Raw genomic sequence first — 54898 nt, 5'->3', positions numbered from 1 at the left:
TTCACTGGAATCGATCTGTTGGTAGTTGGGGGCGCCTTCGCCATCTATGCGCGCCATGCTGTCGATTACGAACGTATCAGGCTATATCCGAACCGGCTGGTGATCGAGCAGATGAGCGCCAACGCGCTCACCCAGTTCGAATTCAATCCCCGCTGGGTCCGGGTCGAGCCGGGCGCGACCCCACGCGATCCGGTGCGTCTCGTGTCCCGCGGCCAGGCGGTCGCTGTCGGGTTGCATCTGCCGCAGTATCGGCGTGCGCAGTTCGCGCGGGAACTGCGTGCGTGGCTTGCGCGCGCGGGTTGAGTTCATGCGTGCCGCGTCGTTTTGCGAGTCGCGGCGCGAGCGCCCCAGGGCGCGACCTGATTGCGAAACCTTCCTGCGGGGTCGAGGGTTTGAATGGAAATTATGGGTAAGGAAGCTATGAAAACAATCAAGCGAGCCCTACAGGGCGTGCTCGCGTGCAGCGGACTTCTGGTCGCGGGCGCGGCACTCGCAGTCGGAGACGTTCCGGGCGGTCCAGCGGTCAACGAGATCAATCTCCAGCCGCCCGTCACGCGCATCGCAGAAGAGCTCTACAGCCTCCATACGATGATGCTGATCCTGTGCACGGTGATTTTCATCGGCGTGTTCGGCGTCATGTTCTATTCGATCTTTGCGCACCGCAAATCGAAGGGCCATCAGGCCGCGCATTTCCACGAGAGCACGACCGTCGAAATCATCTGGACGGTGGTGCCGTTCGTGATCGTCGTGCTGATGGCGCTGCCGGCGACGAAAGCCGTCGTGGCGATGAAGGACACGTCCAACGCCGACCTCACCGTGAAGGTCACCGGCTATCAGTGGAAGTGGGGCTACGACTACGTGAAGGGGCCGGGCGAGGGCATCAGCTTCCTCTCGACGCTCACCACGCCGCGCGCCGAAGTGAACGGCCACGCGCCGATCACCGACACCTATCTGCAGGAAGTCGACAACCCGCTCGTGGTGCCGGTCAACAAGAAGATCCGCGTGATCACGACCGCCAACGACGTGGTCCACTCGTGGTACGTGCCCGCGTTCGGCGTGAAGCAGGACGCGATTCCGGGCTTCGTGCGCGACACGTGGTTCAAGGCCGAGAAGACGGGCACCTATCGCGGCTTCTGCACCGAGCTGTGCGGCAAGGAACACGCGTACATGCCGGTCGTGGTCGAAGTGCTGTCCGACGACGACTACGCGAAGTGGGTGCAGACGCAGAAGGCGAAGATGTCCGCCGCCAACGACGACCCGAACAAGACCTACACGATGGCCGAGCTCAAGGAGCGCGGCGAGAAGGTCTACGCGGCCAACTGCGCCGTGTGCCACCAGCCGACCGGCAAGGGCGCGGGCGCGTTTCCCGCGCTCGACGGCAGCAAGGTCGCGAACGGTCCGATCGCCGAGCACGTGAGTATCGTGCTGCACGGCAAGAACGCGATGCCGTCGTGGGCGCCCACGCTCAACGACGTGGAGATCGCCTCGGTCGTCACGTACGAGCGCAATACGTGGGGCAACCACATGGGCGACCTCCTGCAACCGCGTCAGGTCGCCGACGCGCGCAACGGCAAGCTGCCCGAAGGCGGCGCGACGGCCGCGGCGGGTGCCGCAGGTGCGTCGGGCGCAGCGGGCGCTTCGGGTGCGGAAGCCGCATCGGCTGCCTCGGGCGCCGATCAAGCCGCCGCGAGCGGCGCGGATCAGGCTTCGGGCGCGGCGCAAAGCAGCGCATCGCTGCCCGCGAACGTCTACTTCGAAGTGGGCAAGAGCACGCTGCCCGCCGACGCGAAAGACGCCATCCAGGCCGCCGCCGACTATGCGAAGGCGCACCCGGACGCGAAGTTCACGCTCTCGGGCTACACCGACGCGAGCGGCAAGGCCGACGCGAACGCCGAACTCGCCAAGCATCGCGCGCAAGCCGTGCGCGACGCGCTGAAGGCAGCCGGTATCGCCGAAGACCACATCATCATGAAGAAGCCGGAAACCGTCACTGGCGGCGCCGATCCGAAAGAGGCGCGCCGCGTGGCGATCAGCCCGGCAGCTTGAGCCGCGCGGCCGGCCACACGGCCGCGACGGCAAGCAGTCCATAAGAATTCAAAAGAACGCGCAGTACGCAGTACGAGCGGGCCTACGCACGCCCTGACCAAACTGCAGTAAGAGACGCAAAGCAATTCGCTTCAGGAGAGACTCATGTCGAGCATCGGACACGATGTAGCGGGGCACGGCCACGTGCATGGCGACCACGCGCACGAGACGCCGCACGGCTGGCGGCGCTGGCTGCTGGCCACCAATCACAAGGACATCGGAACGCTGTATCTGCTGTTCTCGTTCGTGATGTTCCTGTCGGGCGGCGTGATGGCGCTCGGCATCCGCGCGGAGCTGTTCGAACCCGGATTGCAGATCATGCGCCCCGAGTTCTTCAACCAGCTCACCACCATGCACGGCCTGATCATGGTGTTCGGCGCGATCATGCCGGCCTTCGTGGGCTTCGCGAACTGGATGGTGCCGCTGCAGATCGGCGCCTCGGACATGGCGTTCGCGCGCATGAACAACTTCAGCTTCTGGCTGCTGCCGGCCGCCGCGTGTCTGCTGGTCGGCTCGTTCTTCGCGCCCGGCGGCGCGACGGCCGCGGGCTGGACGCTCTACGCGCCGCTCTCCACGCAGATGGGCCCCGGCATGGACTTCGCGATTTTCGCAGTCCACATCATGGGTGCTTCGTCGATCATGGGCGGCATCAACATCGTCGTGACGATCCTGAACATGCGCGCGCCGGGCATGACGCTCATGAAGATGCCGATGTTCGCGTGGACGTGGCTGATCACCGCCTACCTGCTGATCGCCGTGATGCCGGTGCTCGCGGGCGCGATCACGATGCTGCTGTTCGACCGCCACTTCGGCACGAGCTTCTTCAACGCGGCGGGCGGCGGCGACCCGGTCATGTACCAGCACATCTTCTGGTTCTTCGGCCACCCCGAGGTCTACATCATGATCTTGCCGGCGTTCGGGATCGTGTCGCAGGTGATTCCGGCGTTCTCGCGCAAGCCGCTGTTCGGCTATAGCTCGATGGTGTACGCCACGGCGTCGATCGCGATTCTCTCGTTCATGGTCTGGGCGCACCACATGTTCGCCACCGGCATGCCGGTCACGGGCCAGCTGTTCTTCATGTACGCGACGATGCTGATCGCGGTGCCGACGGGCGTGAAGGTGTTCAACTGGGTCGCCACCATGTGGCGCGGCTCGCTGACCTTCGAAACGCCGATGCTGTGGGCCGTGGGCTTTCTGATCGTGTTCACGTTCGGCGGCCTCTCGGGCCTGATGCTCGCGATGGCGCCGCTCGACATCCAGTATCACGGGACTTATTTCGTGGTGGCGCACTTCCACTACGTGCTGGTGGCGGGGTCCTTATTCGCGCTGTTCTCAGGGTGGTACTACTGGTCGCCAAAATGGACTGGCTGGATGTACAACGAGATGCGCGGCAAGATCCACTTCTGGTGCTCGCTGTTCTTCTTCAACCTCGCGTTCCTGCCGATGCACTTCGTCGGCCTCGCCGGGATGCCGCGCCGCTATGCGGACTATCCGGCCCAGTTCACCGACTGGAACCAGGTGATCACGATCGGCGCATTCGGCTTCGGGCTGTCGCAGGTGTACTTCCTGTTCTTCGTGGCGCTGCCCGTGTATCGCGGCGGCGGCGATCTGGAACCCGCCGGCGACAAGCCGTGGGACGGCGCGACCGGCCTCGAATGGACCGTGCCGAGCCCGGCGCCGTTCCACACCTTCGAGAATCCGCCGACGGTCGAGTAAGCCGCGTTTCGCCTCCCGTGTCCGGCGCGTGCCGGGCACGACGCGAGGCGATCACGCCGATCCGCTAAACACGCCGCGGTCTTTGTGCGGTTTTCATCGCAGCACGCAACGAGGAGCGATTCACGATGCGCATCACGATGACCGAGCTGGACCCGGCCAACCCTGGCGCGAGCATGACCCGCAATTCAGACAAAAGACGCACGCCCGAACAGATTCGCGCGGGCAACCGTCGGCTCGGCCTCGTGCTGCTGGCGATCGTCGCGGCCTTCTTTCTGGCCGGCGTCGTCAAGCAGGTGTATTTCGCCGGCCACTGACGCCGGGGCACGAGCCGTCTTACCGCAAGAGGAAGTTCGATGTCCACGCAGCATGCCGATAACGACCGCGCGTTCAACCGATCGATGCTCGTGAAGCTCGTCGTGGTCGCGCTGTTGATGTTCGGTTTCGGCTTCGCGCTGGTGCCGATGTATCGCGCGATCTGCCAGATCACCGGCATCAACAATCTCGTGCAGCGCGACGCCACCGAACGCGAGGCGCGCAACACGCAGGTCGACATGACGCGCACGGTGTCGATCGAGCTCGACGCGAATGCGCGCGGGCTGCTCGGCTTCCGTCCCGAGCAGCGCAGCATCGACGTGCATCCGGGCGAGGTCATGACCGTGATGTACGACATTTCGAACAACGAAGGACGCACGATCGACGCGCAGGCGATTCCGAGCTACGCGCCGAAGCAGGCAACCGAGTATTTCCGCAAGATCGAGTGCTTCTGCTTCACGCAGCAGACCTTGAAGGCGAACGAAACGAAGCGCATGCCGGTGGTGTTCGTGATCGACCCGAAGCTGCCTAAGGATGTGAAGACGATCACGCTGTCGTACACGTTCTTCGAGCTGAACAAGCCGGCGGTGCCGGCTGCGCCGAAGCAGGCGGCGGGCGCGTGAGCCCGGCGCGACGATCACTCAGCACGGATGCGGTGAAGCGCCCATGAACGGACACGGCACGAACGGCGAAGGCAGCGCGAAGAAGGGCGGTTTCATGCAGCTCGTGAAGGCGGTCGCGTGGTCGTTCCTCGGCGTGCGCAAGCGCGCGGACCTCGAAGCCGATGCCGCGCAACTGCACCCGGCGGCGCTGATCGCGGCGGGCATCATCGGCGCGGTGCTGTTCATCGTCGTGCTGTTGCTGATCGTGCACGCGGTGGTGGGTTGAAGCCGCGCGACGTATTGGGGAAAGCGGTCGAAAAGGTGCGCGAGAGAGCAGACAACGCAGCAAACAAGAAGCACAACGAGAGACATACAGCCGGCTGCGGCCGGAGCAACTGGAAATTGGAGAATCAGGCATGAGCGGCCAAAACGATAGCCCGTACTACTTCATTCCGCACCCGTCGCGGCATCCGATCAGCGCGGCCGTCGGCCTTCTGGTCATGCTCGCCTCGCTCGCGTCGTGGATCAACGGCGATTCGTGGGCGCCGATCGGCGTCGTGATCGGATTGCTGTGGGTGCTGTTCACGCTCTATCACTGGTTCGGCGACGCCATCGCCGAGTCGGAGGGCGGCATGTACGGCAAGCGCGTCGACGTGTCGTACCGATGGAGCATGAGCTGGTTCATCTTCTCCGAGGTGATGTTCTTCGGCGCATTCTTCGGCGCGCTGTTCTACGCGCGCCAGATCGCGCTGCACCAGCTCGGCAGCCTCGACTACAAGCTGATCTGGCCGGACTTCGCGGCGGTGTGGCCGAACAACGGTCCGGCGGCGCTGGTCTCGCACTTCCGCTCGATGACGCCGTGGCCGGTGCCGACCATCAACACCGCGCTGCTGCTCTCGTCGGGCGCGACGCTCACGGTCTCGCACCACGCGCTGCGCGAGAACCATCGCACCAAGGCCATCGCGTGGCTCGCGGCCACGATCGTGCTGGGGTTGTGCTTCCTGTTCCTGCAGGCGTTCGAGTACATCCACGCTTATGGCGAACTGAACCTCACGCTCGCCTCGGGCATCTACGGTTCGACGTTCTTCCTGCTCACGGGCTTCCACGGCTTCCACGTCTTCCTCGGCGGAACGATGCTGACCGTGGTGCTGATCCGCATGATTCGCGGTCACTTCACGGCGGAGCATCACTTCGCGTTCGAGGGCGCGGCGTGGTACTGGCACTTCGTGGACGTGGTGTGGCTGGGTCTCTACGTCGTCGTGTACTGGCTCTGACACACGCCGCGCGGGACGCGCGCTTCGCGGCGAACAACAGCATGCAGACGCCGCTCCGACCTCGTCGGCGCGGCGTTTTTGTCTTTGAAGCACTGAGTTTGATGAACTGACGATCGAGCTGGAAACGCGTGCGCGAATTAGCGGCCGTACGGAATGCCGGTGGACTGAATCCAGCCCATCCAGTGTGCGAAGAGGATGAAGAGAAACAGCGAGATCGAGAGGCCGACGCGGGTGGCGAGCGACCAGACCATGCGCTTGGTGCGGCCCCGGTCGTGCATCATGAAGTAGAGCGCCGAGATCATGCTGGCGATGATCAGCGCGAACGCAACAGGGACCAGGATGTGCATGAAGTTCACGGAAGTTGGCATGACTGAAAACGCCCGTCTCATTATGGCACCGCGTATTGCCGGGTGGGGTTCGATCGCGGCGATCACCGGTATTTCACGCATCGGACGTGCCCGATGAAAATCCGCCTCGTGCCCGCGCTGCTCATCCTGATCGTGATGGCCGTGACGATCCGGCTCGGCTTCTGGCAGCGCGACCGCGCGCATCAGAAGGAGGCGCTCCAGGCGCAGATCACGCAATACGAAAACGCGAGCCCGCAAACCGTGGGCGCGGCGCTGCTCGCGCTCAAGGACGTCCAGTTTCACCGGATGCGCGCGACCGGCACGTTTTTGCCCGAGCGCGTGGTGTATCTCGACAATCGTCCCTATAACGAACAGCCAGGCTTTTACGTCGTGATGCCGCTTAAACTCGAAGGCGGCGGCGTGGTGCTCGTGAATCGCGGCTGGCTGCCGCGCAGCATCGAGAACCGCGAGACGATCGCGCCCTATGACACGCCCGCGGGCACGGTCACGGTGGAAGGCATCGCGCGTGCGGACGCCTCGCGCGCGTACGAACTGGGTGCCGGCGGCTCTGCAGCGCATCAGAAGATACGGCAGAATCTCGGCGTCGCTTCCTACGCGGCCGAAACCGGATTGCCGCTGCAACCCTTCGTGATCCAGCAGACCGCCTTCGTGCCGCCCCTCAAGGACGGCCTCGTGCGCGACTGGCCGGCGCCCGCCACCGACGTCGAACGCAACTACGGTTACATGCTCCAGTGGTGGGGCATGGCGGCCGCGGCGTTCGGATTCGGGTTGTACGCGGCGCGCCGGGCTGCGACAAAAGAGCGCACGCAAGGCCCGATGCAGAGCACGAAGGACGCCTGAGCATCCCGGGCGCGACCGCATCGCGCCCCGTGAAGCCGGTCTTGGGAAAGCGCGCTGCCGCACGTCAGCGCAGGACAAACTGGAAGCGACAACAACGAGGTTCAAGTCGTGTCGACGCACACCCCCGATACATCGCAGCTCGCGCGCCAAGGCGCGCGCGGCGGCAACGGTCAGCAGAAAGGTTCGTGGCAACGCGGACGCTGGATGCTGCTGTTCATCGCGCTCATCTGCGGCGCGCCCATCGCCATTTCGTATTTCACGTACTACGTGATCAAGCCGAAGGGCGGCAGCACGAGCTACGGCACGCTGATCGAGCCGCAGCGCACGATTCCGTCCGCGCTGATGGTGACCGGCGACGACGGCCGCGAAGTGCCGCTCGCCTCGCTGCGCGGCCGCTGGCTGATGCTCACGGTGGACGGCGGCGCGTGCAGCGACGCCTGCGCGCAGAAGCTCTATTTCATGCGCCAGGTGCGCGCGACCCAGGGCGCGGAGCGCGAGCGCATCGTCACGGTGTTTCTGCGCACCGACGACGCGAACGTGCCCGACAAGGTCAAGCAGGCCTACGCGGATACGCGCATAGTGCGCGCCGATCCGGTCGCGGTGGCCGCGTGGCTGCCTGCCACCGACACCACGAAGGACACCGACCACATCTATCTGGTCGATCCGAACGGCAATCTGATGATGCGATTCCCGGCCCAGCCGGATCCGTCAAAGATCAAACAAGACGTCACTAAGCTCCTCAAGTGGTCCCGCATCGGTTAAGGTGCGCAGCGCGAGTCTGACAGAGAAGAGTAAGAGAAAGATGTTTATCCTGGAGCTGGGCCTGATCGGCCTGTGCATCGCGTTGCTGCCGCTCTCGTGGGTCTGGGTGAAGGCCGACGACAACAAGTTTCGCAAGCTCGTGTGGCTCACGACGTTCATGACGCTCGACCTCGTCATGTTCGGCGGTTTCACGCGCCTCACCGATTCGGGCCTCGGCTGCCCCGACTGGCCCGGCTGCTACGGCACCTCGTCGCCGTTCATCGCGCACGCGCAGATCGCGGCGGCGCATCTGGCGATGCCCACCGGTCCCGTCAGCATGTCGAAGGCGTGGATCGAGATGATTCACCGTTACTTCGCGATGGCGATCGGCGTGCTGATCATCGCGCAGACGGCCATCGCCTGGCGCGCGCGCATCAAGCGCATGCCGCTGCATGTCTCGCCGTGGTGGCCCACGGCGCTGCTCGGGCTGATCGTCGTGCAGGGCGTGTTCGGCGCCTGGACCGTGACGATGAAGCTGCAGCCGATCATCGTCACCACGCATTTGATGCTGGGCCTCACGCTGCTCGGCGCGCTCGCGTGGCTCGCCGCGCGCATGACGCCGCTGCCCGCTTACGAGCCCGACGCCGCGCGCTGGCGCGCCGCCGCGCTGATCGGCCTCGTGCTGCTGATCGCGCAGATCGCGCTGGGCGGCTGGGTCAGCACGAACTACGCGGTGCTCGCCTGCACCGACTTCCCGACCTGCAACGGCGCGTGGATTCCGCCGATGGATTTCCATCACGGCTTCCACCTCTGGCGCGCGCTCGGCATGGACGGCAACGGCGACGTCATCACCCAGGACGCGCTGGTGGCGATCCACTGGACGCATCGCACGTTCGCGTTCGTCGTGATCGCGTATCTGGTAGGGTTCGCCTTGAAAATGCGGCGCTATGCCTCGTTGCGCCGCCCCGCTAACTGGGTTCTGATCGTGGTCGCGATCCAGTTTCTGACAGGACTTTCTAACATCGTCCTGCAATGGCCTCTGCCTGTCGCGGTGGCTCACAACGGTGGCGCGGCGATCCTGCTGCTTTTGCTCGTCGTGCTAAACTTTCGAATTGCTTGTAGCCGCCCCGGCCGCGCCGTTCTCCCTGCGCGCGACACCGCTGCGGTGTGATCCCGCCCTATGGAAAGTACAACCCTCCCCCAGTCGCCCGGCAGCCGCGTATCGCAGTATCTCGCCCTCACGAAGCCGCGCGTCACCCAATTGGCCGTGTTCTGCGCGGTCATCGGCATGTTCCTCGCTGTGCCGGGCATGGTGCCCTGGAAGCAGTTGATCGGCGGTACCGTCGGCATCTGGCTGACGGCCGGCGCAGCCTTCGCGATTAACTGTCTCGTCGAACAAAAAGTGGACGCGCGCATGCGCCGCACGTCGTGGCGTCCGTCGGCGCGCGGCGAGATCACGAGCCGCCAGATCCTGTTGTTCTCGGCCGTGATCGGCGGCCTGGGCATGTGGGTGCTCTACACCTTCACGAATCCGCTCACGATGTGGCTGACGGTCGCGACCTTCATCGGTTACGCGATCATCTACACGCTGCTGCTCAAGCCGGCCACGCCGCAGAACATCGTGATCGGCGGCGCTTCCGGCGCCATGCCGCCCGCGCTGGGCTGGGCGGCGGTCACCGGCCACGTGCCCGGCGACGCCTGGATTCTCGTGCTGATCATCTTCGTCTGGACGCCGCCGCACTTCTGGGCGCTCGCGCTGTATCGCCGCAAGGACTACGAGAACGCCGGCCTGCCGATGCTGCCGAATACGCACGGCGAGAAGTACACGCGCCTGCACATCCTGCTGTACTCGGTGATCCTGTTCGCGGTTACGTTGATGCCCTATATCTCGGGCATGAGCGGCCTGCTGTATCTGGTGTCGGGCGTGCTGCTCGGCGCGATCTTCCTGGCCTACGCCTGGCGCATCTATGTCGAGTACTCGGACGACCTCGCGCGCGCGATGTTCCGTTACTCGATCATCTATCTCTCGCTGCTGTTCGTCGCGCTGCTCGTCGATCATTACGTGCACGCACTCATCGGGGCGTAACGCGATGGTCCGCACTTCGCTTGCGCGCCTCGCGCGCGCCACGGTCGTCGCGTTCGCGGCGACCGCTCTCGTGGGCGGCACGCTCGCGCTCGAAGGATGCGGCCAGCAGCCGCCGTCGTTCTCGAATCTCGACATCACGGGCAACACGCAGTTCGGCAAGGACTTCTCGCTGCCCGATTCGCACGGCAAGACGCGCACGCTCGCCGACTTCAAGGGCAAGGCGGTCGTGCTGTTCTTCGGCTACACGCATTGCCCGGACGTCTGCCCGACCACGATGGCCGAGCTGTCGCAGGCGCTCCAGCAGCTGGGGCCCGATGCCGCGAAGCGCGTGCAGGTGATTTTCGTGAGCGTCGATCCGCAACGCGACACGCCCGAGATCCTGAGCCAGTACGTCACCGCCTTCGATCCGACCTTCATCGCGCTGCGCCCGGCCAACGACGAGCAGCTCAAGCAGATCACGAAGGACTTCCGCGTCTACTACGCGAAGGTGCCGGGCACCTCGCCCGACAACTACACGATGGACCACACGGCGGCGAGCTATGTGTTCGACACCACGGGCAAGCTGCGCCTCTTCGCGCGCGACGGCCAGGGCGTCACGCCGTGGCTCCACGACCTGAAGATCCTGCTCGATATCAATAGCTGAGCACGTCTTCGCCGATGCCGGACACGGCGCGCGGTTGCACCGACTGGCGCCACCGGCATACCCGTATGCGATTTCTTTATTTCGCGGGGCGGCCATCATATGGGATCATTTATGACTGCGCGGACGCGCGGCGCATGACGCCGCCGCGATCGGCGCCGTGACAGCCGCGACCACGCGGCGAGACACGCGATAAATCACGCGTCACATACGCACCAAGTACGGAACAAGCGGGAATCACTCTCCATGCAGCGCAGAAATCTGATTAAAGCTCTCCTCGCCGGCCTCGCCGCCACCACGCTCGCAGCCAGCTTCGGCGCACACGCAGACGACCAGGTCATCAAGGTCGGCACCGTGTCGGGTCCGGACGCGCAAGTCTGGGCCGTGGTCCAGAAGGTCGCGAAGCGCGAAGGCCTGAACGTCAAGGTCATCGAGTTCAACGACTACGTGCAGCCGAACGCGGCGCTCGATTCGGGCGACCTCGACGCCAACAGCTTCCAGACCGGCCCGTACCTCGACAGCCAGATCAAGCAGCGCGGCTACAAGCTCGTGAACGCCGGCCTGACGTACATCTCGCCGATCGGCGTGTACTCGAAGAAGCTGAAGTCGCTGAACGACCTGCCGCAAGGCGCGAAGGTCGCCGTGCCTAACGATCCGTCGAACGAAAACCGCGCGCTGCTCCTGCTGCAAAGCAAGGGCCTGATCAAGCTGCGCGCCGGCGCGGGTGTGAACGGCAATAACGCCACGCCGCTCGACGTCGCGTCGAACCCGAAGAAGGTGAAGCTCGTCGAACTCGACGCCGCGCAACTGCCGCGCGCGCTCGGCGACGTCGACGCCGCCGTGATCAATACGAACTACGCGCTCGCCGCCGGCCTCCAGCCGACCAAGGACGCGATCGCGATCGAAGACATCCACAGCCCGTACGCCAACCTGATCGCCGTGCGCGCGCAGGACAAGGACAAGCCGTGGGTGAAGAAGCTGGTCGCCGCTTACCAGTCGGAAGACGTGCGCCAGTTCATCAAGAACGAATTCAAGGGCTCGATGGTCCCGTCGTTCTAAGCTTCACTGCCGCAAACGAAAAAGCCGCTTCGAAAGAAGCGGCTTTTTTATTTGGCGCGGCGCAAGCGTCGCCAGCGGGCTCGATGGCCAACTCAATCGCTAGCTCAATAACTGCTGCACCACCCGCATCGCGTCGACGAGCCGCGCCTGCTCGTCCGTGGTGAGCCTGGCCAGCACGCTCTCGATATTGCCGACGGCCGCCGCCGCGAGCGCGGCATAGGCCGCCTGGCCAGCGTGCGTCAGACGCAGCAGCGTCTGACGCGCGTCGGCTTTCGAGGGCTCGCGCGCGAGCAGGTCGCGCTGCTCGAATCCCGTCAGGATGCGGCTCAGATAGCCGGAATCGAGCGTGAGATTGCGCGCGAGCGCGGCAGCGGTGTCGGCACCGCCGCTCGCCAGTTCGCGCAGGATGCGCATTTCGGTCAAGGAGTAGGGCATGGGCGGCAGGCCGCCGACGTGTGTGCCCAGGAACTTTCTGTAGAAGCGATTGAACTGCAGGACGGCTTCTGCATGCCGTCTCGTGTCGGAATCGTTTGACAACCTTCTTACCCCGTCGTCATTCGTTGATATTGGTCAGATGCCACTATATGGGATGTCGACGCCAGGCGATATTGTTCTTTCTCCGCGGGTGGGGATATTGGTCCTACTGCGGTATCACGGTGGTGTGCTCAGAAACGTCAATTTCCGGCGTTGTGGTCCTGTGCCTGGAGCCCGAAAGTGGGCTCTCCAGGGAAAATACCGAGGCCGTTTATACCCCGCTCCGAGCCTTATGTGTTCGTGTAAATCGTTGATTCTGCGTGATATTTTTCTGGGCGTGGAAAGAGCGTCGCACGCGTTGACTGGTATTATTGTGGTTATATAATGGGCTCGCTTTCGAACCGGACCGCCGAGCACCGATGCCGAGCCGTCCGGGCGCCCCCACGATTTATCCCCCGCTGGCCGGAGTTCCATGGAAACCCGTTGGTCTGCCCTGATGCCCGATGCGCGCAACGTCACGCCGCTCTATCTGCAGCTGGCGCGCAACCTTGCCACGGCGATTCACTGCGGCGTGTGGTCGGCCGGCGAGGCGCTGCCTTCGGAGCGCACGCTGTCGGATGCCATCGGCGTGTCGCGCATCACCGCGCGCAAGGCGATCGAGCTGCTCGTCGAGCAGGGTCTGATCCGGCGCGCGCGCGGCGCGGGCAGCTTCATCACGCCGCGCGTCGAGGACCCGCTCTCGCGCCTCACCGGCTTCACGAAAAAGATGGAGCAGCGCGGTTTCACCGCCGATTCGGTCTGGCTCGAACGCGAAGTGCGCCCGGCGCGGCGCGAGGAAATCGTCCAGCTCGGCCTGTCGCCGGGCGCGTCGGTTACAAGTCTGCGGCGGCTGCGCCGCGCGGACGGGACCGTGATGGCCGTCGAGCATTCGGCGCTGCCCGTGTCGATCGTGCCGAATCCGGCGCTGATCGACGGCTCGCTGTACGCGTATCTGGAGTCGCGCGGCGAGCCGGTCGTGCGCGCGCTGCAGCACTTTCGCGCCGTGAACGCGACCGGCGAGATCGCCGCGCTGATGGGCGTGGAACCGCGCGCGGCGCTGCTCGTGATCACGCGGGTGGGCTTTTCGCCCGACCAGCGCGCGATCGAACTGACGGATACCTACTGCCGCGACGGCTACTACGACTTCGTCGCGGAGCTTCGGCAATGAAGAACGTGATGAAGAAAAACGCACTCGGACGCAAAGTCGGACGGAACGCACAGCCGCGTCAGGACTCTCTCATGGACATCGACGTAACGACTTATCGCGCGCCGGCCAACGCCGCGCGCACCATCGGAAAAATCTCATGCTGAGCGGAAATATTCTCACCCCCGAGGGCTGGATCAACGGCACGCTGTCGTTCGAGAACGGCCGTATCACGTCGATCCAGGGCGAGGCCGCCGATCCGTCGAAGAACGACGCGCCGTACATCATTCCGGGCTTCATCGACCTGCACGTGCACGGCGGCGGCGGCGCCGACGTGATGGAAGCGGGCGACGCCATCGAAACCATCGCGCGCACCCACGCGCGTTTCGGCACCACGAGCCTGCTCGCCACCACCATGACCGCGCCGCGCGACGAACTGATGAGCGTGGTCGCGGGTCTCGGCGACGTCGCGCGCCAGCGCACGCCGGGCGCGGCCCGCGTGCTGGGCGTGCACCTCGAAGGGCCGTACATCAACCCCGGCAAGCTCGGCGCGCAGCCCGACGCGGCGGTGTCGGCCGTGCTCGACGAAGTGCTCAAGTACCTCGCCATCGCACCGATCCGCGTGGTGACCGTCGCGCCCGAAATCGCGGGCCATATCGAGATCATCGGCGAGATGGCGGCGCGCGGCGTGCGCGTGCAGCTCGGCCATTCGCTTGCCACTTACGACGACGCCGTGGCCGCGCTCAAGCACGGCGCCTGCGGTTTCACGCACCTGTTCAACGCGATGTCGCCGCTGCACCACCGCAATCCGGGGCTGGTCGGCGCGGCGCTCGCACACGCGGAATACGCGGAGATCATTCCCGACCTGCTGCACGTGCATCCGGGGGCGATCCGCGCGGCGCTGCGCGCGATTCCGCGCCTTTATGTGGTGACCGACAGCACTTCGGCCACCGGCATGCCCGACGGCGAATACCGCCTCGGCAGCCAGCACGTGACGAAGTGCCTCGGCGGCGTGCGCCTCGCCGATGGCACGCTCGCGGGCAGCACGCTCACCATGGACCAGGCCCTGCGCAATCTCGTGTCGCTCGGCCTGCCGATCGCGGACGTATCCGCGCGCCTGTCGCGCTACGCGGCCGACTACCTCGGCATCGAAGACCGTGGCCGCCTCGTGCGCGGCGCATGGGCCGATGTCAACGTGTTCGACCGCGATCTGGCGCTTACCGCGACCTATGTCGAAGGAGAATCGATTGTCGAATATGCTTAAAGAAGCGCTGGCCTCGGCCGGCGTCGTCGCCGCGCAGCTCGCGGACACCTCGCGCGTCGAGGCGCTCGCGGGCGTGCTGCAAGCCGAGCCGCGCCAGGTCGCGCTGACGGTCGCGCGCGGCAGCTCGGACCACGCGGCGAGCTATTTCGCCGCGCTGACCATGAGCCGCCTCGGCGTGCCGGTCGCCTCGATTCCCATGTCGATCGCGACGCTCCAGCAGGCGCCTTTACGTGTGCGGGGCCAGTTCGGCCTTGCTTTCTCCCAATCAGGCAGGAGTCCTGATCTCGTCGCCACCATGCGCGTGCTGCGCGAAGCGGGCGCGCTGACGGCGTCGATGGTCAACGTCGCCGGTTCGCCGCTCGCCGAAGCCGCGGGCAACGAACTGCCGCTGCTCGCCGGTCCCGAGTTGAGCGTCGCGGCCACCAAGAGCTATATCGCGATGCTCGCGATGTCGGCGCAACTCGTGGCCTTCTGGCAGCGCGACGCGGCCTTCCTCGACGCGGTGCGCGCCTTGCCCGAGGCGCTCGAACGCGCGGGCACGCTCGACTGGTCGTCGGCCGTCGACGAATTGCGCGACGTCAAGCAGATGCTCGTGATCGGGCGGGGTCCGGGTCTCGCGATCGCGCAGGAAGCCGCGCTCAAGCTCAAGGAAACGTCGAGCATCCAGGCCGAGGCGTTTTCGAGCGCCGAAGTGCGTCACGGCCCGATGGAGCTGATCGACCGCGACTATCCGCTGCTCGTGTTCGCGCCGCGCGGACCGGAGCAGGCCGGTCTCGTCGACTTCGCGCGCGACATGCAAAAGCGCGGCGCGCGCGTGCTGCTCGCCGCACCCGCCGACGTGCCGGAAGCCACGTTGCCGCTCGTCACGGCCGCCGATGCGTCGCTCGATCCGATCGCCGCGATCCTGTCGTTCTACGTGATGGCGGCGGGTCTCGCCGCCGCTCGCGGACGCAATCCCGACGAGCCGCGCTTCCTGAACAAAGTCACCGAAACCCACTAGATTGGAAAGCTGATGGAACGCATCCAGGAGTCCCGCCTGATGAACCCGGAACATTCCGCCGTGCGCGTCGAACTGGTCGCGCCGCTCACCGGGCCGGTCGTGCCGCTCGCGTCGGTGCCCGATCCGGTGTTTTCGGAAGGCCTGTTCGGCGACGGTATCGGCGTCGATCCGCTGGTCGGCCGCCTTGTCGCGCCCTGCGACGGCACGATCATGCACCTCGCGCGCACCGGCCACGCCGTCACGCTGCAAAGCGCCGAAGGCGCGCAGATTCTCGTGCACATCGGCATCGACACGGTCGAATTGAACGGCAAGGGCTTCACGCCCAAGGTCGAGCAGGGCGCGCAGGTGCGCCGTGGCGATCTGCTGATCGAGTTCGATCTCGATGTCGTGGCGTGTCGTGCGCCGAGCCTCGTTTCGGTGATCGCGGTCGCGAACTCCGATGCGTTCGAAGTCGTGGAGCGCGCGGGCGCGGGCCACGTGCGGGCGGGCGAGACGCCGCTGCTCGTGCTGCGCGCGCGCGACGGCGCGGCCGTCGAGGCCAGCGTCACCAATGTCGTGATGGACGAAGTGCGCCGCAACGTGACGCTCGCCCACGCGGGCGGGCTGCATGCGCGGCCCGCGGCGCGGGCGCGCGAAGCGGTGCGCGGCCTGGAGGCGCGCGTCGAGGTGCGGTTCGGCGAGCGCAAGGCGGCCATCGAAAGCGTGGTCGGCTTGCTCGCGCTGGGCGCGGGCGAGGGCGCGACCATCGAACTCGTCGGCATGGGCCGCGACGCGCAGAAGGCCGTCGATGCCGTGGCCGGTGAATTGCTGCGCGAAGCGCCGGGCGAAGTCTCCGAAACGCCCGCGCGCGCGCTTTCGCCTGCGCCTGCCACTGTCAGCACGCAAAGCACGCCAGCCACGCAACAAGCCGCACCGAATACGCTCACGGGCGTATGCGCCGCGCCGGGCGTGGCGGTCGGCAAGCTGGTCCGCTGGGACGACGCCGACCTCACGCCGCCCGAACTCGCGAGCGGCTCGTCGGCGTCGGAAAGCCGTCTGCTCGACAAGGCCGTCGCGGCCATCGACACCGAACTCGAAGCGTCGGTGCGCACGGCTTCGCAGCGCGGCGCGATCGGCGAAGCGGGCATCTTCCAGATGCATCGCGTGCTGCTCGAAGATCCCACGCTGATCGACGCCGCGCGCGATCTCATCAGCCTCGGCAAGAGCGCGGGCTTCGCGTGGCGCGAGGCGATCCGCGCGCAGATCGCCGTGCTCGGCAAGGTCGACGATCCGCTGCTCGCGGAGCGCGCCGCCGATCTGCGCGACCTCGAAAAGCGCGTGCTGCGCTCGCTCGCTTATACGAACGGCGCGGCGGGCGCGAACGGCGCAGCGCAGCGCGAACTGCCCGACGAAGCCGTGCTCGCCGCCGACGAATTCACGCCCTCCGATCTCGCCACGCTCGACCGCACGCGCGTGACGGCGCTCGTGATGGCGCGCGGCGGCGCGACCTCGCACGCGGCGATCATCGCGCGTCAGGCCGGCATTCCGGCGCTGGTCGCGCTCGGCGACGCGCTGCATCAGATCGAGGAAGGCGCGCAGGTGATCGTGGACGCGAGCGCGGGCCGTTTCGCCTTCGCGCCCAGCGCCGCCGACATCGAACGCGCGCGCACCGAGAAGCAGCGCCTCGCGGGCGTGCGTGAAGCGAACCGCCGCACCTCGCACGAAGCCGCCGCCACGCGCGACGGCCACGCGGTGGAAGTGGCGGCCAACATCGCGACGCTCGACGACGCGCGCACGGCCGTCGACAACGGCGCCGACGCCGTGGGCCTGCTGCGCACCGAACTCATGTTCATCCATCGTCAGGCGGCGCCGACGATCGAGGAGCATCGCCAGAGCTATCAGGCCATCGCGGAAGCGCTCGCGGGCCGCACGGCGATCATCCGCACGCTCGACGTGGGCGCCGACAAGGAAGTCGATTATCTGACGCTGCCGCCCGAGCCGAATCCGGCGCTGGGTCTGCGCGGCATCCGCCTCGCGCAGGTGCGCCCCGATCTGCTCGACGACCAGTTGCGCGGCCTCGTGGCCGTGAAGCCCGAAGGCGCGCTGCGCATCTTGCTGCCGATGGTCACCGACGTGGGCGAACTCGTGCGCCTGCGCGAACGCATCGACGCCTTCGCGCGCGAAGCGGGCCGCAGCACGCGCGTGGAAGTGGGCGTGATGATCGAGGTGCCGTCGGCGGCGCTGCTGGCCGACCAGCTTGCATGTCACGCCGATTTCCTCTCGATCGGCACCAACGACCTCACGCAGTACACGCTCGCGATGGACCGCTGCCAGCCCGATCTCGCCGCGCAAGCCGACGGCCTGCATCCGGCCGTGCTGCGCCTCGTCGCGATCGCGGTGGAAGGTGCGCGCAAGCATGGCAAGTGGGTGGGCGTGTGCGGCGCGCTGGCGGGTGATCCGCTCGCGGTGCCGCTGCTTATCGGTCTCGGCGTGACGGAACTGTCGGTCGATCCGGTCTCCGTGCCGTCGATCAAGGCGCGCGTGCGCAAGCTCGATTACGCGCTCTGCCGCGACCGCGCGCAGGACGTGCTGATGCTCGAATCGGCGCAGGACGTGCGCGCCGCGAGCCGCGCGAACTGGCCGCTCGACTGAGCGTCGCGTCGCCCGCAGTCATACCGTTAAATCATCAGGTTTCCAAACTAACCACACCCCGGCGCGCGCAGCGATCGCGCGCCGGCTTTTCTCACCCAATACGTCTCGCCGCAAGACTTCAAGAGACAGGGACTGGAGGCAGTTCGATGGATGGCAATCCGTTTCTCAAGATCCAGAGCCTCGGCCGCGCGCTGATGCTCCCGATCGCAGTGCTGCCCGTGGCGGGCATTCTGCTGCGCTTCGGCCAGAGCGACATGCTCAATATCAAGATCATCGCCGACGCGGGCGGCGCGATCTTCGACAATCTGCCGCTGCTGTTCGCGATCGGCATCGCGGTCGGTTTCGCGAAGGACAACAACGGCGTGGCGGCGCTCGCGGGCGCGCTCGGCTATCTGGTCGAGACCGCCGTGATGAAGGACATCAACGACAAGCTCAACATGGGCGTGCTGTCGGGCGTGGTGGCCGGTGTCGTCGCGGGCATGCTGTACAACCGCTTCAAGGACATCAAGCTGCCCGAGTTCCTCGCGTTCTTCGGCGGCAAGCGCTTCGTGCCGATCATCACCGGGCTCGTCTGTCTCGTGCTCGGGCTGATCTTCGGCTATGCGTGGGGACCCGTGCAGAGCGTGATCGACACGGCGGGCCACTGGCTCACCACGGCGGGCGCGATCGGCACCTTCGTGTACGGTCTGCTCAACCGGCTGCTGCTGGTCACGGGGCTGCACCACATCCTCAACTCGCTCGTGTGGTTCGTGTTCGGCACCTTCACGCCGGCGGGCGGCGCGCCGGTCACGGGCGACCTGCACCGCTTCTTCGCGGGCGACCCGACGGCGGGCGGCTTCATGGCCGGCTTCTTCCCGGTGATGATGTTCGGTCTGCCGGCCGCGTGTCTCGCCATGCTGCACGAAGCGCCGAAGGAGAAGCGCGCGATGGTCGGGGGCCTGCTGCTCTCGATGGCGCTCACGTCGTTCCTCACGGGCGTGACGGAGCCGATCGAGTTCACCTTCATGTTCCTCGCGCCGGTGCTCTACGCGATCCACGCGGTGCTCACGGGCCTGTCGCTGGCGATCTGCTCGCTGCTGGGCATCAAGCTCGGCTTCACGTTCTCGGCGGGCGCGATCGACTACGCGCTGAACTACGGCCTCTCGACGCGCGGCTGGGAAGCGATTCCGCTCGGCGCGGCGTATGCCGTCGTGTATTACGTGCTGTTCCGCTTCTTCATCCGCCGCTTCAATCTGCCGACGCCGGGCCGCGAAGCCTCGGCGGGCGACACGGAAATCGCCGCGTCGATGTCGGGCGTGGCGGTGCCGGGCGCGGCATCGGCCTCGCGTGCGGCGCGCTATATCGATGCGCTCGGCGGCGCGGCCAACCTCAAGGTGGTCGATGCGTGCACGACGCGTCTGCGTCTGAACGTGGCCGATCCGGCACGCGTTTCGGAACCCGCGCTCAAGGCGATCGGCGCGCGCGGCGTGCTCAAGCGCGGCGGTGAGAGCGTGCAGGTCATCATCGGGCCGGAAGCGGACATCATCGCCGATGAGATTCGTGGTGAGATTGCGCGAGGCGGCGTTTCTGTCAATGTGGCTCAAGTGGCGAACACCGCGCCGGTCGCTCCGGCCGTTGCGCAAACCGCGCAGGCTGCGACGGCCGCGCACGAAGCCGGACCGCTCGATCCGAACCCGTCGCGCTGGCTCAGCGTGCTCGGCGGCGCGGCGAACATCGTCTCGCTCGATGCGGTCGCGGCCACGCGTCTGCGCGTGATCGTGCGCGATCCGGCGGCGGTCGACCGCGCGAAGCTCGACGCGCTCGACGTGGCGTGGGTGTCGGCGGATACGCTGCACATCGTGGTCGGCGACGCCGCGCCGCGTTACGCGCGCGAACTGGCGTTGCAGCCGGCTTGAGCGTGCGCGTGAGGCCGATGAAGCGCTGATCCGCGAGATCACGCGCTGTCGGCCGAAATCATCGGCCCAATAAAAAACCGGCAGGTTGCCAGCCTGCCGGTTTTTTTCATGGCGCGGCGCGATGCGTTAGCGCGCGTCGTCGCCGGAGATCTCCATCTTGCGATGCTCGTCGAGCCACATCACGTTGATGATGCCGAAGGCGAGCGCCACGCCGATGCCCAGAATCCAGGTGAAGTACCACATGATGTCCACTCCTGCGTGTGTTGCGTATGGTGCGTGTGTTGCGTACGGTGCGGTGATCAGTACATCGTATTGCGCTTGTCCTCGAGCGCGGCCACGGTCACCTTGCCGCGCATGATGCGGTACGCCCAGGTGGTGTACGCGAGCACGATCGGCAGAAAGATGATGACGGCCACCAGCATGATTTCGAGCGTCATCTTGCTGGAGGTGGCGTCCCAGACCGTGAGGCTCGAACGCGGATCGAGCGACGACGGCATGATGAACGGAAACATCGAGAAGCCCGCCGTCAGGATCACGCCGATGATCAGCAGCGAGGTGCCGATGAACGCCGTCTTCTCCAGCCGCGATCCGGCCAGCGCGAACGCGATCACGCCGCCCAGAATGCCGACGATCGGCGCGGCCGCCATCCACGGATACGTGATGTAGTTCGCGATCCACAGGCCCGCGCCCGGCTCCACGCTCTTGAGCAGCGGGTTGGCGACGGCGTCGTAGGGCGCGGCATCGGTGATCGCATAGCCGCCGATCAGCGTCGCCACCAGCGCGCCCGCCACCACGAACAGCACGACCGCGAGCCCGGCCATCAGGCGCAGCGCCTTCGACGCGCGCTGGGCCACCACGCCGTCGCTTTTCATCTTCACGAACGCGGCGCCGTGCGCGCTGAGCATGGTCAGGCTCACGAGCCCGCAGATCAGCGCGAATGGATTGAGCAGCGCCCAGAAACTGCCGTAGTAGGTCACGCGCAGATCGGTGTCGTACTGGAACGGCACGCCTTGCAGCAGGTTGCCGAACGCCACGCCGAACACCAGCGCGGGCACGAAGCCGCCGATAAAGAGCGCCCAGTCCCACGCGTTGCGCCACTTCGGGTTGTCGCGCTTGCCGCGATAGTCGAAGCCCACGGGCCGGAAAAACAGCGCGAACAGCACGAGCAGCATCGCGAAGTAGAAGCCCGAGAACGACGCCGCGTAGACGAGCGGCCAGGCGGCGAACATCGCGCCGCCCGCGGTGATGAGCCAGACCTGATTGCCTTCCCACGTGGCGCCGACCGTGTTGATGACGATGCGGCGTTCGGCATCGGTCTTGCCGATGAAGGGCAGCAGGACGGCTGCGCCCATGTCGAAGCCGTCGGTGAGCGAGAAGCCGATCAGCAGCACGCCGATCAGCACCCACCAGATTACTTTGAGGGTTGCGTAGTCCATGGTGTGTGTCCTGATGGGGTTCGGGGAGCCGTCACGCGACGCGGTTGCCGTTCGTCACGGCCGCCGCGCCTTGCTCGTGGAAGTAACGTCCGGTTTGCAGCGAGGACGGCCCGAGGCGCGCGTACTTGAACATCAGCGTGATCTCGATGATGAACAGCGCCGTGTAGAACACCACGAAGCCCGCGAGGCTCAGCCACACGTCGCCGGGCGCGAGGCTCGACGCGGAGAGGTGCGTCGGCAGCACTTCGGCGATGGTCCACGGCTGACGGCCGACTTCGGCGACGATCCAGCCGAATTCGGCGGCGAGCCACGGCAGCGGAATCGCCCAGACGGCCCAGCGCAGGAACCAGCGGCGGTTGTCCTTGAGCAGCGAGCGCTGCGCGCAGAACCAGAACGCCAGCACGAAGGTCGCGAGGAGCAGCATGCCGAGCCCGACCATCACGCGGAACGACCAGAACACCGGCGCGACGGGCGGAATCGAATGCTTCGCGGCGGCCTTGATCTCGGCTGGCGTGGCATCGACGACATTGGGCGCGAACTGCTTCACGAGCAGGCCGTAGCCGAGGTCGGCCTTGTGCGCTTCGAACACGTCGCGCGTGGCGTTATCGGCATTGCCCTGCTTGAGTTTTTGCAGCGCGGCATAGGCGAGCATGCCGTTCTGGATGCGCACTTCGGCGCGGCCCATCAGATCCTTCAGGCCGATCACGGGCTCGTCGATCGAGCGCGTGGCGATGATGCCCATCAGGTACGGAATCTGGATCGCGTAATCGGTGCGCTCCTCCTTCTGGTTAGGAATGCCGAAGAGGGTGAACGGCGCGGGCGCCGGCGCGGTGTCCCATTCGGCTTCGATGGCCGCGAGCTTCACCTGCTGGACTTCGCCGGTGCGATAGCCCGACTCGTCGCCGAGCACGATCACGCAGAGCGTGGAGGCGAGGCCGAAACCGGCGGCGATCGCGAACGAGCGCAGCGCGAAATCCACGTCGCGGCGGCGCAGCAGATACCACGACGAAATGCCGAGCACGAACATCGACGCCGTCACATAACCGGCCGAAACGGTGTGCACGAACTTCACCTGCGCGACCGGATTGAAGATCACTTGGAACAGGCTCGACAGCTCCATGCGCATGGTTTCGTAGTTGAATTCGGCGCCGACGGGATTCTGCATCCAGCCGTTGGCGACCAGAATCCACAGCGCCGACAGATTCGAACCGAGCGCGACGAAGAAGGTGGTGAGCAGGTGGCCGCCCTTCGACATGCGGTTCCAGCCGAAGAAGAACAGGCCGACGAAGGTGGATTCGAGGAAGAAGGCCGCGAGCCCTTCGACGGCGAGCGGCACGCCGAAGATGTCGCCGACGTAGTGCGAGTAGTACGACCAGTTGGTGCCGAACTGGAATTCCATCGTGAGGCCGGTGGTGACGCCCATCACGAAGTTGATCGCGAACAGCTTGCCCCAGAACTGCGTCATGTCCTTGTAGATGGGCTTGCCGGTCATCACGTAGACCGACTCCATGATGACGAGCAGCCACGAGAGCCCGAGCGTGAGCGGCACGAACAGAAAGTGATAGAGCGCGGTGACCGCGAACTGGAGGCGCGAGAGATCGACGGTTTCGCTAATGGGCATGGTGCTCCCCTTGTTGAGGGTTCGTCCCGGCCGGCGCCGGCACGGAGAGAATGGCCTGGGCAACTTCGGCTGGCGGCATGTTCATGTTTTCGGCCTGCGGATGACTGAAGAAGGCGTACTTCAGCGCCATCAGCAGCACGAGCTTGAAGGCGAGAACGAGAACGATGTCGCGCGCGAAGGTCGGGCCGCGCGCCCACTGGAGGATGCGTGTGCGCAGGAGGGGGCGCGGGTGGGCAGCGTGGCCGGATGTCGAGATCATGACGATGACTGTTGCCCCTAAAACTTGTTCTCTGGCCAGGCCGTGCCGCCGCCCGGATTGGTGTACCTGTTGTGTACAAGGATTCTAGGAGTGGTGTCATCAGGACACCGTGACAAGAAGCCGCGAGCGCCTGCCTCACCGATCAGTAATGCGATCCGTTTTGCTAGAAATCAATTTTTTGGGGTCGCATTCTGATGTTTGCAGCCATGTATCAGATTAGGACTGCATGGCATGCGAAAGCATCTTACGAAGGAACGCTGAGGGGCGGCGTGAACGTGTACTTATTTCTGTCGCCGGAAAAGAAAAAGCCCCGTTCCTTTCGGAGCGGGGCTGTCGGCGTCACGCCCGCGAGGCGGGCGGCGCTTGGCAAGGTTGGCGCGTTAGGCGTAGGCGGCCAGTGCCGTGCGCATCTTCTTCATCGCGCTTGCCTCGATCTGGCGGATACGCTCGGCCGAGACGCCGAATTCGTCGGCCAGTTCGTGCAGCGTCGAACCGCCCGAACCGTCGTCGGCGACATTCAGCCAGCGCGCCTCGATGATGCGGCGGCTGCGCGGGTCGAGCGCTTCCAGCGCGCTGGCGATGCCGTCCGACTGCAGACGGTCGCGGTCGCGCGCGGCCATCACGGCGGTCGGCTCGCTATGCGAGTCGGCGAGCCAGGCGATCGGCGCGAACGATTCCTCGCCGTCGTCGGTCTGGCTTTCCAGCGCGATGTCGGCACCCGACAAACGCGTTTCCATCTCCACGACTTCCTCGCGCTTCACATTCAGTTCCTGCGCCAGGCCGTCGATTTCCTCCGGCGTGAACGACTGCAGGCCCTGCTTGTGGCTGCGCAGGTTGAAGAACAGCTTGCGCTGCGCCTTGGTGGTGGCGACCTTCACCATGCGCCAGTTGCGCAGGATGTATTCGTGGATTTCGGCCTTGATCCAGTGCATCGCGTACGACACGAGACGTACGTTTTGCTCGGGGTCAAAGCGCTTCACGGCCTTCATCAGACCGATGTTGCCTTCCTGGATCAGGTCGGCATGCGGCAGACCATAGCCGAGGTAATTACGGGCGATCGAGACCACGAGGCGCAGGTGCGACAGCACCATGCGGCGCGCGGACTCCAGATTGTTTTGCTCGCGAAATTCAGTCGCGAATTGGCGCTCCTCTTGCGGCGTCAACATCGGGACCCGGTTCACGGCCTGGATGTAGGCGTCGATGTTGCCCAGTTGGCCGGGCAGCAGGGAAGCGTTCGCGAGCGCCAGGGCACCTGAACCCGCGGCCTTGGCCGGCTTGGTGTTCAGCGTACCCGAAAGGGTCATTGCCATTGCGTTGCTCACGTAGCGAACTCCTCAGGAATCTTGCAAAAGTCAGACTGCGACTCCACGTTGGATGTTAGCACTCTGAATCAGCGAGTGCTAATACTTGGAGTCGGTAGGGGCTTCATGGTTCCGTGTTCTCTATCGAAATAGTTGTTTCGATAGATTTCGACAAGAAGCCGGGAGGCAGACAGGACGGGCTTTCCAGCCCGATGCGGCTTGCGCACACCCGCAAACCGAAGGAAAACTCTAGAACGATGGCGCCGCGCGCAGCGGTCGCGGCAAGGAAATAGGGACTGGATAAGCGCTGACAGGACTGGAAAACCGGGTCTCTCAGGGACTGCGCCGCGCTGGCGGTCGCGCCCGAATTCTGCTCACGGAACACATCTAATAGACATCAGAATACGCCGAAAGTGCTGCGATGCGACATCGCGGCGCAGGGCTCGCCGTGCTTGAGCGTGCGGCGCGTCACATAACTGTGCGTGCAGACGTCAGGCGGGATCGCGTAGCGCGAACGGCCTTTCTGACAGCCATATCGGGGCGATCCTTTTGATCGCAAGTATCCATGCGCCCAAACCTGGTATAAATTTCAGCGAAATGCATGCGTACATCTTCTGTGCGAACCGGCGCGAGCGGCGCGGGGTCGTGCGCAAGGGGCTCGGGCAATGGTGGCAAAAGTAATCGAAGCGATTCGCGGACTGGAGCGCGAGCGGTTTCGCGCGATGGTGGATGGCGACGGCACGTCGCTGGATCAACTGCTGTCCGAGAACGTCTTCTTCGTTCACACGAACGGCAAACGCGAGACCAAGCAGCAGTTCATCGACGCGATCACGGCGGGGCGCCGGCGCTACCGTCAGATCGAGATCCAGTCGCAGGACGTGCTGCCCGTGGGCAACGAGACCTGCGTGGTGTCGGGGCGCGTGCTGATCGAGATGGAAGCGAACAACGGCGCGCTGTTGTTTCCGATTGCCTACACGGCGATCCAGACGCAGGAGGATGGCCACTGGCGTCTGCTCGCGTGGCAGGCGACGCGTTGCGCGATCGAGTGAGATCCGGTAAGTCCACTCGCCGATCCGCCGTCTAGGGCGTTTCGGGCGCACGCCAGCGGCCCGTTTTGCCGCCGGCGCTCAACGGCGCCGCCTCCAGGTTTGCTGCTTTTTGCTGCTAACTTTCCAACTTTTGATCGCTTCTTGTCGCGTTCGTGGCGCGATCAGGCCGCTACGAGTTCGTCGACTGCCTGCCATGCCGCGCGGTTGATCGCGCTGATCACGGCTGCGGTCACGGCCTGGGCCGCGTCGCCGGCCACGCCTACGCCATGGCGCAGCGCCTGACCGCCCACACGGGCGCCGACGAACACCGCCGTTTCGCCTTGCGCGGTGCGCGCGGTTTCAAACGACGTGATCTCCACGCTTTCATCGGCAACTTCGGCGAACGCTGCCGCGACAGCTTGCGCATGGGCTTCGTCGATCTGTGCCGACGAGGCAATCGCCACGTCGCGGCCTTCGAAGCGCGCGCGGCCCGCGCCGGCCTGCGTCGCCGGACCCGTCGTCTCGAAGTACTCGCGTGCGAACAACGAGCAGATGGCCTCGCCGGTCATTTCCGCGCCCGACGCGTCCGTGACCTGCTGCACGGCGTGGCTGAATTCGATCTGCACGCGGCGCGGCGGCGTGAAGCCCATGCCGCGTTCGAGCAGATACGTCGCGCCGCCCTTGCCCGACTGGCTGTTCACGCGGATCACCGCGTCGTAGCTGCGCCCGAGATCGGCCGGATCGATCGGCAAATAGGGCACTTCCCAGATCGCGTCGGGCTGCTGCTGCGCGAAGCCCTTGCGGATCGCGTCCTGATGCGAGCCCGAGAACGCGGTGAACACGAGGTCGCCCGCGTACGGATGGCGCGGATGCACGGGCAACTGGTTGCAGCGCTCGACCACGCGGCGCACGGCGTCGATGTCCGAGAAGTCGAGGCCCGGATCGATGCCCTGGGTGTAGAGATTCATCGCGAGCGTGACGAGATCGACGTTGCCCGTGCGTTCGCCGTTGCCGAAGAGGCAGCCTTCGACGCGGTCGGCGCCCGCGAGCACGGCCATTTCGGCGGCGGCGACGGCGGTGCCGCGATCGTTATGCGGGTGCACCGAGAGCACGATGCTGTCGCGATACGCGAGGTTGCGGTCCATCCACTCGATCTGGTCGGCGTAGACGTTGGGCATCGCGGCTTCGACGGTCGCCGGGAGATTCACGATCATCTTGTGATCGCGCGTCGGGCGCCACGTCTGCGCGACCGCGTCGCACACTTCGCGGGCGAACGTGAGCTCGGCCATGCTGAAGGTTTCCGGCGAGTACTGGTAGGTCCAGTGCGTCTGCGGGTGGGCGTCGGCGTGCTCGCGGATCATGCGCGTGCCGTTCACGGCGAGCGCCTTCACTTCTTCCTTCGACTGACCGAACACGATCTTGCGGAAAGACGGGCAGATCGCGTTGTAAAGATGCACGATCGCGCGCGATGCGCCTTCGAGCGCCTCGAACGTGCGGGCGATCAGGTCTTCACGCGACTGCACGAGCACTTCGATCGTCACGTCGTCGGGAATGCGCTTTTCGTCGATGAGCTTGCGCACGAAATCGAAGTCGGTCTGCGAAGCGGACGGAAAGCCGACTTCGATTTCCTTGAAACCGATCTGCACGAGCATCTCGAAGAATTCGGTCTTCTGCTCGATGCTCATCGGCTCGATGAGCGACTGGTTGCCGTCGCGCAGGTCGGTGCTCATCCAGATCGGCGCGCGTTCGATCGTGCGCGTCGGCCACTTGCGGCCGTTCAAACGGATGGCGGGGAAAGGGCGGTATTTTTCGGCGGGATTACGCAACATGATGGGCCTCGTTCTTCATGGTGTCGTATGCGATGGCGGTCGGCAGCGAGCGGCTGGCGGGCTGGCGACGAGGCACGATGCGAGAGACTTCCGGCATCCGGGCGGCAACCGCGGACGCAAAGAAGACGGCCACACTGACGGCGGTAACCGGCGCGGCGAAAGCGAACGTGAACGATGCCCATGCAACGTGCATTTTGACCTCGCGACTCGTCCCGTCGGTAGACGGACGAATGCAGACGACAAGTTGTAGAGATACTGCGAGTTGGGGGTACTGCGAGAACTGCTGGGAGGACTGCCGACCGGCTCTGGGGAGCGGTCGCGCAGCGCTACGCCTGGCTTACGCTAGACGTAGCGATAGGGCCGCTAGGCGGCCGAGGGTAATTCGGAGGGAGTTCGGGTAGGAACGCATTCGTACAATTTAAGTCAGGACGAATGCGCCTGTCAACAGGGAATGTGCAGATGCGGCGAGAAAAGTTGCGCGAAGATGCGCGACGAAGCGCTCAGATGGCGATGCGCGGATCGTCGGGAACGCCCGCGCCACCGCGCTTCGGCGGCATTTTTCAACGCTTCGCGATGCGCTTGATCGTCTCCACCTGGCGCGCGATGGCGTCGGGCACCGGCGCGTCGCCGCGCAGCACGTCGGCGATCCACGCGGCGGTCGTCGGCGCGTCGCGGCCTTCGGGCAGATCCACTTCGGGCGCATCCGGCGACGAGCGTTCAGGCTCGATCAGCGTTTCGCAGAGGCCGTCGTGGAGCCAGTCCACCTGCACCTGGCGGCGCGTGTCGGCGACCGCTTCGCCTTCGGTGCCGCGCGCGAGCAGCGCACCGCCCACGGCCGCTTCGGGATGCGCGGCGAACAGCGCGCTCAGGCTCTCGCGATACGGCGGGTGCGTGTAGTTCACGAGCCGCAGGCCCGGTTGCGCGAAGGGCTGCAGCAGCTTGACGAGCGTGTGCGTGGAGTTGCGCACACCCATGCGTCGACGCAGCGAGAGCAGTCGGGCGAGTTGCGGCGCAAGCGTTTCGATCGACGCGAATGCGACACGTTTGTCGGCGAGTTGCGCCTCGATGTCGGCGTGATCGCGTGCGTTGGGCAGATTCAGCGCGGCGAAGATTTCGGCGCTGGTGACACGGCCCGGATCGGTCTGGACGCCATGCACGAGCACCGGCACGCCGTCGCGCGCGAGCAGCAGCGCGAGCAGCGGCACGAGATTCGGCTGTTTGCGCGCGCCGTTGTAGCTCGGAATCGAGACCGCGCGGTAGTCGCCCGCGGGCACGGCGATGGGCGCGAACGACGCGTGCGCGGCCGAGAGCATCGCGGCCAGTTCGTCGGCCGTTTCGCCCTTGAGACGGTAGGCGAGCAACACCGCGCCGAGTTCGAGTTCGGGCACGCGGCCGTCGAGCATCGCGGCGTAGAGCGCGTGCGTGTCTTCGGATGATAGCGAGCGTGCGCCGTGCGGCCCGCGGCCGATCTCCTTGATGAAGCGGGCGCAGGAAAAGGTCTCGGTGGAATCGGGGGCGTTCATGGGGCGTGCTGTCGAGAGTGCCGGTATCGCGCCGCGCGGCGTGGGCTGCGCGTGCCGTTCGGCTGATGTCGTCGGGGATGAAGGAAGTATCGCACGAGCCGGGCGGCGCGGTCCGACGCCGCCGGGCGTGAAAGGGCCGCAGCCGTTCGGTCGGCGGCCGGGCCGCAAGCATCGAAAGCTTCGAAACGCCCTGAAATATCGCTGCGAACACGCGCCGTAGCGGCTGGCCGCGTCGCGCGCCGCAGCGCGTTACACTCGCGTTTTACGCAGGCGAGGCGCGAGCGGATCGCGGTGTCGCGCGGCGTTGAACGACCATCACGAAGAACGAAGACGGAGAAACAGATGAGTTACGTATTTGAACCGGCGCCGCAAGCCTATGTGCCGGTCGCGGGCAGCAGCGCGCATTTCCCGGTGCGCCGCATCTACTGCGTGGGCCGCAACTACGAAGCGCACGCGCGCGAGATGGGCCACGATCCGAACCGCGAACCGCCGTTCTTCTTCGCGAAGCCCGCCGATGCCGTCCTCTTCGTGCCGCCCGGCGCGGCCGCCGACTTCCCGTATCCGGCCCAGTCGAACAACGTTCACTTCGAGATGGAACTCGTGGCGGCCATCGGCAAGGCGGGCAAGAACATTCCGGTGGAAAGCGCGCTCGACCACGTCTATGGCTACGCGCTCGGTCTCGACATGACGCGCCGCGATCTGCAAGCCGAAGCGAAGAAGCTCGGCCGTCCGTGGGACACGGCCAAGGGCTTCGACCACTCGGCGCCGATCGGCCCGATTCATCCGGTGGCGCAGGTCGGCCAACTGGGCAAGGGCGCGATCTGGCTGTCGGTGAACGGCGAGGAAAAACAGCGCTCGGATATTTCGCAGATGATCTGGCCGATTGCCGATACGATCGCGTATCTTTCGACGCTGTTCGAACTCAAAGCGGGCGACCTGATCTTCACGGGCACGCCGGAAGGCGTCGGCGCGGTGGTGAAGGGCGACCTGATGAAGGGCGGTGTGGACGGCCTCGGCGAGATCGCCGTGCGCGTGGTCTGATCGATCCGCCAGTTTGACGCAGCGCTCCGGGCACCCGGCGCGCTGCGGCGGCTCGACACCGCGCGACCACAACAAGGAGCATGAGAGGAGAGCATGAAGCTTTACAGCTATTTCCGCAGTTCGGCGTCCTATCGCGTGCGTATTGCGCTGAATCTCAAGAATCTGTCGTATGAGTACGTGCCGGTGCATCTGGTGCGCGACGGCGGCGAGCAGTTGAAGCCCGAGTACCGCAAGGTGAACCCGGACGCCATCGTGCCGGCCTTCGTCGACGACGAGCAGCACGCGATCCAGCAATCGCTCGCGATCATCGAGTACCTCGAAGAGACGCATCCCGAGCCGCCGCTGCTGCCGCAGTCGCCCGCCGACCGCGCGCACGTGCGTTCGCTCGCGCTGCAGATCGCCTGCGAGATCCATCCGCTGAACAACCTGCGCGTGCTCAAGTACCTCAAGCACACGCTGGGCGTGGACGACGCGGCGAAAGACGCGTGGTATCGCCACTGGGTCGAGGCGGGTTTCGAGACGCTCGAAGCGCGGCTGGCCGCCGACCCGCGCACGGGCAAGCTCTGTTTTGGCGATACGCCGACCTTCGCCGACCTGTTCCTCGTGCCGCAGATCTATAACGCGCATCGCTTCAAGGTCGACACGACGCGTTATCCGACCATCCAGCGCATTCACGACTACGCCGTGCAACTCGACGCGTTCGCGCGCGCGGCGCCGGGAGCGCAGCCCGATTCGGAGTAAGATCGCGGCAAATGGCGCGGAGTTGAGCGCGACATGACGTGAAAAAGGGCATCGCTCGCGAGAGTGATGCCCTTTTCTTTTGCGCGATATCGAAGCGCGCCGCGCGGATCAGTTGCCCAGCAGCGCGTCCGCGAATTCCTCGGCCACGAACGGCTGAAGATCCTCGACCTTTTCGCCCACGCCGATGAAGTACACCGGAATCGGACGCTGACGCGCGATCGCGGCGAGAATGCCGCCCTTCGCGGTGCCGTCGAGCTTGGTGACGATCAGGCCGGTCAGGCCGAGCGCGTCGTCGAAGGCCTTCACCTGCGTGAGCGCGTTCTGACCCGTGTTCGCGTCGATCACGAGCAGCACTTCGTGCGGCGCGCCGTCGAAAGCCTTGCCGATCACGCGCTTGACCTTCTTCAACTCGTCCATCAGGTGCAGCTGCGTGGGCAGGCGGCCGGCCGTATCGGCCATCACCACGTTGATGCCACGCGCGCGCGCCGCGTTCACGGCGTCGAAAATCACCGCAGCCGGGTCGCCGCTTTCCTGCTGCACGACCGTCACGTTGTTGCGTTCGCCCCAGATCGTCAGCTGCTCGCGCGCGGCGGCGCGGAACGTGTCGCCGGCGGCCAGCAGCACGCTCTGGTCGAAGCTCTGCAGATGCTTGGCGAGCTTGCCGATGCTCGTGGTCTTGCCCGCGCCGTTCACGCCCGCGATCATCATGACGAGCGGCTGCGCGCGGCCCAGCATCAGCGACTGTTCGAGCGGCTTGAGCAGGTCGATCAGCAACTGGCGCAGCGCGGTCTTCACCTGTTGCGCGTCGGTCAGACGCTCGGCGCGCACCTTCTGGCGCAGCGTTTCGAGCAGATATTCGGTGGCGTCGACGCCCGCGTCCGACATCAGGAGCGCGGTTTCGAGTTCCTCGTAGAGATCGTCGTCGATCTTCGCGTTGACGAAGATGCTCTGGATGTTCGAACCCGTTTTCGAGAGCCCCGACTTCAGGCGCGTCAGCCACGACTTCTTCGCCATGGCGTCGGGCGCGGGCGGCGGGACGATTTCGACGGCTTCGTAGGTGTCGGCGGCCGGTTCGGCCGCGACGGGCGTGACAGGCTTGACGGGAGCAGGAGCGGGCGTGACAGGCGCGGCGGGCGTGTTCTCCCGAACGGCGTTTTGCACGGCGTCTTGCGCATCGTCTTGCGCGGCATCGGCTTCGGGAGCCGGCGCGGCTTCGGCCTGCTCGTTCTCCGCGTTCTTGTCGCCGCGGAGTCGTTTGAAGAAACTGAACATGATCTGTGGCGTGGTGGGATCGCGCTGCCGGTCTGACCGAGGGACGGTCATCGACGTCGTTTCAGCATGCAACGCGTGGAAAACACGACATTTTATCAGGCGGCCTGGTGCGCGTCCTTGCGGCAGCCGTCCGGCGCGCGCGCAGCGCTGTGGTAACGTTCGCGGATTGGCCGGACAGGCATCGCGCCGCGCGCCGTGGCCCGGCCCGCATGCCCGACGCCGCTTCGCTTCGCGCCCGATTGCGCATCGGCGATCCGGCTGCGACGATTCAACACCGATTCACTCAGCACACACGCATGGCCCGTTCATCCTCTCCGCGCCCACAAGGCGCACGTTCCGCGCCGCCCGCGCGCGGCGGCACGCACACGATCCGCATCATCGGCGGCGACTGGAAGCGCACGCCGCTGCCCGTGCTCGATCTCGACGGCCTGCGCCCCACGCCCGACCGCGTGCGCGAAACGCTGTTCAACTGGCTCGGCCAGCGTCTGGACGGCCAGCGCTGCCTCGACCTGTTCGCGGGCAGTGGCGCGCTCGGCTTCGAAGCCGCGTCGCGCGGCGCAGCGCGCGTCGTGATGGTGGAGCGCAGCGCGCGCGCCGCCGCGCAGCTGCGTGCGAACCAGGCGCGCCTCGGCGCCCGCATGATCGAAATCGCCGAAGCCGACGCGCTGCGTCTCGCCGCGAATCTGCCGCCGGGCTCGTTCGACGTGGTGTTCCTCGATCCGCCGTTCGGCGATGCCGCGCTGCTCGCGCGCTCGCTCGAACTCGCCGCGCCGCTCGTCGCGCCCGACGGCTGGCTCTACGTCGAGTCGGGCGAGGCCGTCGATCCGGCCGCGCAGCCCGCGCTGGCGGGCTGGAGCGTCGCACGCGAGGGCAAGGCGGGCGCGGTCCGCTATCATTTGCTGCAACGCGAAAATGAGGAATAATGCGCGTTCGATAAGATTCGATAAAAAACGGGCGGGCGGCTGTTGCGCCGCGCAAGCCCGCGCGCACGCTGTTCAGGCCGTAGTTGTGAACGCATTGTTAACGACAGTTTGCGCCCCATTTCTGTTGAGAGGAGAAGCCTCATGGTAGTCGCCGTGTACCCCGGTACGTTCGATCCGCTGACGCGTGGTCACGAAGATCTCGTGCGTCGCGCGTCGAGCATTTTCGACACGCTGGTGGTCGGTGTTGCCGACAGCCGCAACAAGAAGCCGTTCTTCACGCTCGACGAGCGGCTCGAGATTGCGCACGAGGTGCTCGGCCACTATCCCAACGTCCAGGTCATGAGCTTCAAGGGGCTGCTCAAGGATTTCGTGCGCAGCAACAACGCGCGCGTGATCGTGCGCGGCCTGCGCGCGGTCTCCGACTTCGAGTACGAGTTTCAGATGGCGGGCATGAACCGCTACCTGCTGCCCGACGTCGAGACGATGTTCATGACGCCCTCGGATCAGTACCAGTTCATTTCGGGCACGATCGTGCGCGAAATCGCCCAGTTGGGCGGCGATGTCAGCAAGTTCGTGTTCCCGTCGGTCGAAAAACGCCTGCAGGACAAGGTGGCGTCGCTGGGTGGCGCACCCGCGAAGGCCTAAGGCTCGCAAGGGTCGGCAGGCGCGGGGCCGCGGCGCTATAATGTCTTGTTTTTGAAGGGAAACGCGAGAGAAGTATGGCCCTGATGATTACCGACGAGTGCATCAATTGCGACGTCTGCGAGCCCGAGTGCCCGAACGACGCCATTTCGATGGGCCCGGAAATCTACGTGATCGACCCGAACAAGTGCACGGAGTGCGTCGGCCATTTCGACGAGCCGCAGTGCATCCAGGTGTGTCCGGTGGAGTGCATCCCGAAGAATCCCGAGCACCTCGAAACGCAGGATCAATTGATGCAGAAGTACGAGACGCTGACGGCGGCGAAGAACGCCTGAAGTTCGCCTGCGATATCCACGCTGCAAATGAAAAACGCGCCCGAGGGCGCGTTTTTTTATGCTCGGGCGACGGGCATCAGGCCACGATCGACTTCAGCGCCTCGATGAGCGTGTCGCATTCGGCGTCGGTGCCGACCGAGATGCGCAGATGCTGGTCGATGCGCGGCAGCTTGAAATGGCGCACGAAGATCTCTTTTTCGCGCAGTTTGGCCGCAATTCCGGCGGCGTCGTGCGCCGGATGCTTCGCGAACACGAAGTTCGCCGCCGACGGCACCACCTCGAAGCCCAACGACTCGAGCGCCGCGCTCAGGCGCGTGCGGCTCGCGATCACGCGCTCGCAGGTCGAGCGGAAGTACGCGACATCGTCATAAGCGGCCGTCGCCGCGGCCTGCGCCAGACGGTCGAGCGGATACGAATTGAAGCTGTCCTTCACGCGGTTGAGCGCGTCGATCAGATCGGCGTGGCCGAACGCGAAGCCCACGCGCATGCCCGCGAGCGAACGCGACTTCGAGGTCGTATGCACGACGAGCAGATTCGGATAGCGGTCGATCAGCGCGATCGCCGATTCCGCGCCGAAATCCACATAGGCTTCGTCGACGATCACGACCGTCTCCGGGTTGCCCGCGACCAGACGCTCGATTTCGGCGAGCGGCAGGGCGTGGCCGGTCGGCGCGTTCGGATTCGGGAAGATCACGCCGCCGTTCGGCTGCAGATAGTCGTCGACGCGAATCTGGAATTGCTCGTCGAGCGGCACCGTGCGGGTTTCGATCTCGTAGAGCCGCGCGTAGGTCGGATAAAAGCTGTAGCTGATATCGGGAAAGAGAATCGGCTTGTCGTGCTTGAGCAGCGCGAGGAACGCGTGCGCGAGCACTTCGTCGGAGCCGTTGCCCACGAACACCTGATCGGCGCGCAGGCCGTGATGCGCTGCCACGGTGGCGCGCAGACCCTTGGCGACCGGATCGGGATAGCGGCGCAGCGACTCGGCGTGCTCGCCCAGTTCGGCGCGGATCGCCTCCTGCACGCGCGGCGAGGGCGGGTAGGGGTTCTCGTTGGTGTTGAGCTTCACCGGATGCGCGAGCGCCGGCTGCTCGCCGGGCACGTAGGGCACGAGACGGTGGACGATGTCACTCCAGAAACGACTCAAGACGCTCTCCTTCACTCATTCGATATGACCTGTGCACGACCTGCGCGGCCGCACATGACGCGCGGCGCGCACATCGATGCACACAGCGATGCAAATTCAGCCGTTGCGATGCAGCAGCATGACGGCGCGCTCGGTTTCGCCCTTCACGAAGGTGGGCATGATCGCGAGCGAGCGCTCGATCGACGCGTCGATCACGTCCTGCTCCTCGCGGCGCGGCGGCTTGAGCACGAAGTTCGCCACGTCGGGCTTGGCGCCCGCGCGCGCGCCTTCGGGAATCAGGTCGCGCGGATGGCCGATGCCGATGCGCAGACGCCAGTACTGCTGCGTCGACAGATGCGCGGAAATGTCCTTCAGGCCGTTGTGGCCGCCGCTGCCGCCGCCGAGCTTGAGCTTGACGGTGCCGGGCGACAGATCGAGTTCGTCGTGCGCGACGAGGATTTCGTCGGGCAGGATCTTGAAGAAGTTCGCGACCGCGACGACCGACTGGCCCGAACGGTTCATATAGGTCTGCGGTTCGAGCAGATGCACTTCCTCGCCGTAGAGGCGCGCCTTCGCGTAGTGGCCGTGGAAGCGGCGCTCGTCGCGCAGCGTCGCGCCGGCTTCGCGCGCGAGCTGGTCCACGAGCCAGAAGCCCGCGTTGTGGCGCGTCGCCGTGTATTCGGCGCCCGGATTGCCGAGCCCGACGATCAACCTGATCATGTTGGTATTTCCGCCTGCAAGATCGCTGAATGCTCGACGGCCTGGCGGCCGGAGCGTGATCCGCAAGTGTACGAAAAAGTACGAAAAAAAACCCGCCGGGGCGAACCGCGGCGGGTCACGTCGACCGTCTCTATTGAGACGGCTCGAGAGGATCGGCTTGTTGCTGCAGCTTACTCAGCTGCTGCTTCGCCTTCAGCAGCGGCTTGTGCGCCAGCCGGCACCGGTGCCGACGCGACGACCGGGTTTTCCGCTTCAACGTGCGGAACCAGCGTCACGCCTGCGGGCAGCGTGATGTCCTTGGCGTGCAGCGATTGACCGGCTTCGATCTTCGCCAGGTCGACTTCGAGGAATTCCGGCAGTTGGCCCGGCAGGCAAACCACTTCGACTTCAGCCAGAACGTGCGAGATGATCGCGCCACCCAGCTTGACGGCCGGGTTCGTTTCCTGGTTCATGAAGTGCAGGGGCACCTTCGTGTGGATCTTCTTGTTCGGGTCCACGCGCTGGAAGTCCACGTGCAGCACGAGCTGACGGAACGGGTGGTATTGCACGTCGCGCAGCAGGACTTGCTGCGACTTGCCTGCCACTTCGAGCTCGAGGATCGACGAGTGGAAGGATTCCTTCTTCAGGGCGTGCCACAGCGCGTTGTGATCGACTTCGATCAGCTGGGGTTCCGAACCGACACCATAAACGATGCCCGGGGTCTTGCCAGCAATGCGCAGGCGGCGGCTCGCACCCGTACCTTGCAGGTTACGCTCGAAAGCGATGACTTTCATATGATTCTCCAATGCACTGCCCGCGACCAGGCAGTAAAACGGGGCCTTGTCGACAGCACGGCTGTCTTTTGGCCCCCAGCGATGCAGCACGAACCTTCGTCCGTTCGCGCCGATTACGTGCAAAAGCGCGGCATTCTTGCGAACACCGCGCTTTGCGCGTCAATTCTTTTTAGCTTTCTGCGAACAGCGACATCACCGAGTCGCCGCGGCGGATACGCGAGAACGTCTCCGCGAGCAGGCCGGCGCTGGTGAGCGCGCGGATCTTCGAGCACGCGCGGGCTTCTGCGCCCAGCGGAATCGTGTCGGTGACGACCAGTTCGTCCAGAGCCGAAGCGGCGATGCGCTCGCCCGCGCCACCCGACAGAACCGGGTGCGTGGCGTAAGCGAAGACCTGCTTCGCGCCGCGTTCCTTCAGCACTTGCGCTGCCTTGCAGAGCGTGCCGGCGGTGTCGACCATGTCGTCCATGATCACGCAGGTGCGGCCTTCGACTTCACCGATGATGTTCATCACTTCGGCGACGTTCGCCTTCGGACGACGCTTGTCGATGATCGCGAGATCGCAGCCGAGTTGCTTGGCGAGCGCACGGGCGCGCACCACGCCGCCGACGTCCGGCGAAACGACCAGCAGGTTCTCGTAGTTCTGCTTGCGCAGATCGCCGAGCAGCACGGGCGTAGCGTAGATGTTGTCGACGGGAATATCGAAGAAGCCCTGAATCTGGTCAGCGTGCAGATCCATCGTGATGATCCGCTCGACGCCCGCGATTTCCAGCATGTTCGCCACGACCTTCGCCGAGATGGCGACGCGCGCCGAACGGGGGCGGCGGTCTTGACGGGCATAACCGAAGTAGGGGATGGCTGCGGTGATCCGGCCTGCGGATGCGCGCTTGAGCGCATCGACCATGATCATCAGTTCCATCAGGTTGTCGTTGGTCGGTGCGCAGGTCGATTGAAGGACGAAGACGTCCTTGCCACGCACGTTTTCCTGGATTTCGACCTGGATTTCGCCGTCGGAGAAGCGGCTAACCATAGCCTTACCGAGGGGAATACCGAGGATCTTGACGACTTCCTGTGCAAGCGCGGGATTTGCGTTGCCAGTAAAAACCATCAGGCCGTCATGGCTGCTCATCATGCACCTGCTGCGGACTTTGGGGGGGCGAGAGGAACTACTTGGGCGAACTGCTTTAGAATTTTTGGCAGGGGAGGAAGGACTCGAACCCTCGCATGCCGGAATCAAAATCCGGTGCCTTGACCAACTTGGCGACTCCCCTACACTCAACTTCAAGCCTGACTGACCGGTAGAGCGATCAGCCACGCAAAACTATGACGCGAAAGCGAAGAGTGGATGCGTGTCCAGACTCGAGGCTACCGCGCTTCTCCAGGCCGGTTGTTCCGATTGCAGTTTGGCTTGCGCCGCTTCTGCTTCGGACCGACTGGCGAATGCTGCGAAAACGCTTGCACCCGATCCGGTCATCCGCGCTGGTGTAGTGCTATTCGAGATGCTCTCAAACCACTTCAAAACCTGCGCTACTTCCGCGTATTTTCCTGCGACAACTGCTTGCATATCGTTCCGGCCGAAACTGTCTGGCCATCCGTTCTGCGTTGCTTGCTGTGCAAGAAAGACTGCTATTGTGCAGGTCTCTGTGTCCCTTGTCAACGACTTTTCTGAAAAAATTTCAGCGGTAGGAACATGAACCTGCGGCGTCACGACCAAAAAATGACGCGGGGGCAATTGTACACATTCCAGCGCCTCTCCAACACCCTCCGCAAACGCATTTTTGCCGAACACGAAGAAGGGCACGTCGGCGCCCAGTTTCAGCGCGAGTTCCTGCAATTCGAGGCGCGGCAGATTGAGCTTCCAGAGACGGTTCAGCGCGAGCAGCGTGGTGGCCGCGTCGGAACTGCCGCCGCCGAGGCCGGCGCCCATCGGCAGACGCTTTTCGATATCGATCTCGACGCCTTCCTGCGTGCCCGTATGTTCCTTGAGCAGCTTCGCCGCCCGCACGGTCAGATCGGTGTCGGCGGGCACGCCCTCGACTTCGACGGTGCGCGTGATGCGGCCGTCCTGGCGGCGCGTGAAATGCAGCGTGTCGCCCCAGTCGAGCAACTGGAACACGGTCTGCAGATCGTGATAGCCATTCGGGCGGCGGCCCGTGATGTGCAGGAAGAGATTGAGTTTCGCGGGCGCGAGGCAGTCGCGCAGCGAGTCTTGAGTTTCGGTCATGGTGCGTTGAGGCTTGCCTGGACCGGCGGGCGACGAGGGCCGCGCGCCGGTTCCGTCGTGCTGAAAGCGCTTACTGGTCGAGCACGAGCTTGATCTGGAGCGGCGGATCTTCGCGCGTGAGATTCACGCGCTTGACGCCGGTTGCGGGTGCATCCGCGTAAGCGAGATAGTCGATGGTCCAGCCGTCCTGCTCGATCTGCGAAAGACGTTGCGGGTTCTGCGGGTCGGCGGTCGTGCGCGCGCGCGAGCTCGGCGCGACCGACGGCTGCAGCCAGTAGCGCAGCCCTTCGACCGGCAGCGCGAAGCCGAGCGCCTGCTGCATCAGCGTGCTGACGTTGTCGGCGGTGAGCGGCGGCTTGTTCGGCAGTTCGAGCGTGGCCTGCGACGGCGACGACGTGACGATCGCGAGCGTCGATCCGAGCGGATTGAGCAGCTGCAAGGTCACGGTGGTGTCGGTCTGACGCCAGTCGAAATTGCCGTATGCGTTGCGTTGCTGCCCGTTCTGGTCGTTGTACTGCACGGCGAAGCGGCCATGCCAGGCGCGGCTCGCCTGCGTGGAGAGCGACGTCGTGGCGCGCGCCGTGGACGGCTCGTGCGGCGCTTGCGTCGCACAGCCCGCGAGGGCGAGCAGCGCGGCAAGCGCCGCGCCCGGTGCAAGACGCAAAGCCGGGCGCAAAGCCGGACGCAGGGTTGCTTGCACCACGCGCGAACGGAGCGTGAGTCGGGAATCGGCCATCAGAGATCGTTGACCTGGAGGCGCTGGAGCGTCTTCAGGAGCGTGTCGTTGTCGGGTTCGAGCTTGCGGGCTTCGCGCCAGGCCTCGCGTGCGCCGTCCTGGTCGCCGTTCTTCCACAGCACTTCGCCCAGATGCGCGCCGATTTCGGCGTTCGGCTGCATGCTGTAAGCCTTGCGCAGCAGCTTGATGGCGTCGGCGTTGTCGCCCATGCGGAATTTCACCCAGCCCACGCTGTCCATGATGAACGCGTCGTCGGGGGCGAGCGCCGAAGCCTTCTCGACCAGCCGGTCGGCTTCCTGCAGGCGCTGGTTGCGGTCGGCGAGCGAATAGCCGAGCGCGTTGTAGGCCTGCGGATTGTCGGGCTGCGTCTTGATCAGCTTGCGCAGTTGCGCTTCCATGACTTCGTAGTGGCCGTTCTTTTCGGCGGCCATGGCGTAGTCGTAGGTGAGATCGGGATCTTCCGGGAAGTCGGCGGTGGCCTTTGCGAGGCGCGCTTCGGCTTCCGGATAGCGCTTCGCGTCGAACAGGATCGAGGCATCGGTGCGCGCGATCAGCGCCTGGTCGCGCGGATCGTCGCTCTGGATGGCCGCGAGCTGGCGGCGCGCGTCGTCGACCTTGCCCTGCTTGTCGAGCAGCTGCGCGCGCATGATCTGCGCCGGCACGTACTGCTGGCTGCTCTGGCTGATCTTGTTCAGCCAGGCGTCGGCGCCCGCGTCGTCCTTCTGCTCGACCGACAGCTGCGCGAGATAGATGTAGGCCTGACCCGGATCGGCGCCCGGCGTCTTGTCGGCCACCTGCGCGTACTGGATCAGATACTTCTTCGCTTCGTCGAACTTTTTCTGCTGAACGTTGATGAGCGCGAGCGCCATCAGCGGCATCAGGTCGTTCGCGTTGCTCTTGTGCAGGATTTCAAACTGCTTCTGCGCGTCGTCGAGACGATTGGCGGCGAGGTAGGTCTGCGCGAGCGCCAGATGGCCTTCGCGCGCCTTCGGATTCTGCTTGACGTACTGCTCGATGGCCGCAATGCCTTCGTTGCGCTCCTCCGGGCCCATTTGGGCGAGCATCAGCGCGGCGGGCAGGTAGTCGCCCTTTTTCGCGAGCGCCTGCTCGAACGACTTGCGCGCGCCCGGTACATCGTCGGCGAGCAGCTGCTGACGGCCGATGGCGAGCAGCGCCTCGGGGCGGTCCATGTCGTTGACGAGGAGCGCCTTGAGCACGTCGAGGCCGCCCGAGCGGTTCGGGCCGCGCGAGAGCAGCAATTGCAGCGAAAGAATGGCCGGGCCGCGGCTCTCGGCCGGCACGCGGGCGAGTTCGCGCGCGAGCAGCGGCTGCGCGTCGGCGGGCTTGCCGGCGAGCACGAGCAGCGAGGCGTCGAGCTGCGCGGCACGCTCCGAGTCGGGCGCGTACTGCTGCCAGAGCTGCACGGCGGTGAGCGCGTCGGTCGGGCTTTGCGCGGCGAGCGCGATTTCGGTCGCGCGCTGCGCCATGCGCGGATCGTGCGTATCGCGCGCGAGCGCAAGATACGTCTGATACGCGGGCGCGGGCTGGTCGCGCTGGAGCGCGATTTCAGCGGCGAGCACCTGGAAGGTGATCTGGCTCGTGAGCGGAATCGCGGGCAGATCCTTCTTTTCGTCGGCCGTCGCAGGGCCGAACGCGTCCGGCATGGTGACGGACGTGTCGTCCGTGTCGGGGGACGGATCCTGCGCATACGCACTCGACGTGCTCAGCGCCCAGGCGGCGAGCACGGCTGCGCCGAGCAGTTTCCGGGGGCCGAACGCGCGGAGTTCGAACGTTTTGCGCAGACGCGGCGCCGCGTGGGGCAGGCGCTTCGCAAACAGCTTTACGAAAGACAGTTCCATGGAATTCCGTCGAATGTTTCGGTCGATTGTAACGCGCTGGCTACAATACGCGCACGACGATGACGCAAGTTGCAGACCAGCCCCGCGCGGTCGCCGTGCCTTCCCCGGGTCTTCCGTCGCGCTGTCCGATATTGTGTCAGTACAACCTCACAAACTGATTAAACATGCCTGAGCTGCCAGAAGTCGAAGTGACCCGCCGGGGCATCGAGCCGTGGGTTGCGGGCCGCCGCGTGGAGCGCGTCGACGTGCGCAACGGCTCGCTGCGCTGGCCCGTGCCGGCCTCGCTCGCGCGCACGCTGCGCGGGCGCACGATCCGCTCGGTGGGGCGGCGCGGCAAATATCTGCTGTTCGAGGTCGATGAAGGCTGGTTCATCGTGCATCTTGGCATGACCGGCACCTTGCGCGTGTTACGTAATCTTCCGAAGCCGCCGGCCGCCGAGAAGCACGATCACGTCGACTGGCTGTTCGACGACTTCACGTTGCGCTTTCGCGATCCGCGCCGCTTCGGCGCCGTGCTCTGGCATCCGCGCGAGGACGGCGACGTGCTCGGCCATCCGCTGCTCGCGGGTCTCGGCATCGAGCCGTTCACGCCCGCCTTCGACGGCGCATTGCTGTTTCGCGAGACGCGCGGGCGCAAGGTGTCGGTGAAACAGGCGCTGCTCGCGGGCGACATCGTCGTGGGCGTGGGCAATATCTACGCGTCGGAAAGTCTCTTTCGCGCGGGTATCCGTCCGACCACGGCCGCAGGCCGCGTTTCGCTCGCGCGCTACGAACTGCTCGCCGACGCCGTGCGCGCCGTGCTCGCTTCGGCCATCGAGAAAGGCGGCAGCACCTTGCGCGATTTCGTCGGCAGCAATGGCGAGAGCGGCTATTTCCAGCTCGAATACTTCGTTTACGACCGCGCGGGCCAGCCCTGCCGCGTGTGCGGCACGCCGATCAAGCAGATCGTGCAAGGCCAGCGGTCGACCTATTTCTGTCCGCGCTGTCAGCGCTGATCCGTTTCCGTTCATGTATCTCAAGACCTCCGCAAAGCCCGCGCCCGGCGCGCTGCAAGCCACTTATCCCGCCGAACTGCTCGCGAGCTTCGCGCCGCGCCTGATCGCGTGGCAGCGCGAACACGGCCGCCACGACCTGCCGTGGCAGAACACGCGCGATCCGTACCGCATCTGGCTCTCGGAAATCATGCTGCAGCAGACGCAGGTTTCCACCGTGATTCCGTACTACGCGCGCTTTCTCGATCGTTTTCCGACGGTCGAGGCGCTCGCCGCCGCGCCCTCCGACGACGTGATGGCGCTCTGGGCCGGGCTCGGTTACTACACGCGTGCGCGCAATCTGCATCGCTGCGCGCAGGTGGTCGCCGAAACCCATGGCGGAAAGTTTCCGTCGACGGTCGAAGGGCTCGCGGAACTGCCCGGCATTGGCCGCTCGACGGCGGCGGCGATCGCCTCGTTCGCGTTCGGCGCGCGCGCGACGATCCTCGACGGCAACGTGAAGCGCGTGCTCGCGCGTGTGTTCGGCGTGGAAGGCTTTCCGGGCGAGAAGCGCGTGGAAAACGCGATGTGGACGCTCGCCGAATCGCTCGTGCCGGGCGCCGATGCCACCGACGCCGATGTGAGCGCCTACACGCAAGGTCTGATGGATCTGGGCGCGACGCTTTGCACGCGCGGCAAGCCCGACTGCGAGCGCTGCCCGTTCGCGGCCGACTGCGTGGCGAAGACGACGAATCGGCAGCGCCAGTTGCCTGCTTCGCGGCCGAAGAAGGCGGTGCCCACGCGTCAGACGTGGATGCTGATCCTGCTCGACGGCGACGCGGTGATGCTCGAAAAGCGTCCGCCTTCGGGCATCTGGGGCGGGCTGTGGAGCCTGCCCGAAGCCGCCGACGAAACCGCGCTGGCCGCGCGCGCCGAGGGTTATGGCGCGAATGGTGCGAAGGCGTCGGCGCTCGCGTCGCTCCAGCATACGTTCACGCATTTCAAGCTCGACATCGAGCCGCGCGTGGTCGAACTCGATGCGCGCAAGGGCGGCGCGCTCGTCGCGCAGGACGGGGAAACCGCGTGGGTCGCGCTGCGCGAGATCGACGCCTACGGCGTGCCCGCGCCGGTGCGCAAACTGCTCGACGGGCTGCGTGGTTCGTTGATCTGAGGCTTTACAGGCAGCGTTAACGCAGCCGCATCAAAGCAGCTGATGCTGCTGCATGTAGTGATGCACGACGTCGATGCGCGCGCTCGCGTCGTTCAGTTCCATGAGCTTCTGACGCGCGCGCAGCGCAATCGGCAGCACTTCGGCGAGACGGTTGGAGACCCAGGATGGATCGTCGAAACGGAACGGCTCGGCGAACGGCACGCTCGACGGATCGCGTTCGCGGATCGTCGCGATGATGCGTTCGAGCACCTCCGCGCAGGCGCCGAAACGCGCGAGATGATCGGAGCCTTCGAGCGGAATGTCTTCGGGTAGCAACTCGGCCATGCCCACGAGCAGGCCGTCGTGCTGCGCGCGATGCGACAGCAGGCGAAAGCGCTGCGTGCCGTGCGCGCGGATCAGCAGCATGCCGAAGGTTTCCACGTCGCATTGCTCGATGCGGGCGAGACAGCCCACGGCTTCGGGCACGGCGGTTTCGTCGGGTTGCGCGACCTCGCCGCCGCTTTTCAGCAGGCACACGCCGAACGGCGTTTCCTCGCGCAGACATTCGCGCGCCATGTCCAGATAACGCGCTTCGAAGATCTTCAGCGGCAGCAGGCCGCCGGGGAACAGCACCGTATGCAGCGGAAAGAGCGGCAAATCGGCGAGCACGGCAGGAGTGGAGGGCATGGCGCAACGCTTTCGGTAAAAGGCCGCGCGATGCGGCCGGTTAGGCGATCAGACGGGACGATTCTCCGACGTCGAGAGGCGCATCGCGATGACGCACGATCACGTTCGACTCGCCCGCGAAGCGCGTGGCGAGCGTCTGGGCAATGAAGACCGAACGATGCTGGCCGCCCGTGCAGCCGATTGCGACGGTCAGATAACTGCGGTTGTCGTTACGGAAATGCGGCAGCCATTTTTCGACGAACGCGCCGATGTCGGCGATCATTTCGTGGACGGCCGGTTGCGCCTTCAGAAAGTCGATCACGGGCTGGTCGAGCCCGGTGAGCGGCCGCAGGCGCGCGTCGTAATGCGGGTTCGGCAGCGTGCGCACGTCGAACACGAAGTCCGCGTCGAGCGGCACGCCGCGCTTGAAACCGAACGATTCGAAGGTGAGCATCAGCGAGCCGCGCTCGCCCTCGACGAACACCTTCACCCACTGGCGCAGCGAATTCGCGCTGAGATTGCTGGTGTCGACCTGATGGCCGAATTCCGCGAGATTCGCGACGAGTTCGCGCTCGTGCTCGATGGCCTCTTCGAGCGACTTGAGCATGCCGACGTTGGCGTCGTGCGCGACCGAACCCGACAGCGGATGGCGGCGGCGCGTCTCGGAAAAGCGCTGGATGAGCGACTGCGTGCTGGCGTTGAGAAACAGCACGCGCACGTCGTGGCGGCGCGCGAGGTCGCGGATCATCTCCGGCATGTCGTCGAACGATGAACTCGAGCGCGCGTCGATCGCCACCGCGAGACGCTCGTAGCCGTCTTCGGAAAGATATTGCGCGAGTTGCGGCAGAAAGCGCGGAGGCAGATTGTCCACGCAGAAGTAACCGACGTCTTCGAGCGCATTGAGCGCCACCGACTTGCCGGAACCCGAGATGCCGGTGATCAGGATGATACGCATGGGAATGGAGATGGACCCGATTGGGTCATCATAGCATTCGATCCGCGCGGCCGTTGTGACGCTTCGGGTCGCGCGCGGCCTTGCTGGTGGCGCGTGACAGGCGTTTTAGCGGGGTTTTGCCGCGATATCGCGCCGCGTTGCGGCAGCGTGCCGCGCAGCGCTTCGGTGCGGCGCCGCGTGGTGGCGGCGCCGGAGCGGGGTGGTGCGGTTTAGCGTGGCTTGGCGCGGTTTAGATCAGCTTGCCGGGAAACTGGCTGTCCGGGTCCTGCATGGCGAGGCGCTGGCGGTCCATGAAGTCGCGCAGCGTGTCGATGCCGCGCAGTTGCAGGATCGTGTTGCGCACGGCGGCTTCCACCAGCACGGCGAGGTTGCGGCCCGCAGCCACCTGAATCGTGACCTTGCTGATTGGCAGGCCGAGCACGTCGACGGTCTGGCTTTCCAGCGGCAGGCGCTGGAATTCGCCGTCGGGGCGGCGCACGAGCTGGACGATGAGCTTGAGCTTCATCTTCCGGCGCACGGCCGTTTCACCGAAGATCGTCTTGATGTCGAGCAGGCCGAGGCCGCGCACTTCGAGCAGATTTTGCAGCAGCGGCGGGCAGCGGCCTTCGACGAAATCGGGGCCGAGGCGCACGAAGTCGACTGCGTCGTCGGCGACGAGGCCATGGCCGCGGCTGATCAGTTCCAGACCGAGTTCGCTCTTGCCGAGACCCGAGTCGCCGGTGAGCAGCACGCCCATGCCGAGAATGTCGAGAAACACGCCATGCAGCGTCGCGCGCGGCGCGAGGATGCGCGACATGTAGAGACGCAGGCTGTCGATGACGGTGGCCGCCGACATCGGCGTGGTGAACAGCGGCGTGGAGGAGCGCGTGCAGCGCAGCACCAGTTCGGGCGGCGCGGTCATGCCGTCGGCGACCACGAGGAACGGCGGTTCGAGTGCGATCAGCTCGGCCATGTGGCGCGAGCGGTCTTCGTCGGTCTGTCGCTGGTAATAGTGGATTTCGGCGTCGCCGAGCACCTGGATGCGGTTCGGGTGGATCAGGTTCAGGTGGCCGACGAGGTCGGCGCTCGCCGTGGCCGTGGCCACCGTCTCGGCCGAAAAGCCGCGTTCCCAGCCTTCGTGCCCCGTCAGCCAGCTGAGTTTCAGCGTGGTGGCGTTGTCGTCGAAGATGCTTTGGGCGTTGATGCTGGAAGTGTCCATGAGTCGCTGACTCCGCGATGACTCGCTTAACTGGTCGCTCTAACCGCGCGCTCTAAACTGTTCGCTCGCTGCCTGCACGAGATTCGCGCCGTGGCACTCGCCGCCGCCCGTACAGGCGGCGCGCGACGCGCCATGCCGCATCAGGTTTGCTTCAAGGTTGCCACTGGGTGAGCAGGCGATGCAACGTCTCGCGATCTTCTTCCGTGTGCAACCGCTCGCGCGTTTCGCGATCCGACAACAGTTGGGCGATCTCAGAGAGGATTTCAAGGTGCTGCTGCGTGGCCTGTTCGGGCACGAGCAGGAAGATGAGGAGCGAAACGGGCTGGCCGTCGGGCGCTTCGAACGCGATGGGCTCGGCCAGACGTACGAACGCGGCGAGCGGCTGCTTCAGGCCCTTGATGCGGCCGTGCGGAATGGCCACGCCCTCACCGAGACCGGTGGAGCCGAGGCGTTCGCGCGCGAACAGGTTGTCGGTAACCGTGCTGCGGGCGATGCCGTTCTGGTTTTCGAAAATCAGTCCAGCTTGTTCGAAGACGCGTTTCTTGCTGGTAACGGACAGGCCGACGACGACGTTCTCGATGGGAAGAATTTTGGCTAAACGATTCATGTTGGCAGGCGAAAACGTGGCCTGAATACTCCTCACCCCGGCAGTCTGCGCGGTGTTCTCGCGCGGCTGTATCGGTAAAAACAGCCTGATGCCGGGACCGTGGGACGTGTTACCCCGAAAGTGACTGGATCATTATAGAGCAAGCATAGTGGCCGATGGTGCGATGCACCGGGCATGATCGCAACCATTGTTGCATGGTTGCGCCCGGGAACACCGTTCGGTGCCGGATGTGCCTGGCACTGCGCTCATCTACCGCTCACGCGATGGTCACGCATCGCTCACCATCGCTCGCGCATGGCTGATCGAGTCTCCATGAAAAAAGCCGCCCGGATGGGGCGGCCTGGTTCGTGTGCAGCAGTGGTTTCCGGCGCACTGGCCTCGAAGGCTCAGGAAGACGAATCAGTGTCGAATCAACGTCGCGGATTCAAAACTTCCTCGCGCGCCGGGCGCATTACTGCGGAGGAATCTCGATGGGCGCCGCGGGCTGATGCTTGAGCGCCTCGTGAGCATGGCCTTGCACGCGATCCTTGTGTCGCACGACCTGGCGATCGAGCTTGTCGACCACGAGATCGATGGCGGCATACATGTCGCCATTGCAGCTCTCAACGAAGATGTCCTTGCCTTTCAGATGAAGGTTCACTTCAACCTTCTGTCTCTTGTCTTTTTCCTTGTGGTTGTCGACCGAGAGGACCACATTGCCATCGATGACCTGATCGAAATGTCTTAGCACCCTGTCCAGTTTGGTGATCACATATTCTCGCAACGCTGGCGTTACTTCGAGATGGTGTCCACTGATCTTCAGATTCATAGTGCTTCTCCAGGCTGATGGCCGCGTGACGCGTGAAGCGCGGCTGTGCCGGTCGACAGACTGCCTGCGTGCGGCTCCCCGAAAGGCCTGCTACGACGGGCTAGCTCGGCCGGCCCTGTCCGCCAACTGGCGTTGCGGCCGGAAAACGCCCACTCCGTAAAAGCCGGAATGAGCCTAAAGAGACTTGCGCAGATTGACCGCCGGAATCTTCAGTGCCTCGCGATATTTCGCGACGGTGCGTCGCGCGACGACGAAGCCCTGTTCCGCCAGCAGTTCGGCTATGCGGCTGTCCGAAAGAGGGGATTTGGTGTTCTCGGCTCCTATGAGTTGCTTGATGAGCGCGCGGATAGCGGTGGACGATGCAGCGCCCCCCGTGTCCGTCGATACATGCGATCCGAAGAAGTACTTAAATTCAAGTGTCCCGAACGGAGTCAGCATGTATTTACCGGTTGTCACACGCGAGACAGTTGATTCGTGTAGGCCCAGCGTATCAGCAATCTCCCTCAAAACCAAGGGGCGCATGGCGATTTCGCCGTGCACGAAAAAGTTCTTCTGGCGCTCGACGATTGCCTGCGCCACGCGCAGGATGGTCTCGAAGCGCTGCTGGATATTCTTGATGAGCCAGCGCGCTTCCTGGAGCTGCTGACGCAGCGAGCCGCTGCCCGGATCGCCGCGGTTATTGCGCAGAATATTCGCGTACAGATGGTTGATGCGCAGCTTCGGCACCACGTCCGGGTTCAGTTCGGCGTGCCAGTTCTGGCCCGTCTTCTTCACGATGATGTCCGGCACCACGTAGTCGGCTTCGGCCTTGCCGTATGCCGCGCCCGGGAACGGTTCGAGCGAGCGGATCAGCGCATGCGCGTCGCGCAGCTCGTCGTCGCCGGTCTTCAGTTGCTTGCGCAAGCGCGTGAAGTCGCGCGCGGCCAGCAGTTCCAGATGATTCGACACGATCTCGAGCGCGAGCGTGCGTACCGGCGACGATGTGACGCGCAGCAATTGCAGCTTCAGGCACTCGGAAGCCGAGCGTGCGCCCACGCCGGCGGGGTCGAAGCTATGCAGGAGCGCGAGCGCCGCGTTGAGTTCGTCGCCGTCGACGTCGAGTTCCTCGGGGATATCGGCAAGAATTTCCTCGCACGTGGCGGAGAGATAGCCGTCCTCGTCGAGCGATTCGATCAGGAACGTGATGAGCGCGCGGTCGCGCGGGCTCGCATTCGTTTCGCGCAGCTGCGCCATCAGATGGTCGCGCAGCGTGGTGGTCGATTCGTGGATTTGCAGCGGCGGCAGGTCGTCGTCGTCGGAGGCGCTGCCCGAGCGGCCGTAGTCGTCGAGATTCCATTGGCTCGAATCGCCGCTGGCGTCGCCGCCGAGGCCTTCGTATTCGTCGACGCCGCGCGGTTCGCCATCGCCGCTATCGCTGTCGCTCGACGAAGAGGACGAGCCGTTGCTCGCGCCCTGCATCGGTTCCGAGTTGGAGGAGGCCGGCGGCTGCGCGATCAGCGAGCCGTCGGCGGCCACGCGCAACGGACTCGCGATCCAGTCGTCGTCGTTCTCGAGCAGCGGATTCTGCGAGATCGCGGTGGCGACTTCCTGTTGCAGTTCGAGCGTCGACAGCTGCAGCAGCCGGATGGACTGTTGCAGTTGCGGAGTGAGCGCAAGATGCTGCGAGAGGCGGAGTTGGAGGCTGGCTTTCATGGCGGTGTGCGATTCATTGTAAAGAGTTTGCCACGCTCGCGATACCACACGACATCCGCGAAAACGCGCGTGCCCAGCGCTGGTGCAGCGGCATCTCGCGGACGGAATTTGGTGCGCAAACAGACGCTCGCGCACGCGTGCGGCGTACGTCGCGCAGGCCGCCTCGGGGCGCGCGACGCTCGCGGTTCCGCGGGCAAGCACAACGGAACATCACGGAAGGGCTGGACGGCAAGTCCAGCAGACACTCGGGAAAACTCGGGAAAAACTCAGGGGAAAGCCGGGAGCCCGCGCGGCGTTTGCCCGCAGCGGCGTGCGGGCGTTCCGGCAGGCGCGCCGCGCGGACGAGGCGCGGCGGCGAGGCGTCTGCGCGCGAGGCGCGCGGACGCGGAGATTACATGCGGAAGTGTTCGCCGAGGTAGACGCGGCGCACGCTTTCGTTTTCGATGATTTCGCCGGGCGCGCCGGAGGCCAGCACGGTGCCGTCGCTGATGATGTACGCGTGGTCGCAGATGCCGAGCGTCTCGCGCACGTTGTGGTCCGTGATCAGCACGCCGATGTTGCGCTGCTTCAGGAACTTCACGATCTTCTGGATTTCGAGCACGGCGATCGGGTCGACGCCCGCGAACGGTTCGTCGAGCAGGATGAAGCTCGGATCGGTCGCGAGCGCGCGCGCGATTTCCACGCGGCGGCGCTCGCCGCCCGACAGCGACAGCGCCGGGTTCTCGCGCAGGTGAGCGATCTGGAGCTCGTCGAGCAGCGCTTCGGCGCGCTGCGTGATCACGTCCTTGGTCAGGCGCTTGCCGTTCTCGTCGTGTTGCAGTTCCAGCACCGCGCGGATGTTTTCCTCGACGGTGAGCTTGCGGAACACCGAGGCTTCCTGCGGCAGATACGAAAGGCCCAGCGCCGCGCGCTTGTGGATCGGCAGCAGGCTGATGGACTGGCCGTCGAGGTCGATCTCGCCCGCGTCGAGCGGCACGAGGCCGACGATCATGTAGAACGACGTGGTCTTGCCCGCGCCGTTCGGACCGAGCAGCCCGACCACTTCGCCGCTCTTGACGTCGAGCGACACGTCTTTCACGACCGTGCGCGAGCCGTAGCGCTTCTTGAGGTTGCGCACGACGAGCGAGCTCGTCTTGCCCGCGGACGGACGCTGATGGATGGGGGAAGCGGTGGTGGCGGCGTTCACTGTTGCGGCGCTCCCTGAAGCTTCGTGGACGGCGCGAGCGTGGCCGAGGCGCCCGTGAGCGGCTGCGCGCCGCCGTTGCGCGGCGACAGCATCGCGCGCACGCGGCCCTTCGGATTGCCCGGGCCTGCGACGTCGGAACCCGACTTGGCCGTGTAGAAGTCGTTCTGGCCGTCGTACGTGATGACGCTGCCGTGGACCTGATCCATCACCGTGGAGAGACCCTGCAGGCGGCGCACCGTCGAACGCGTCGTGAGCGTGGTCAGGTCCTGCTTGCCGTCGTAGTCGATGCGCTCCGCCGTGCCTTCGACGTATTCGTCGATGCCTTCGCGCTTCTGGCGGAAGTAGGCGAGGTTGGCGTCGGGCGTGCCAGGCGCGACCGTGCCGGTGGCGTACTGATAGCCCTGCGGATCCTGGGTGACGACGAGCTTGTCCGCCTTGATGATGATCGTGCCCTTGGTGGCGACCACATGACCCGTGAAGATGGTCTGCTGCTTGAGGTCGTCATAGGTCATGTTGTCCGCTTCGATGTTGAGCGGCTTGTCCTTGTCGGCGCGCTCGGCATGGGCGGCGGGGGCGAAACCCGCGAGCGGCAGCGCCGCGGCCAGCGCGGTCAACGCCGCGAGCGCGGCACGGCGCCAGCGCGCGCTGCGCAGGCTGCCGGACAAGGGGTGAGGAAGCGAATCGTTCATGCAATCGTGCCTTGCGTGGACGGCCCGGGGATCAGGACGAGCCGCCGGAGTCAGCCGGGGCGATCGCGCCGCGGACGTTGCCGTAGAGCTGGATGACCCGGGAGACATTGTTGTAGTTCATGCCGTTGGTGGCCGTCATGACCGACAGGCCGCGACGAAGTTTAACCGGCTTTTCGGTCAGGATCACATCGTCGTTCACGAGCACGCGGAAATGTTCCGAATCCGCCTGCATCTCGGGATCGCCTGCACCGGCCGCGCGCAGAATGCGCGCATTGTCGTACAGGTCGACGATCGAGGCGTCGCCGTTGACCGTGCCGCGCAGGCCCGTGGCCGTGACGACCGGCTTGTCAGGCTGGAACGCGCGCACCGCCGGATTCGTGAGGTCGCTGTAGGCGTTGTCCTCGTAGTGAACCATGTGCGTGGCCGTGAGGCGATACTGCGTTGCGCCCGACTGGTCGAGCTCGGACACCGAGAGCTGGTCGGCGAAGTAGTCCGGCGTGTGCGTGAGCGGACGCGGCGCGGCCTCGTTCTCGTGCGGCTTGACTGCCTGAAACAGCCACCAGGTGAAGCCGGCCAGGAAGGCCACGCAGAGGAGCGGGATCAGCGACGTGAGCCGGAACTTCTGGTTCATCGCGGCTCCGCGCCCGGTTCCGATTCCGGTTCAACCGCGCAGGCGGCCGCGAGCAGGGCGTCGTAACGGCCTTGCGCGCGCAGGATCAGGTCGGTGACTTCGCGCACGGCGCCGTGGCCGCCGGTCTTGTCGGTGACCCAGTGTGCGCGCGCGAGCACGTCGGTGTGCGCGTTGGCGGGCGCGGCGCTGAAGCCGGCCTGCAGCATGACCGCGAGGTCGGGCCAGTCGTCGCCCATGTAGCCGCACTGCTCGGCCGTGAGGCCGGTTTCGGCGAGCAGCTGCTTGAACGCGACGCGCTTGTCTTCCACGCCCTGATACAGATGCGTGATGCGCAGTTCCTTGGCGCGCACGGCGACGATCTCGGACTTGCGCCCGGTGATGATGGCCGTGTCGATGCCCGCTTCGCGCAGCAGCTTGGCGCCGTGGCCGTCGAGCGAGTTGAAGCCCTTCATGGTGTCGCCCGCGCCGGTAAAGAGCAGGCCGCCGTCGGTGAGCACACCGTCGACGTCGAAAATCATCAGACGCACGCGCGCGGCGCGCGCATTCGCATCGAGTTCGGTAACCGCCATCAGATCACCTTCTTGGAGAAGAGGTCGTGCATGTTGAGTGCGCCGATGAGCTCGCCTTCGGCGCCGACCACCAGCATCTGATTGATGCGGTGGCGCTCCATCAGTTCCACGGCTTCGACGGCGAGCTGGTCGGGACCGATGGTGCGCGGGCCTTTCGTCATGACCTGCACGATCGGCAGATCGCGGAAGTCGCCGACGCGTTCGAGCACGCGGCGCAGGTCGCCGTCGGTGAAGATGCCGCTCACGTGGTTGTTCGAATCGACGATCGCCGTCATGCCCATGCGCTTGGCGGTGAGCTGGAACAGCGCTTCGCGCACCGTGGCCGTGTCGGGCACCTTCGGCACTTCGTCGCCGGTGCGCATCACGTCGCGCACGTAGGTGAGCAGGCGTCGGCCGAGCGCGCCGCCCGGGTGCGAGCGCGCGAAGTCGTCGGCGCCGAAGCCGCGTGCGTCGAGCACCGCGACCGCGAGCGCGTCGGACAGCGCGAGCGCCGCCGTGGTGCTGGCGGTGGGCGCGAGGTTCAGCGGGCAGGCTTCCTTCTCGACGCCGGCGTCCAGATGGACGTCCGAAAGCTGGCCGAGCGTGGACTTCGGACGATTGCCGGTCATGCCGATCAGCTTCGCGCCGATGCGTTTCACGAGCGGCAGGATCGCCACGAGTTCTTCGGATTCGCCGGAATTCGACAGACCGATGAAGACGTCGTCGGCCGTGACCATGCCGAGGTCGCCATGGCTCGCTTCGGCGGGATGCACGAAGAAGGCCGGCGTGCCCGTGGAGGCCAGCGTGGCCGCGAGCTTGCGCGCAATATGGCCCGATTTGCCGATGCCGGAAACGACCACGCGGCCGCGGCAGGAGAGGATGAGATCGACCGCGCCGACGAAGTTGTCGTCGAGCCGGTCGCGAAGCCCGCGCACGGCGTCAGCTTCGATGTCGAGCACGTCGCGAGCGAGCTTCAGCGCCCGGTCGCCATTGATTTTCGCTATCATCCGGGGAGTATAGCAAAGGCGTATGCGCGCCGCGCCTGCACCCCAGCGCGCGACGGCCCGCGCGCCGGGCGCGCCCAGACCACGCGCCTGCCGCCACGGCCTCTCGCGGCCGTCCCTCGCAGCACTTCCCAATCCGCATCGTTTGCGCCGATCATGGACCCGACCGGCGCGGGCGAAAATTTGCATCGCCGGCCACGCCCGAGAATGACTTCAGAACGAGGACGCTTCGCACGATGATTTCACCGCTGGAAATGACGTTGTTCCTGTTGCTCGCCTCGGTGGTCGGCGTCGTGCTGTTCCGTTACCTGAATCTGCCGCCGATGCTCGGCTACCTCACGGTCGGCATTCTGGTCGGCCCGCGCGCGTTCGGCATCGTGCCGAACACGGAGGGCGCGCAGAATCTGGCGGAATTCGGCGTCGTGTTCCTGATGTTCTCGATCGGGCTGGAGTTTTCGCTCACCAAGCTGCGCGCGATGCGCCGCGCGGTGTTCGGGCTTGGGCTATCGCAGGTGGTCGGCACGATTCTCGTTGCGCTGCTGGTCGGGCTCGCGCTCGACCCGTGGGTGCATATCACGTGGCAGGCCTGCGTGGCGCTGGGCGGCGCGCTCGCCATGTCGTCGACGGCGATCGTCAGCAAGATGCTGGCGGAGCGGCTTGAGATCGAGTCGGAGCATGGCCGCAACATTCTCGGCGTGCTGCTGTTCCAGGATCTGGCCGTGGTGCCGCTGCTGATCGTGATCGCGGCGTTCGGCGGCTCGTCGAAGTCGCTGATCGAATCGCTCGGCATGGCGGCGGTCAAGATCGTGCTCGCGCTCGGCATTCTGCTGTTCGTCGGCCAGAAGTTCATGACGCGCTGGTTCAACGTGGTCGCGCGGCGGCGCTCGCAGGAGCTGTTCGTGCTGAACGTGCTGCTCGTCACGCTGGGCGCGGCGTTCGTCACCGATAAATTCGGCCTCTCGCTCGCGCTCGGTGCGTTCATCGCGGGCATGCTGATCGCCGAAACGCCGTACCGGCATCAGGTGGAAGAGGACATCAAGCCGTTTCGCGACGTGCTGCTCGGCCTCTTCTTCATCACCACGGGCATGCTGCTCAACCCGCACGTGATCATCCAGCATCCGTTCATGGTCGGCGTGTTCCTGCTCACGCCGGTCGTGCTCAAGGCGGTGCTGATCACGGCGCTCACGCGGCTGTTCGGCGCCTCGCCGGGCGTGGCGATGCGCACGGGCCTCGGGCTCGC

At 65.4% G+C, this 54898-nt stretch carries 57 protein-coding genes and 1 tRNA gene (2 of these 58 only partly in view); 28 read left to right on the top strand and 30 right to left on the bottom strand.

Features of this window, described 5'->3' with window-relative positions; all coding sequences use genetic code 11:
* The 7 genes from U4Y88_RS18495 to U4Y88_RS18465 all read left to right on the top strand — a co-directional run.
* On the top strand, positions 1–303 hold the 3' portion of the coding sequence (locus tag U4Y88_RS18495; RefSeq protein WP_224010307.1) for a DUF2244 domain-containing protein. 177 nt of this gene lie to the left of the window's left edge; the window shows 303 of its 480 coding nt (coding positions 178–480); its start codon lies beyond the left edge, outside the window; it ends in the stop codon at positions 301–303.
* A gap of 93 nt (positions 304–396) precedes the next feature.
* Positions 397–2046, top strand: a complete 1650-nt coding sequence (coxB, locus tag U4Y88_RS18490) for a cytochrome c oxidase subunit II (RefSeq protein ID WP_224010309.1) — start codon at positions 397–399, stop codon at positions 2044–2046.
* A gap of 144 nt (positions 2047–2190) precedes the next feature.
* Positions 2191–3801, top strand: coding sequence for a cytochrome c oxidase subunit I (gene ctaD / locus U4Y88_RS18485; RefSeq protein WP_224010311.1), 1611 nt, complete (start codon positions 2191–2193; stop codon positions 3799–3801).
* Positions 3802–3974: 173 nt separating this feature from the next.
* Positions 3975–4115, top strand: coding sequence for a cytochrome oxidase small assembly protein (locus U4Y88_RS18480; RefSeq protein WP_224010485.1), 141 nt, complete (start codon positions 3975–3977; stop codon positions 4113–4115).
* 39 nt (positions 4116–4154) lie between these two features.
* A complete protein-coding gene (locus U4Y88_RS18475) occupies positions 4155–4736 on the top strand; it encodes a cytochrome c oxidase assembly protein (protein ID WP_224010313.1) in 582 nt (193 codons plus the stop codon).
* Between the two features lie 43 nt (positions 4737–4779).
* Positions 4780–5001, top strand: a complete 222-nt coding sequence (locus U4Y88_RS18470; protein WP_224010315.1) for a DUF2970 domain-containing protein — start codon at positions 4780–4782, stop codon at positions 4999–5001.
* A 130-nt stretch (positions 5002–5131) separates the two neighbouring features.
* The gene (locus U4Y88_RS18465; RefSeq protein WP_224010316.1) at positions 5132–5989 is read left to right on the top strand and encodes a cytochrome c oxidase subunit 3; all 858 of its coding nucleotides are present in this window, start codon (positions 5132–5134) and stop codon (positions 5987–5989) included.
* A gap of 137 nt (positions 5990–6126) precedes the next feature.
* Here U4Y88_RS18465 and U4Y88_RS18460 read toward each other — a convergent pair whose 3' ends face one another.
* Complete coding sequence (locus U4Y88_RS18460) at positions 6127–6336, bottom strand: twin transmembrane helix small protein (protein ID WP_028201826.1); 210 nt, start codon at positions 6334–6336, stop codon at positions 6127–6129.
* A gap of 114 nt (positions 6337–6450) precedes the next feature.
* Here U4Y88_RS18460 and U4Y88_RS18455 point away from each other — a divergent pair, with 114 nt between their 5' ends.
* The 6 genes from U4Y88_RS18455 to U4Y88_RS18430 all read left to right on the top strand — a co-directional run bounded on the left by U4Y88_RS18455 (position 6451) and on the right by U4Y88_RS18430 (position 11723).
* Positions 6451–7197, top strand: a complete 747-nt coding sequence (locus tag U4Y88_RS18455) for an SURF1 family protein (RefSeq protein ID WP_321785580.1) — start codon at positions 6451–6453, stop codon at positions 7195–7197.
* Positions 7198–7305: 108 nt separating this feature from the next.
* Complete coding sequence (locus U4Y88_RS18450; RefSeq protein ID WP_321785578.1) at positions 7306–7959, top strand: cytochrome C oxidase subunit I; 654 nt, start codon at positions 7306–7308, stop codon at positions 7957–7959.
* 40 nt (positions 7960–7999) lie between these two features.
* Complete coding sequence (locus U4Y88_RS18445; protein ID WP_321785577.1) at positions 8000–9109, top strand: COX15/CtaA family protein; 1110 nt, start codon at positions 8000–8002, stop codon at positions 9107–9109.
* A gap of 9 nt (positions 9110–9118) precedes the next feature.
* A complete protein-coding gene (gene cyoE / locus U4Y88_RS18440) occupies positions 9119–10024 on the top strand; it encodes a heme o synthase (protein ID WP_224010325.1) in 906 nt (301 codons plus the stop codon).
* Between the two features lie 4 nt (positions 10025–10028).
* The gene (locus U4Y88_RS18435; protein ID WP_224010327.1) at positions 10029–10667 is read left to right on the top strand and encodes an SCO family protein; all 639 of its coding nucleotides are present in this window, start codon (positions 10029–10031) and stop codon (positions 10665–10667) included.
* 243 nt (positions 10668–10910) lie between these two features.
* Positions 10911–11723, top strand: coding sequence for a MetQ/NlpA family ABC transporter substrate-binding protein (locus tag U4Y88_RS18430; protein ID WP_224010329.1), 813 nt, complete (start codon positions 10911–10913; stop codon positions 11721–11723).
* Positions 11724–11822: 99 nt separating this feature from the next.
* On the opposite strand, the gene U4Y88_RS18425 is transcribed toward U4Y88_RS18430, so the two are convergent.
* On the bottom strand, positions 11823–12158 hold the full coding sequence (locus U4Y88_RS18425) for a MarR family winged helix-turn-helix transcriptional regulator (protein ID WP_224010331.1): 336 nt from the start codon (positions 12156–12158) through the stop codon (positions 11823–11825).
* Positions 12159–12669: 511 nt separating this feature from the next.
* Here U4Y88_RS18425 and U4Y88_RS18420 point away from each other — a divergent pair.
* The 6 genes from U4Y88_RS18420 to nagE all read left to right on the top strand — a co-directional run bounded on the left by U4Y88_RS18420 (position 12670) and on the right by nagE (position 20170).
* The gene (locus tag U4Y88_RS18420; protein ID WP_224010334.1) at positions 12670–13404 is read left to right on the top strand and encodes a GntR family transcriptional regulator; all 735 of its coding nucleotides are present in this window, start codon (positions 12670–12672) and stop codon (positions 13402–13404) included.
* A complete protein-coding gene (locus U4Y88_RS18415; protein ID WP_224010336.1) occupies positions 13401–13547 on the top strand; it encodes a hypothetical protein in 147 nt (48 codons plus the stop codon). The genes U4Y88_RS18420 and U4Y88_RS18415 overlap by 4 nt, the downstream gene beginning before the upstream one ends.
* Positions 13541–14644, top strand: a complete 1104-nt coding sequence (gene nagA / locus U4Y88_RS18410) for an N-acetylglucosamine-6-phosphate deacetylase (RefSeq protein WP_224010338.1) — start codon at positions 13541–13543, stop codon at positions 14642–14644. The genes U4Y88_RS18415 and nagA overlap by 7 nt, the downstream gene beginning before the upstream one ends.
* Complete coding sequence (locus U4Y88_RS18405) at positions 14637–15644, top strand: SIS domain-containing protein (protein ID WP_321785836.1); 1008 nt, start codon at positions 14637–14639, stop codon at positions 15642–15644. The genes nagA and U4Y88_RS18405 overlap by 8 nt, the downstream gene beginning before the upstream one ends.
* 12 nt (positions 15645–15656) lie before the next feature.
* Positions 15657–18275 (top strand): phosphoenolpyruvate--protein phosphotransferase, encoded by a 2619-nt coding sequence (ptsP, locus tag U4Y88_RS18400; RefSeq protein ID WP_321785575.1) that lies wholly within the window; start codon positions 15657–15659, stop codon positions 18273–18275.
* A 146-nt stretch (positions 18276–18421) separates the two neighbouring features.
* A complete protein-coding gene (nagE, locus tag U4Y88_RS18395; protein ID WP_321785572.1) occupies positions 18422–20170 on the top strand; it encodes an N-acetylglucosamine-specific PTS transporter subunit IIBC in 1749 nt (582 codons plus the stop codon).
* A gap of 126 nt (positions 20171–20296) precedes the next feature.
* Here the strand turns inward: nagE and cydX are convergent, their stop codons facing one another.
* From cydX to rpoH, 5 genes are all read right to left on the bottom strand, one after another.
* Positions 20297–20413 carry a cytochrome bd-I oxidase subunit CydX gene (gene cydX / locus U4Y88_RS18390; RefSeq protein WP_310630724.1) on the bottom strand — a complete coding sequence of 39 codons (117 nt, stop codon included), beginning with the start codon at positions 20411–20413 and terminating at the stop codon, positions 20297–20299.
* A 56-nt stretch (positions 20414–20469) separates the two neighbouring features.
* The gene (gene cydB, locus U4Y88_RS18385; protein ID WP_321785570.1) at positions 20470–21606 is read right to left on the bottom strand and encodes a cytochrome d ubiquinol oxidase subunit II; all 1137 of its coding nucleotides are present in this window, start codon (positions 21604–21606) and stop codon (positions 20470–20472) included.
* Between the two features lie 31 nt (positions 21607–21637).
* Entirely contained in the window at positions 21638–23227 is a 1590-nt protein-coding gene (locus U4Y88_RS18380; RefSeq protein ID WP_321785568.1) for a cytochrome ubiquinol oxidase subunit I, read from the bottom strand.
* Positions 23217–23486, bottom strand: a complete 270-nt coding sequence (cydP, locus tag U4Y88_RS18375; RefSeq protein WP_321785566.1) for a cytochrome oxidase putative small subunit CydP — start codon at positions 23484–23486, stop codon at positions 23217–23219. Before cydP ends, U4Y88_RS18380 begins: the two co-directional genes overlap by 11 nt.
* Positions 23487–23866: 380 nt before the next feature.
* Positions 23867–24796: an RNA polymerase sigma factor RpoH gene (gene rpoH / locus U4Y88_RS18370; RefSeq protein ID WP_405044981.1), complete on the bottom strand. Its 930-nt coding sequence runs from the start codon at positions 24794–24796 to the stop codon at positions 23867–23869.
* A gap of 656 nt (positions 24797–25452) precedes the next feature.
* Between rpoH and U4Y88_RS18365 the strand changes: the two genes are divergently transcribed.
* A complete protein-coding gene (locus tag U4Y88_RS18365; protein WP_224010353.1) occupies positions 25453–25836 on the top strand; it encodes a nuclear transport factor 2 family protein in 384 nt (127 codons plus the stop codon).
* A gap of 161 nt (positions 25837–25997) precedes the next feature.
* Here the strand turns inward: U4Y88_RS18365 and leuA are convergent, their stop codons facing one another.
* The 3 genes from leuA to ybiB form a co-directional block, all read right to left on the bottom strand.
* Positions 25998–27644 carry a 2-isopropylmalate synthase gene (leuA, locus tag U4Y88_RS18360; RefSeq protein WP_321785564.1) on the bottom strand — a complete coding sequence of 549 codons (1647 nt, stop codon included), beginning with the start codon at positions 27642–27644 and terminating at the stop codon, positions 25998–26000.
* The gene (locus tag U4Y88_RS18355; RefSeq protein ID WP_310630720.1) at positions 27634–27837 is read right to left on the bottom strand and encodes a hypothetical protein; all 204 of its coding nucleotides are present in this window, start codon (positions 27835–27837) and stop codon (positions 27634–27636) included. The genes leuA and U4Y88_RS18355 overlap by 11 nt, the downstream gene beginning before the upstream one ends.
* Before the next feature lie 367 nt (positions 27838–28204).
* Positions 28205–29167: a DNA-binding protein YbiB gene (ybiB, locus tag U4Y88_RS18350; RefSeq protein WP_224010359.1), complete on the bottom strand. Its 963-nt coding sequence runs from the start codon at positions 29165–29167 to the stop codon at positions 28205–28207.
* 342 nt (positions 29168–29509) lie between these two features.
* Between ybiB and U4Y88_RS18345 the strand changes: the two genes are divergently transcribed.
* Both U4Y88_RS18345 and maiA read left to right on the top strand, forming a co-directional pair.
* A complete protein-coding gene (locus tag U4Y88_RS18345) occupies positions 29510–30208 on the top strand; it encodes a fumarylacetoacetate hydrolase family protein (protein ID WP_224010360.1) in 699 nt (232 codons plus the stop codon).
* Between the two features lie 93 nt (positions 30209–30301).
* Positions 30302–30949 carry a maleylacetoacetate isomerase gene (gene maiA / locus U4Y88_RS18340; RefSeq protein ID WP_321785563.1) on the top strand — a complete coding sequence of 216 codons (648 nt, stop codon included), beginning with the start codon at positions 30302–30304 and terminating at the stop codon, positions 30947–30949.
* 108 nt (positions 30950–31057) lie between these two features.
* On the opposite strand, the gene ftsY is transcribed toward maiA, so the two are convergent.
* Positions 31058–32221 (bottom strand): signal recognition particle-docking protein FtsY, encoded by a 1164-nt coding sequence (ftsY, locus tag U4Y88_RS18335; protein ID WP_321785561.1) that lies wholly within the window; start codon positions 32219–32221, stop codon positions 31058–31060.
* A gap of 296 nt (positions 32222–32517) precedes the next feature.
* Between ftsY and rsmD the strand changes: the two genes are divergently transcribed.
* The 3 genes from rsmD to U4Y88_RS18320 all read left to right on the top strand — a co-directional run bounded on the left by rsmD (position 32518) and on the right by U4Y88_RS18320 (position 34121).
* Positions 32518–33144 carry a 16S rRNA (guanine(966)-N(2))-methyltransferase RsmD gene (gene rsmD / locus U4Y88_RS18330; protein WP_224010366.1) on the top strand — a complete coding sequence of 209 codons (627 nt, stop codon included), beginning with the start codon at positions 32518–32520 and terminating at the stop codon, positions 33142–33144.
* A gap of 141 nt (positions 33145–33285) precedes the next feature.
* A complete protein-coding gene (gene coaD / locus U4Y88_RS18325) occupies positions 33286–33789 on the top strand; it encodes a pantetheine-phosphate adenylyltransferase (RefSeq protein ID WP_205996218.1) in 504 nt (167 codons plus the stop codon).
* 74 nt (positions 33790–33863) lie between these two features.
* Positions 33864–34121: a YfhL family 4Fe-4S dicluster ferredoxin gene (locus U4Y88_RS18320; RefSeq protein ID WP_224010368.1), complete on the top strand. Its 258-nt coding sequence runs from the start codon at positions 33864–33866 to the stop codon at positions 34119–34121.
* A gap of 76 nt (positions 34122–34197) precedes the next feature.
* Here the strand turns inward: U4Y88_RS18320 and hisC are convergent, their stop codons facing one another.
* The 8 genes from hisC to U4Y88_RS18280 all read right to left on the bottom strand — a co-directional run bounded on the left by hisC (position 34198) and on the right by U4Y88_RS18280 (position 41553).
* Complete coding sequence (gene hisC / locus U4Y88_RS18315) at positions 34198–35265, bottom strand: histidinol-phosphate transaminase (RefSeq protein ID WP_321785559.1); 1068 nt, start codon at positions 35263–35265, stop codon at positions 34198–34200.
* Positions 35266–35361: 96 nt separating this feature from the next.
* Entirely contained in the window at positions 35362–35964 is a 603-nt protein-coding gene (gene pth / locus U4Y88_RS18310; protein ID WP_224010372.1) for an aminoacyl-tRNA hydrolase, read from the bottom strand.
* Between the two features lie 170 nt (positions 35965–36134).
* Positions 36135–36737: a 50S ribosomal protein L25/general stress protein Ctc gene (locus U4Y88_RS18305; protein WP_224010488.1), complete on the bottom strand. Its 603-nt coding sequence runs from the start codon at positions 36735–36737 to the stop codon at positions 36135–36137.
* Between the two features lie 169 nt (positions 36738–36906).
* Positions 36907–37863 (bottom strand): ribose-phosphate pyrophosphokinase, encoded by a 957-nt coding sequence (locus tag U4Y88_RS18300; RefSeq protein WP_027815686.1) that lies wholly within the window; start codon positions 37861–37863, stop codon positions 36907–36909.
* A gap of 65 nt (positions 37864–37928) precedes the next feature.
* Positions 37929–38005, bottom strand: a tRNA-Gln gene (locus tag U4Y88_RS18295).
* A gap of 50 nt (positions 38006–38055) precedes the next feature.
* Complete coding sequence (gene ispE / locus U4Y88_RS18290; RefSeq protein WP_321785557.1) at positions 38056–38958, bottom strand: 4-(cytidine 5'-diphospho)-2-C-methyl-D-erythritol kinase; 903 nt, start codon at positions 38956–38958, stop codon at positions 38056–38058.
* Positions 38959–39028: 70 nt separating this feature from the next.
* Positions 39029–39694 carry a lipoprotein insertase outer membrane protein LolB gene (lolB, locus tag U4Y88_RS18285; RefSeq protein ID WP_310631067.1) on the bottom strand — a complete coding sequence of 222 codons (666 nt, stop codon included), beginning with the start codon at positions 39692–39694 and terminating at the stop codon, positions 39029–39031.
* On the bottom strand, positions 39694–41553 hold the full coding sequence (locus tag U4Y88_RS18280) for a tetratricopeptide repeat protein (protein ID WP_224010378.1): 1860 nt from the start codon (positions 41551–41553) through the stop codon (positions 39694–39696). The genes lolB and U4Y88_RS18280 overlap by 1 nt, the downstream gene beginning before the upstream one ends.
* A 164-nt stretch (positions 41554–41717) precedes the next feature.
* On the opposite strand from U4Y88_RS18280, the gene mutM reads away from it, so the two are divergent.
* Together mutM and mutY are read left to right on the top strand one after the other, a co-directional pair.
* A complete protein-coding gene (gene mutM, locus U4Y88_RS18275; RefSeq protein WP_224010380.1) occupies positions 41718–42548 on the top strand; it encodes a bifunctional DNA-formamidopyrimidine glycosylase/DNA-(apurinic or apyrimidinic site) lyase in 831 nt (276 codons plus the stop codon).
* A 13-nt stretch (positions 42549–42561) separates the two neighbouring features.
* The gene (gene mutY / locus U4Y88_RS18270) at positions 42562–43695 is read left to right on the top strand and encodes an A/G-specific adenine glycosylase (RefSeq protein ID WP_321785555.1); all 1134 of its coding nucleotides are present in this window, start codon (positions 42562–42564) and stop codon (positions 43693–43695) included.
* Positions 43696–43725: 30 nt separating this feature from the next.
* Here mutY and U4Y88_RS18265 read toward each other — a convergent pair whose 3' ends face one another.
* The 11 genes from U4Y88_RS18265 to kdsD all read right to left on the bottom strand — a co-directional run bounded on the left by U4Y88_RS18265 (position 43726) and on the right by kdsD (position 53661).
* Positions 43726–44361, bottom strand: a complete 636-nt coding sequence (locus U4Y88_RS18265) for an LON peptidase substrate-binding domain-containing protein (protein ID WP_224010384.1) — start codon at positions 44359–44361, stop codon at positions 43726–43728.
* A gap of 40 nt (positions 44362–44401) precedes the next feature.
* Positions 44402–45295, bottom strand: coding sequence for an RNase adapter RapZ (rapZ, locus tag U4Y88_RS18260; protein WP_224010386.1), 894 nt, complete (start codon positions 45293–45295; stop codon positions 44402–44404).
* 229 nt (positions 45296–45524) lie between these two features.
* Positions 45525–46493, bottom strand: a complete 969-nt coding sequence (hprK, locus tag U4Y88_RS18255; protein ID WP_027795920.1) for an HPr(Ser) kinase/phosphatase — start codon at positions 46491–46493, stop codon at positions 45525–45527.
* 151 nt (positions 46494–46644) lie between these two features.
* Entirely contained in the window at positions 46645–47100 is a 456-nt protein-coding gene (gene ptsN / locus U4Y88_RS18250; protein WP_027815677.1) for a PTS IIA-like nitrogen regulatory protein PtsN, read from the bottom strand.
* A 451-nt stretch (positions 47101–47551) separates the two neighbouring features.
* Positions 47552–47908 carry a ribosome hibernation-promoting factor, HPF/YfiA family gene (gene hpf, locus U4Y88_RS18245; RefSeq protein ID WP_065062206.1) on the bottom strand — a complete coding sequence of 119 codons (357 nt, stop codon included), beginning with the start codon at positions 47906–47908 and terminating at the stop codon, positions 47552–47554.
* Positions 47909–48082: 174 nt separating this feature from the next.
* Complete coding sequence (locus U4Y88_RS18240; protein WP_224010388.1) at positions 48083–49600, bottom strand: RNA polymerase factor sigma-54; 1518 nt, start codon at positions 49598–49600, stop codon at positions 48083–48085.
* Positions 49601–49991: 391 nt separating this feature from the next.
* Positions 49992–50759: an LPS export ABC transporter ATP-binding protein gene (gene lptB, locus U4Y88_RS18235; protein ID WP_224010490.1), complete on the bottom strand. Its 768-nt coding sequence runs from the start codon at positions 50757–50759 to the stop codon at positions 49992–49994.
* A 23-nt stretch (positions 50760–50782) separates the two neighbouring features.
* Positions 50783–51475 carry a lipopolysaccharide transport periplasmic protein LptA gene (gene lptA, locus U4Y88_RS18230; protein WP_224010390.1) on the bottom strand — a complete coding sequence of 231 codons (693 nt, stop codon included), beginning with the start codon at positions 51473–51475 and terminating at the stop codon, positions 50783–50785.
* A gap of 31 nt (positions 51476–51506) precedes the next feature.
* Positions 51507–52106, bottom strand: coding sequence for an LPS export ABC transporter periplasmic protein LptC (gene lptC / locus U4Y88_RS18225; protein ID WP_321785553.1), 600 nt, complete (start codon positions 52104–52106; stop codon positions 51507–51509).
* Complete coding sequence (locus tag U4Y88_RS18220; protein WP_321785551.1) at positions 52103–52675, bottom strand: HAD family hydrolase; 573 nt, start codon at positions 52673–52675, stop codon at positions 52103–52105. The genes lptC and U4Y88_RS18220 overlap by 4 nt, the downstream gene beginning before the upstream one ends.
* Positions 52675–53661, bottom strand: a complete 987-nt coding sequence (gene kdsD / locus U4Y88_RS18215) for an arabinose 5-phosphate isomerase KdsD (protein WP_310631071.1) — start codon at positions 53659–53661, stop codon at positions 52675–52677. The genes U4Y88_RS18220 and kdsD overlap by 1 nt, the downstream gene beginning before the upstream one ends.
* A 233-nt stretch (positions 53662–53894) precedes the next feature.
* Between kdsD and U4Y88_RS18210 the strand changes: the two genes are divergently transcribed.
* Positions 53895–54898, top strand: partial view of a cation:proton antiporter gene (locus U4Y88_RS18210; RefSeq protein ID WP_310631072.1) — the 5' end (the start) only. 1012 nt of this gene lie beyond the right edge of the window; only the first 1004 of its 2016 coding nucleotides appear in the window; its start codon is at positions 53895–53897; the stop codon falls past the right edge of the window.

Source organism: Paraburkholderia sp. J94 (assembly GCF_905220285.1).
In the GTDB taxonomy this organism is placed as follows: domain Bacteria; phylum Pseudomonadota; class Gammaproteobacteria; order Burkholderiales; family Burkholderiaceae; genus Paraburkholderia; species Paraburkholderia tropica_A.
The sequence above is the reverse complement of the archived record's forward strand: the minus strand, read 5'-3'. Positions and strand labels throughout refer to the sequence as shown.

Bases quoted from the DNA above. Each gene is read 5' to 3' on its own strand.
- U4Y88_RS18455 (WP_321785580.1), top strand. From the start codon at position 6,451: ATGAAAATCCGCCTCGTGCCCGCGCTGCTCATCCTGATCGTGATGGCC.
- nagA (WP_224010338.1), top strand. From the start codon at position 13,541: ATGCTGAGCGGAAATATTCTCACCCCCGAGGGCTGGATCAACGGCACG.
- U4Y88_RS18435 (WP_224010327.1), top strand. From the start codon at position 10,029: ATGGTCCGCACTTCGCTTGCGCGCCTCGCGCGCGCCACGGTCGTCGCG.
- ctaD (WP_224010311.1), top strand. From the start codon at position 2,191: ATGTCGAGCATCGGACACGATGTAGCGGGGCACGGCCACGTGCATGGC.
- U4Y88_RS18240 (WP_224010388.1), bottom strand. From the start codon at position 49,600: ATGAAAGCCAGCCTCCAACTCCGCCTCTCGCAGCATCTTGCGCTCACT.
- U4Y88_RS18345 (WP_224010360.1), top strand. From the start codon at position 29,510: ATGAGTTACGTATTTGAACCGGCGCCGCAAGCCTATGTGCCGGTCGCG.
- U4Y88_RS18480 (WP_224010485.1), top strand. From the start codon at position 3,975: ATGACCCGCAATTCAGACAAAAGACGCACGCCCGAACAGATTCGCGCG.
- ispE (WP_321785557.1), bottom strand. From the start codon at position 38,958: ATGACCGAAACTCAAGACTCGCTGCGCGACTGCCTCGCGCCCGCGAAA.
- ybiB (WP_224010359.1), bottom strand. From the start codon at position 29,167: ATGAACGCCCCCGATTCCACCGAGACCTTTTCCTGCGCCCGCTTCATC.
- U4Y88_RS18405 (WP_321785836.1), top strand. From the start codon at position 14,637: ATGCTTAAAGAAGCGCTGGCCTCGGCCGGCGTCGTCGCCGCGCAGCTC.
- U4Y88_RS18305 (WP_224010488.1), bottom strand. From the start codon at position 36,737: ATGAAAGTCATCGCTTTCGAGCGTAACCTGCAAGGTACGGGTGCGAGC.
- U4Y88_RS18355 (WP_310630720.1), bottom strand. From the start codon at position 27,837: ATGCACGTTGCATGGGCATCGTTCACGTTCGCTTTCGCCGCGCCGGTT.
- coxB (WP_224010309.1), top strand. From the start codon at position 397: ATGGAAATTATGGGTAAGGAAGCTATGAAAACAATCAAGCGAGCCCTA.
- U4Y88_RS18430 (WP_224010329.1), top strand. From the start codon at position 10,911: ATGCAGCGCAGAAATCTGATTAAAGCTCTCCTCGCCGGCCTCGCCGCC.
- U4Y88_RS18415 (WP_224010336.1), top strand. From the start codon at position 13,401: ATGAAGAACGTGATGAAGAAAAACGCACTCGGACGCAAAGTCGGACGG.
- cydP (WP_321785566.1), bottom strand. From the start codon at position 23,486: ATGATCTCGACATCCGGCCACGCTGCCCACCCGCGCCCCCTCCTGCGC.
- mutY (WP_321785555.1), top strand. From the start codon at position 42,562: ATGTATCTCAAGACCTCCGCAAAGCCCGCGCCCGGCGCGCTGCAAGCC.
- lolB (WP_310631067.1), bottom strand. From the start codon at position 39,694: ATGGCCGATTCCCGACTCACGCTCCGTTCGCGCGTGGTGCAAGCAACC.
- coaD (WP_205996218.1), top strand. From the start codon at position 33,286: ATGGTAGTCGCCGTGTACCCCGGTACGTTCGATCCGCTGACGCGTGGT.
- U4Y88_RS18380 (WP_321785568.1), bottom strand. From the start codon at position 23,227: ATGCCCATTAGCGAAACCGTCGATCTCTCGCGCCTCCAGTTCGCGGTC.
- U4Y88_RS18425 (WP_224010331.1), bottom strand. From the start codon at position 12,158: ATGCCCTACTCCTTGACCGAAATGCGCATCCTGCGCGAACTGGCGAGC.
- rapZ (WP_224010386.1), bottom strand. From the start codon at position 45,295: ATGCGTATCATCCTGATCACCGGCATCTCGGGTTCCGGCAAGTCGGTG.
- hprK (WP_027795920.1), bottom strand. From the start codon at position 46,493: ATGGACACTTCCAGCATCAACGCCCAAAGCATCTTCGACGACAACGCC.
- leuA (WP_321785564.1), bottom strand. From the start codon at position 27,644: ATGTTGCGTAATCCCGCCGAAAAATACCGCCCTTTCCCCGCCATCCGT.
- U4Y88_RS18470 (WP_224010315.1), top strand. From the start codon at position 4,780: ATGAACGGACACGGCACGAACGGCGAAGGCAGCGCGAAGAAGGGCGGT.
- ftsY (WP_321785561.1), bottom strand. From the start codon at position 32,221: ATGTTCAGTTTCTTCAAACGACTCCGCGGCGACAAGAACGCGGAGAAC.
- U4Y88_RS18280 (WP_224010378.1), bottom strand. From the start codon at position 41,553: ATGGAACTGTCTTTCGTAAAGCTGTTTGCGAAGCGCCTGCCCCACGCG.
- U4Y88_RS18265 (WP_224010384.1), bottom strand. From the start codon at position 44,361: ATGCCCTCCACTCCTGCCGTGCTCGCCGATTTGCCGCTCTTTCCGCTG.
- rsmD (WP_224010366.1), top strand. From the start codon at position 32,518: ATGGCCCGTTCATCCTCTCCGCGCCCACAAGGCGCACGTTCCGCGCCG.
- ptsP (WP_321785575.1), top strand. From the start codon at position 15,657: ATGGAACGCATCCAGGAGTCCCGCCTGATGAACCCGGAACATTCCGCC.
- nagE (WP_321785572.1), top strand. From the start codon at position 18,422: ATGGATGGCAATCCGTTTCTCAAGATCCAGAGCCTCGGCCGCGCGCTG.
- U4Y88_RS18465 (WP_224010316.1), top strand. From the start codon at position 5,132: ATGAGCGGCCAAAACGATAGCCCGTACTACTTCATTCCGCACCCGTCG.
- maiA (WP_321785563.1), top strand. From the start codon at position 30,302: ATGAAGCTTTACAGCTATTTCCGCAGTTCGGCGTCCTATCGCGTGCGT.
- U4Y88_RS18445 (WP_321785577.1), top strand. From the start codon at position 8,000: ATGTTTATCCTGGAGCTGGGCCTGATCGGCCTGTGCATCGCGTTGCTG.
- pth (WP_224010372.1), bottom strand. From the start codon at position 35,964: ATGATCAGGTTGATCGTCGGGCTCGGCAATCCGGGCGCCGAATACACG.
- rpoH (WP_405044981.1), bottom strand. From the start codon at position 24,796: ATGGCAATGACCCTTTCGGGTACGCTGAACACCAAGCCGGCCAAGGCC.
- lptA (WP_224010390.1), bottom strand. From the start codon at position 51,475: ATGAACGATTCGCTTCCTCACCCCTTGTCCGGCAGCCTGCGCAGCGCG.
- U4Y88_RS18460 (WP_028201826.1), bottom strand. From the start codon at position 6,336: ATGCACATCCTGGTCCCTGTTGCGTTCGCGCTGATCATCGCCAGCATG.
- hpf (WP_065062206.1), bottom strand. From the start codon at position 47,908: ATGAATCTGAAGATCAGTGGACACCATCTCGAAGTAACGCCAGCGTTG.
- cyoE (WP_224010325.1), top strand. From the start codon at position 9,119: ATGGAAAGTACAACCCTCCCCCAGTCGCCCGGCAGCCGCGTATCGCAG.
- U4Y88_RS18475 (WP_224010313.1), top strand. From the start codon at position 4,155: ATGTCCACGCAGCATGCCGATAACGACCGCGCGTTCAACCGATCGATG.
- U4Y88_RS18320 (WP_224010368.1), top strand. From the start codon at position 33,864: ATGGCCCTGATGATTACCGACGAGTGCATCAATTGCGACGTCTGCGAG.
- U4Y88_RS18220 (WP_321785551.1), bottom strand. From the start codon at position 52,675: ATGGCGGTTACCGAACTCGATGCGAATGCGCGCGCCGCGCGCGTGCGT.
- lptC (WP_321785553.1), bottom strand. From the start codon at position 52,106: ATGAACCAGAAGTTCCGGCTCACGTCGCTGATCCCGCTCCTCTGCGTG.
- U4Y88_RS18365 (WP_224010353.1), top strand. From the start codon at position 25,453: ATGGTGGCAAAAGTAATCGAAGCGATTCGCGGACTGGAGCGCGAGCGG.
- U4Y88_RS18300 (WP_027815686.1), bottom strand. From the start codon at position 37,863: ATGAGCAGCCATGACGGCCTGATGGTTTTTACTGGCAACGCAAATCCC.
- ptsN (WP_027815677.1), bottom strand. From the start codon at position 47,100: ATGAATCGTTTAGCCAAAATTCTTCCCATCGAGAACGTCGTCGTCGGC.
- cydB (WP_321785570.1), bottom strand. From the start codon at position 21,606: ATGGACTACGCAACCCTCAAAGTAATCTGGTGGGTGCTGATCGGCGTG.
- kdsD (WP_310631071.1), bottom strand. From the start codon at position 53,661: ATGATAGCGAAAATCAATGGCGACCGGGCGCTGAAGCTCGCTCGCGAC.
- U4Y88_RS18420 (WP_224010334.1), top strand. From the start codon at position 12,670: ATGGAAACCCGTTGGTCTGCCCTGATGCCCGATGCGCGCAACGTCACG.
- mutM (WP_224010380.1), top strand. From the start codon at position 41,718: ATGCCTGAGCTGCCAGAAGTCGAAGTGACCCGCCGGGGCATCGAGCCG.
- cydX (WP_310630724.1), bottom strand. From the start codon at position 20,413: ATGTGGTACTTCACCTGGATTCTGGGCATCGGCGTGGCGCTCGCCTTC.